The 40,998-nt window shown below is 59.0% G+C and carries 29 protein-coding genes; 21 read left to right on the top strand and 8 right to left on the bottom strand.

The features are described from left to right. From F1542_RS01635 to F1542_RS01625, 3 genes are all read right to left on the bottom strand, one after another. Positions 1 to 682 (bottom strand): quinolinate synthase (locus tag F1542_RS01635; RefSeq protein ID WP_193731482.1); only part of this gene is annotated, 682 nt, incomplete at its 3' end. 143 nt (positions 683 to 825) lie between these two features. Beyond that, positions 826 to 1,716: an NrtR DNA-binding winged helix domain-containing protein gene (locus F1542_RS01630; protein ID WP_193731486.1), complete on the bottom strand. Its 891-nt coding sequence runs from the start codon at positions 1,714 to 1,716 to the stop codon at positions 826 to 828. 161 nt (positions 1,717 to 1,877) lie between these two features. Further along, a complete protein-coding gene (locus tag F1542_RS01625; protein ID WP_193731481.1) occupies positions 1,878 to 2,801 on the bottom strand; it encodes a LysR family transcriptional regulator in 924 nt (307 codons plus the stop codon). A gap of 304 nt (positions 2,802 to 3,105) precedes the next feature. On the opposite strand from F1542_RS01625, the gene F1542_RS01620 reads away from it, so the two are divergent. From F1542_RS01620 to F1542_RS01595, 6 genes are all read left to right on the top strand, one after another. Continuing rightward, positions 3,106 to 4,494, top strand: a complete 1,389-nt coding sequence (locus F1542_RS01620; RefSeq protein ID WP_193731480.1) for an amidase — start codon at positions 3,106 to 3,108, stop codon at positions 4,492 to 4,494. Between the two features lie 431 nt (positions 4,495 to 4,925). Continuing rightward, a complete protein-coding gene (locus tag F1542_RS01615) occupies positions 4,926 to 6,338 on the top strand; it encodes a sodium:solute symporter (RefSeq protein WP_193731479.1) in 1,413 nt (470 codons plus the stop codon). Further along, positions 6,338 to 7,459: a P1 family peptidase gene (locus F1542_RS01610; RefSeq protein ID WP_193731478.1), complete on the top strand. Its 1,122-nt coding sequence runs from the start codon at positions 6,338 to 6,340 to the stop codon at positions 7,457 to 7,459. The genes F1542_RS01615 and F1542_RS01610 overlap by 1 nt, the downstream gene beginning before the upstream one ends. Positions 7,460 to 8,147: 688 nt before the next feature. Then, positions 8,148 to 10,469: a TonB-dependent receptor gene (locus F1542_RS01605; RefSeq protein ID WP_227672382.1), complete on the top strand. Its 2,322-nt coding sequence runs from the start codon at positions 8,148 to 8,150 to the stop codon at positions 10,467 to 10,469. A 26-nt stretch (positions 10,470 to 10,495) separates the two neighbouring features. After that, positions 10,496 to 12,067: an alkaline phosphatase gene (locus F1542_RS01600; RefSeq protein WP_193731476.1), complete on the top strand. Its 1,572-nt coding sequence runs from the start codon at positions 10,496 to 10,498 to the stop codon at positions 12,065 to 12,067. Positions 12,068 to 12,148: 81 nt separating this feature from the next. Continuing rightward, the gene (locus tag F1542_RS01595; protein ID WP_193731475.1) at positions 12,149 to 13,009 is read left to right on the top strand and encodes a phosphatase PAP2 family protein; all 861 of its coding nucleotides are present in this window, start codon (positions 12,149 to 12,151) and stop codon (positions 13,007 to 13,009) included. 344 nt (positions 13,010 to 13,353) lie between these two features. Here the strand turns inward: F1542_RS01595 and F1542_RS01590 are convergent, their stop codons facing one another. After that, positions 13,354 to 14,244, bottom strand: a complete 891-nt coding sequence (locus tag F1542_RS01590) for a diacylglycerol kinase family protein (RefSeq protein WP_193731474.1) — start codon at positions 14,242 to 14,244, stop codon at positions 13,354 to 13,356. A 466-nt stretch (positions 14,245 to 14,710) separates the two neighbouring features. Here F1542_RS01590 and F1542_RS01585 point away from each other — a divergent pair, with 466 nt between their 5' ends. Continuing rightward, on the top strand, positions 14,711 to 16,099 hold the full coding sequence (locus F1542_RS01585; RefSeq protein WP_193731473.1) for an amino acid permease: 1,389 nt from the start codon (positions 14,711 to 14,713) through the stop codon (positions 16,097 to 16,099). Between the two features lie 31 nt (positions 16,100 to 16,130). Here F1542_RS01585 and arsC read toward each other — a convergent pair whose 3' ends face one another. Continuing rightward, positions 16,131 to 16,496 carry an arsenate reductase (glutaredoxin) gene (gene arsC / locus F1542_RS01580; RefSeq protein WP_193731472.1) on the bottom strand — a complete coding sequence of 122 codons (366 nt, stop codon included), beginning with the start codon at positions 16,494 to 16,496 and terminating at the stop codon, positions 16,131 to 16,133. Between the two features lie 190 nt (positions 16,497 to 16,686). Here arsC and F1542_RS01575 point away from each other — a divergent pair, with 190 nt between their 5' ends. Together F1542_RS01575 and F1542_RS01570 are read left to right on the top strand one after the other, a co-directional pair. Then, positions 16,687 to 17,718 carry a rhodanese-related sulfurtransferase gene (locus tag F1542_RS01575; protein ID WP_193731471.1) on the top strand — a complete coding sequence of 344 codons (1,032 nt, stop codon included), beginning with the start codon at positions 16,687 to 16,689 and terminating at the stop codon, positions 17,716 to 17,718. A 195-nt stretch (positions 17,719 to 17,913) separates the two neighbouring features. Further along, positions 17,914 to 19,800 (top strand): ABC transporter ATP-binding protein, encoded by a 1,887-nt coding sequence (locus tag F1542_RS01570; RefSeq protein ID WP_193731470.1) that lies wholly within the window; start codon positions 17,914 to 17,916, stop codon positions 19,798 to 19,800. A 252-nt stretch (positions 19,801 to 20,052) separates the two neighbouring features. On the opposite strand, the gene F1542_RS01565 is transcribed toward F1542_RS01570, so the two are convergent. Continuing rightward, positions 20,053 to 20,826: an SDR family oxidoreductase gene (locus F1542_RS01565; protein ID WP_193731469.1), complete on the bottom strand. Its 774-nt coding sequence runs from the start codon at positions 20,824 to 20,826 to the stop codon at positions 20,053 to 20,055. 141 nt (positions 20,827 to 20,967) lie between these two features. On the opposite strand from F1542_RS01565, the gene F1542_RS01560 reads away from it, so the two are divergent. After that, positions 20,968 to 21,870 (top strand): LysR family transcriptional regulator, encoded by a 903-nt coding sequence (locus F1542_RS01560; RefSeq protein ID WP_227672380.1) that lies wholly within the window; start codon positions 20,968 to 20,970, stop codon positions 21,868 to 21,870. Between the two features lie 2 nt (positions 21,871 to 21,872). On the opposite strand, the gene F1542_RS01555 is transcribed toward F1542_RS01560, so the two are convergent. Next, positions 21,873 to 23,558 (bottom strand): sodium:proton antiporter, encoded by a 1,686-nt coding sequence (locus F1542_RS01555; RefSeq protein ID WP_227672379.1) that lies wholly within the window; start codon positions 23,556 to 23,558, stop codon positions 21,873 to 21,875. A 660-nt stretch (positions 23,559 to 24,218) separates the two neighbouring features. Between F1542_RS01555 and F1542_RS01550 the strand changes: the two genes are divergently transcribed. From F1542_RS01550 to F1542_RS01525, 6 genes are all read left to right on the top strand, one after another. Then, entirely contained in the window at positions 24,219 to 32,813 is an 8,595-nt protein-coding gene (locus tag F1542_RS01550; RefSeq protein ID WP_193731468.1) for a GH36-type glycosyl hydrolase domain-containing protein, read from the top strand. Positions 32,814 to 33,003: 190 nt separating this feature from the next. Continuing rightward, entirely contained in the window at positions 33,004 to 33,249 is a 246-nt protein-coding gene (locus tag F1542_RS01545; RefSeq protein ID WP_193731467.1) for a hypothetical protein, read from the top strand. Between the two features lie 296 nt (positions 33,250 to 33,545). Beyond that, complete coding sequence (locus F1542_RS01540) at positions 33,546 to 33,899, top strand: hypothetical protein (RefSeq protein ID WP_193731466.1); 354 nt, start codon at positions 33,546 to 33,548, stop codon at positions 33,897 to 33,899. Positions 33,900 to 34,186: 287 nt separating this feature from the next. Continuing rightward, positions 34,187 to 34,333, top strand: coding sequence for a hypothetical protein (locus F1542_RS01535; RefSeq protein WP_193731465.1), 147 nt, complete (start codon positions 34,187 to 34,189; stop codon positions 34,331 to 34,333). Between the two features lie 414 nt (positions 34,334 to 34,747). Then, positions 34,748 to 35,425 (top strand): type 1 glutamine amidotransferase domain-containing protein, encoded by a 678-nt coding sequence (locus F1542_RS01530; RefSeq protein ID WP_193731464.1) that lies wholly within the window; start codon positions 34,748 to 34,750, stop codon positions 35,423 to 35,425. 123 nt (positions 35,426 to 35,548) lie between these two features. Further along, a complete protein-coding gene (locus F1542_RS01525; RefSeq protein WP_346011741.1) occupies positions 35,549 to 36,205 on the top strand; it encodes a hypothetical protein in 657 nt (218 codons plus the stop codon). 276 nt (positions 36,206 to 36,481) lie between these two features. On the opposite strand, the gene F1542_RS01520 is transcribed toward F1542_RS01525, so the two are convergent. Continuing rightward, positions 36,482 to 36,697 (bottom strand): hypothetical protein, encoded by a 216-nt coding sequence (locus F1542_RS01520; RefSeq protein ID WP_193731462.1) that lies wholly within the window; start codon positions 36,695 to 36,697, stop codon positions 36,482 to 36,484. Between the two features lie 628 nt (positions 36,698 to 37,325). Here F1542_RS01520 and F1542_RS01515 point away from each other — a divergent pair. The 5 genes from F1542_RS01515 to F1542_RS01495 all read left to right on the top strand — a co-directional run bounded on the left by F1542_RS01515 (position 37,326) and on the right by F1542_RS01495 (position 40,827). Then, entirely contained in the window at positions 37,326 to 37,841 is a 516-nt protein-coding gene (locus tag F1542_RS01515; RefSeq protein WP_193731461.1) for a peroxidase, read from the top strand. A 164-nt stretch (positions 37,842 to 38,005) separates the two neighbouring features. Beyond that, positions 38,006 to 38,647: an alpha/beta hydrolase gene (locus F1542_RS01510; RefSeq protein WP_227672378.1), complete on the top strand. Its 642-nt coding sequence runs from the start codon at positions 38,006 to 38,008 to the stop codon at positions 38,645 to 38,647. Positions 38,648 to 38,825: 178 nt separating this feature from the next. Beyond that, a complete protein-coding gene (locus F1542_RS01505) occupies positions 38,826 to 39,101 on the top strand; it encodes a hypothetical protein (RefSeq protein WP_346011740.1) in 276 nt (91 codons plus the stop codon). Beyond that, positions 39,101 to 40,573: a PepSY domain-containing protein gene (locus F1542_RS01500; RefSeq protein WP_193731459.1), complete on the top strand. Its 1,473-nt coding sequence runs from the start codon at positions 39,101 to 39,103 to the stop codon at positions 40,571 to 40,573. The genes F1542_RS01505 and F1542_RS01500 overlap by 1 nt, the downstream gene beginning before the upstream one ends. Next, on the top strand, positions 40,570 to 40,827 hold the full coding sequence (locus tag F1542_RS01495) for a hypothetical protein (protein WP_193731458.1): 258 nt from the start codon (positions 40,570 to 40,572) through the stop codon (positions 40,825 to 40,827). Before F1542_RS01500 ends, F1542_RS01495 begins: the two co-directional genes overlap by 4 nt. The last annotated feature ends 171 nt before the right edge of the window (positions 40,828 to 40,998 follow it).

The raw sequence follows: 40,998 nt of genomic DNA, 5'->3' as shown, positions 1-40,998 counted from the left end.
GGCATTCGGGGTGGGCCAGGACCACAAGACCGGGATGGTCGGCGCGCATGCGCTCGATTTCCTGCGGGGTGAAACGTTCATGCACCTCGCAATGGCCGGCCCATGTGATCATCTTGATCCCGGTTTCAGCTTCGATGTTGCGGGCCAGGAATTCATCAGGGATCATGATGACGCGATCGGTGCCAAGACCTTCCACCACCCGCTTCGCATTACCGGACGTGCAGCAGATATCGCTTTCGGCCTTCACCTCGGCTGACGTGTTGACGTAGGTCACGACCGGCACGCCGGGATAGCGTTCACGCAGCAGGCGCACGTCGCGCCCGGTAATGGAATCCGCCAGGGAACAGCCCGCATGCAGGTCGGGGATCAGGACCGTGCTGTGCGGGTTCAGCATCTTGGCCGTTTCCGCCATGAAATGGACACCGGCCATGACGATCACATCCGCGTCCGTCTCCTGCGCCTCCCGGGCCAGGGCCAGGCTGTCGCCGCGGATATCGGCCACGCAATGGAAGATTTCGGGCGTCTGGTAGTTATGCGCAAGGATGACGGCGTTACGTTCACGCTTGAGCGTTTCGATCGCGCGGATATCCTCGACAAAGGTCTCCCATTCCATTTCCGGGACCAGATGCCGCACCCGGTCATACAGCCCGTCTGTTCCGCCACGCGGCTTAATCTGGTTCATGCCTGTTCTCCCTTCGGCCATGCCTGCCGCATTCTTTATGCTCATATTGAGTATAAGCCAAGCAGCAGAAGCCGGTGGAGACAGTAGCAAAGGCAAACAGGCCGCTTGTCAATCAGGTTTTTCGTGAGGCATCATTTTTCTCATCAGGGCTGGAATAGCGGGATCTTGGTGCCAACAAACTGCCGCGCCTGCCTGACCTCCCCGCAGAAACGGTACAGCCGGGCGGGACGACCGCCGGTGTTTTCTTCAATTCTGCCTGTTTCCTCAACCAGTTGCTGCTGCATGATCAGGCGGCGGAAATTCTGTTTGTGGATCTGGACGCCCGACAGGCTTTCCATCACGCGCTGCAATTGCAGCAGCGTGAATTCCTCCGGCATCAGTTCGAAAACAACAGGCCGGTAACGTATCTTTGCACGCAGCCGCGCCATGCCGGTGGCCAGTATGCGCCGGTGGTCATGATGCATTGCCTGTCCCGGCACGGCGTCTTCCGGCGGGCACCCCGCTTCCGCAACCAGCCCCGCTTCATACAGCAGTTCATAGCGTTGCAGCACCAGTTCGTCATTCCAGGCCACCATGTCGCCAATGGCGAACAGGGAAACACAGCGCTGCCACTGCCGCACGCGCACGGCAGCGTTGTCCATGTTCGCCACCCACCGGCACAGCAGGCGTTCGATAATGGCCAGGCAGTCCCGTCCCACATCCGTCTTGCTGTTTTCCCACGGGAAATAGTCGTACCAGTCCCGCCATCCTGTTTCCCCTGCGTGGCTACGGGTCAGGGCGAGGTAGGAAATGGCAATCAGCCTGCCCTGCCCCGTGGTCAGCAGGCGGTCATGATCGGCAAAGGTGTACAACTGTTCCACATGCCCGATGGGGTGTCCGGTCTGGCGTTCCACCCATGCCCTGACCCCTGCCTGCAGGGAGCGGTGGGTACTTTCCAGCGGCCCCGATGGCAGCAGGCGACCATGGTCGATCGTCATGACCTGCGGTACATCGTCACGCACGGCCGTCAGGACGGCAATCAGTTCGATCATCATCTGGGTTGTCATGTCGGGAAAAGATGTATCACGCACCCCACCGGGTTGGGGAGTGAATTTCCATTACCGGACAATGCGGACTACAGGGCGGCATGACCATGCGCCGCCATGTCATTTCACCATCCTCACGCCCTGCCTATGGGCCATCATGGCCGTGGCCCCTAATTCACGCGTTCCAGCGCGCCCGTGGTGAAACCGATGCGCATCTGTTGCGCCAGCGCGTCAAACAGGGCCTGACAGGCGAAGGATTTGCGCCGCTGCGGCAGGCAGCACAGATCCAGTGTCGCACTGATGGCATTGGCGGGCTGGATGGGAACGGCGCACAGCAGCCCGCCCTGTATTTCCCGCCGGCAACATTCGGGCGGCAGCACCAGTGCCGCCATGCCACGCATCGCGACTTCCTTCTGCATCTCCAGCGAACCCGTCACGAATACAGGGTCGAGGGTAATGCCGCAGGCCTGTGCCGCGCGGTTGAGTTCCCGGCGCACGCCAAAGGATTCATCGGGAATGGCCAGGGCATGGCGCGACAGTTCCCGGATGGTCACGGACGCCAGGCAGGCCAGCGGATGATCCGTGCTGACGATCACGCTGTGCCTGAGCTGCATGCTGTGGCTGACGAAGGACCGGGCCGCCTCGGGGGTAAACAGGCTGACCACCAGGTCGATCCCGCCATCAGTCAGGGCCGCGACCATGCCCGACGCCCTGCTTTCAAACACATGAAAGCGCAGGTTGGGATACTGTTCATGAACCGTGCAGATGGTGGGTACCAGCAGTTCGGCCACGATCGCACCGCCTGCCTGTATCCTGACCGTGCCACGTTTCAACTGTTTCAGGTCATCGATCCGCGTACGGGTCACCGCGATATCATTCAGGATGCGCGCAGCCTGCCCCAGCAGCAGCTGGCCGGCCTCGGTCAGGCGGATGCCGCCTGCGTTGCGATCCATCAGTTCAGATCCGAAATAATATTCAAGGCTGTCGATCTGGCGGCGCAGGGCGGTGGGGGTCATGTTCAGTCGCTGGGCGGCCTGCCGCAGGGATGTCGCCTGCGCCACGATCAGGAACAGTTGCAAGGCTTTGAGTGACATATATGTTCCCCATTGATACGCACCGGGCCAGTGGCATGGAATATATACGCCTGATCGTAATGTTTTAAGGAAAAAGTCGGAGAACTGGAAAAATCATGCCCTGGCTGACAGAAAAGCCATGGGTTTACAATATCGTTTCGATTGTAGATCGTTTTTTATTCCACCCTGCGCACAAATTTGGGATATTCAGACGCTACGGGCCACCCATACCATCATGTTATTGAAACAAGTCATCCCTTCCACACCCACCAATATCCATCCTGTAATTACAGGGTGTGAAGGGAAATGAAAGAAACCTACGCCCATGATGGATCTGACGGCTCGCGAACTCCTTTCTTCCTACCGCAAAAGAACCCTTTCCCCGGTTGAATACGCCAATGCGCTGATCGCGCATATCGCACGCTGGGAAAGCACGCTGGGGGCGCTATACGCCTATGAACCCGACAGGCTGATCAGTGAAGCCCGCCAGTCGGAACAGCGATGGATAAATGGTCGCCCCTGCGGCATTCTGGATGGCGTGCCCGCAACACTGAAGGAATTGATCGCGACCAAAGGCCAACCCATCCCGCAGGGCAGCATCGCCAGCAAGCTGGTGCCCGCGACACAGGATGCCCCACCCGCCGCCCGGCTGAAGGAAGCGGGCGCACTGATTTTCGCGAAAACCACGGTGCCTGATTTCGCCATGCTGTCATCAGGGCTTTCGACATTTCACCCGCTGGCGCGCAATCCGTGGAACCTGGCATGCAATCCCGGCGGTTCCAGCGCGGGTGCCGCGGCGGCGGCGGCGGCGGGTTACGGACCGCTGCATGTCGGCACCGATATTGGCGGTTCCGTCCGTCTGCCGGCGGCGTGGTGCGGGCTGGTCGGGTTCAAGCCTTCCCTCGGGCGCATTCCCATCGATCCCTATTATATCGGCCGCTGCGCAGGCCCCATGACCCGCACGGTAGGCGACGCGGCCCTGATGATGAACGTACTGTCCCTGCCCGATGCACGTGACGCCACCAGCCTGCCCTATACGGATATTGACTGGGACAGCTATTACAAGGGCATGGATGTCCGGGGCCTGAAGGTCGGCCTTATGCTGGACGCGGGCTGCGGGCTGAATCTGGATGACGAAATCCGCGTTGCGATTGAAAACGTGGCCCGCGTGCTTGCCGATATGGGGGCTGAAATCATCCCTGTTGATCCGGTCATGACGCCCGCGATGCTGTCGGGGCTGGACCAGTACTGGTCCGCGCGAAGCTGGGCGGAACTGAGCCAGCTTCCCCCCGACAGGCTGGAAAAGGTGCTGCCCTTCATCCGCACATGGGCGCAGCGTGGCGAGAAGGTCAGCGGTGTTGCCGCCGTGGACGGGCTGGGGCAGACATTTGCCATGCGGCAGAAATGTTCTCAACTGTTTGAAAAAATTGATATTGTCCTGTCGCCCACCACGCCAAATGTCAGTTTCCCCGCTGAATATCCGGGGCCGACCAACGACCCGGAACGCTCTTTTGACCACATTGCCTTTACTGTCCCATGGAACATGTCCGAACAGCCCGCCGTGTCTGTTCACTGTGGTTTTTCACGCAGCGGTATGCCAATCGGGGCGCAGATCATAACCCCACGTTTTGCTGATCTGCAGGCAATCCGGCTGGCGGCCCTGTATGAAACAGCGCGTGGCCCCATGCCATGCTGGCCGCTTCCCCCATCATGACCTGGAGGGGTGAACAGGTCCGTATTGTTCGGCAACAGGACTTCCACTTACAACGTCCAGCTTTGACATTGCCGGGCGACCGCGTCTCTATCGTATCCGCATCAGCCATACACTTTGAAATGACATCGTAACGAATGACAACAGGATAGGGTCAGACAGAAATGCACGATCAGGACGGACGCGATGACGCCATGCAGGCAGTCCCCGCCATTTCCCTTCCCGCGCTGGCTGTCGGCCTTGGCCTGCCTTTCTGTCTGGTTATCGGGGGTGGCCTTGCCCTGCAGGCGCAAAGGATGGTGCTATTCGGGGTTCCGCTAGAAATAATCTGGATATTCGCCTGTTTCATGCTGGTTCCGGCATGTCTGTATACCTGCTCGAATCTGTCATCATCCGCGCAATACAAGGCAGACAGAAAGCCAGTGGAATAAGAGATGGAAATTTCCGTATTCATTGCTGTCATCATGGCTTCCGTGCTGATCGCCGTTTATTCGCGATATCGCCATGCGGCCCGAAACGCGCGCGATTTCTTTGTGGCGTCGGGTCAGTTTGGCGCAATCCTCATTTTTTTCCTGACCATTGGTGAAACATACAGCATTGGCAGCGTACTGGGTTTCCCCGCAGGCATATACACCCAAGGCAGCGGATTTGGGTTCTGGTTCCTGGGTTACATCCTGCTGTCCTATCCGGTGGGTTATTTCCTGAACCCGCGCATATGGACATTGGGCCAGCGGTACGCATGCATTACCGTCGCCGATATCTTTCGCAACCATTACGCCAGCCGGGCGCTGGAAATCCTTGTTGTGCTGAATACGGCATTATTTCTCCTTCCATTTGGCGAAATGCAGTTTGCAGGCCTTATGGTGGTGGTGCGCAACCTGGGTTGGCATATCCCGGGCATGGTGATGACAGGCCTGTGCGCATCACTGACGCTGGCGTGGATACTGCTATCCGGTATCCGGGCGCCCGCCTATGTATCCATATTGAAGGACGTTCTGATGGTGGCGGCCATCGTGATGGGTGGCTATGCAGCCATGCATGCCATGCACTGGCCCGCCACCGTGCCGGAATTCTCCAGCCCCGATAACGGTGGGCATGGCCTGCCGGGGGGAAATGCCTTTATTGTATCAACAATCATCCTACAATCGATCGGGCTGTGTATCGCACCACAGACGGTTGCCTTTCTGTTTACTGCAAAATCCCCCCGGACATTGCAGAAAAATCAGATTTTCATGCCGCTTTACATGCTTATGTTCCCGTTTCTGTTCATGATGGCGCTGTATGTCCGGACATCGGGCGCAACACCTGCATCACCCAATGACGTTTTTATGGTCGCGGTTTGCGCCACCCTGCCCGACTGGGCGCGGGGACTGGTGGCGGGGGGATGCGCGTTATCGGCGCTAGTGATCCTGGCGGGCGTCTGTCTGGCGCTGGGACCACTGGTTTCGCGCAACCTCATGCCCGGGCATTCGGACCGTGCGCAGAAAATCGGGGCACAGGTCACCATCGCCATCTATCTTGTGGTCTCGGTACTGGGCGGGGCGTCTCTGTCGGGGCTGATGGTCGTACTGAACAACCTGTATTATATCGGTGTGACCCAGCTGGCGCCGGGCATTATTGTTGCCCTGCTTGACCGCAGGGTGCCGGCCATTCCCATTATTGCCGGACTGTTATGTGGCGATCTGGTCGGGATGGGCCTGTTTTTCCTTCATATCATGCCAGCCGGGCTGAACCCCGGCATGATCGGGCTGATCATCAATGCACTGGTTGTATGGGGTGGCATATCCCGTGTGCCCGGAACCGCCTGTTCCCAACCCCACAAACAGATATCTGTGACTGAAAGGTGATGAAATTGCATAGACGCCAACTGATTCAGGCCATGCTGGCCACCGGTGGCATGGCGGTTGTACCCCATGCCGTTTCAGCCGCCATTCCCGCACGCCTTGGCGCACCGGGCAGGCTGAACCTTATGACGGATGTGGCCGGCCTGAAAATCGGACTGGCCGATGACGCCCGCGCCTATACCGGCGTTACGGTCATCGTGCCTGACCAGCGCGCGGCCTGCGCGGTGGATGTGCGTGGAGGCGGCCCCGGCACGCGGGAAACAGATGCACTCAGTGCAGGCAACCTGGTTCGCAGCGTAGACGCCATCGTCTTGTCCGGTGGCTCGGTCTATGGGCTAGCGACGGCGGATGGCGTGGCAAGCTGGCTGGGAGCGCAGGGGCGTGGCTTCTCCCTCATTTCCAAAAAGGGCGTGCCCCCATCACCCATCGTGCCTACCGCCGTACTGTATGATCTTGCCAATGCGGGCGACAAGCAGTGGGGGACCAATCCGCCCTATCGCCGATTGGGTGAGCAGGCGATCCGTCATGCCAAGGCCGGGCCATTCGCACTGGGTACGGCAGGAGGTGGATATGGCGCGAGCGCGGGCAGCCTGAAAGGGGGGCTGGGATCTGCCTCTTTCCAGACAGGTGATGGTATGACTGTCGGCGCGCTGGTCTGTGTGAACAGCCTTGGTTCGGTAGTGGTGCCGGGCACGCGCAATTTCTGGGCCGGACCGCTGGAAATTGACAATGAATTTGGCGGGCTGGGCGCGTCAACCCGATCGGTCTATGGCGAAGACTGGGGTGAGGCCAAGCTGAACCCCGGCGCGCGTGCCAATACCACCATCGCCTGCATTGCCGTGGACGCACGACTGGACGCGGATGAACTCAAGCGTGTTGCCATGATGGCACAGGACGGGCTTGCACGCGCGATCCGTCCCATCCATTCGCCGTTTGACGGGGATGTGGTATTCGCCCTGTCCACCGCGCAGAAAGAAATCCCCGGACAGAACCGCGAACTGACCATTGCCCGGTTGGGATCCGTCGCGGCGGATACCCTTGCCCGTGCCGTCGCGCGTGGTGTCCATGCGGCTACCCTGCCCCCGCATCGGCAAGGAAAGACATGGCATGACCTTCCCGCCTGATATGCGACATAGACGCTTATGAAGAAATCCTGAGTTTTCCTGTTCCATGTGCATTTCACGGACAACACGTCAAAGATGGAGAATACTGATAAGACGGCGCCAGGTGGCCTTATTGACTTGACCCGAATGCAGATGATTCCTGTCAACCGGAGGGAGACCGCGTCATTCGTATTTTTAAAATACATTCCATTTATTATACTTATGGAAAATCGTTTCTTTATAGGAATATTTTTATTGAAACCGTCGCATTCCTGGTTTATATTTCCCATGACGTGGAAAGTTCGATAGCACTTCCCTTCTCTCGTTTAAATTAATGCAGCCGGTGCCTTGCTCGTGTGGGTCCAAGCCAAATCAATCCATGCGTCAGCTACGGAACCAGAATGGCACCACATGATGGCCGGTCGGGAAGGGAAAGGTGAAAAACTTCAACTTCAAAAAAGTTGAATATGTGCCCCTCATGCAGCGCCACATGTATAATCGCGCAATTCATAATGTTTTTTACATTAATAATGTAGTTATGTTGCATAGTATAGGTTAGAATTAGAAATAAATAAATGATTCGTCCTGGTTTCGTGTTTTATACCTGGTTCGACGGCATTGATGAATGAAGCGACATGTGCACAGCGGGCAGAAAGGGAAAAGAGTATCCGTAGATGGTTTACTAAGGTATTATAATATATGGAAAGTCATGTCGATGTACAAAAAAAGTCATATACTAAAAAATCGTAGAATGGCGCTCGCCCTAGGTAGTGCAATCTTACCATTTTCCAATGTGGCCTATAGCCAGACGCTTCCCTCTGGTTCACATCCCGTAGTCCACAAAAAAAACGTGCCCCATACTACCAGGGAACCCTCCAGCACCCGGGCCGCCGCCCCCAAGCCGCGCATTGAAAATGTCATCGTGACATCGGAAAGGCGTGCACAGAGCGCACAAAATATTCCTTCTTCAATTAGCGTCATTTCCAGCAAGGTTCTGGAAAACAGAAACATCAACAACGTATTTGACCTGCAATACGCAACACCTTCATTGCAGGTTCAGCCTTCCTATGGCAGCGGACAGTATACTTATACAATCCGTGGCGTAGGATTTTCCGGATACTCCAGTAACAACTCCCCTACCGTTGGTATTTATATCGACGAAGTTGCCAATCCGGTCCCGTTTGGCATCAACGGCATGATGTTTGACATGCAGCGCGTCGAAGTGCTGCGCGGCCCGCAAGGTACCCTGTACGGACGCAACAGCACGGGCGGCGCGATCAATTACATAACGAACAAACCGACAGATACGCTGAAAGCCGGCATTGCCGCCCAGTATGGTCGCTTTAATGATACCAAGATTGATGGCTACATATCCGGCCCGATCACAGACAAACTGCGCTTCCGTTTTGCAGCTGAAACCCAGCAGGGCGGAGCATGGCAGTACAATCCTGAAGCCCGCGAATCCCTGGGCAATGTAAGCCGGGGTGCCGCGCGTCTGCTTCTGGATTACACGCCTACGGATACCCTGAAGTTTGAGTATAACCTGCATGGCAGCATCGACCGTTCGGATGCCAATGGTGTGCATGCCTGGACACCCATCACGTCATTGAGCAAGACGGATCCAATGCAGGTGTCTTCCAACCGCTATGCCACCACCTGGGGCACATCCCCGGCATTCGCCAAGGAAATCGGGATTTCTCCAAATACCACGCCGTTTAGCCATATTGATACCGGCGGCACAAATCTGCGCATGGAAAAGAAGCTTCCAGGTTTTACCATTACAGACCTGGTTAGCTATGATTACATGCAGCGCAACGAATATGACAATTTTGACGATTCCTCCCTTTCCCTTGCAGATGTCTCATTCAAGACACGTGCATCTGTCTTTTCGAATGAACTGCGTTTTTCATCCAATACGGGCGGTCGCCTACACTGGATCGCCGGGGTTTATTACGGTCATCAATGGCTGAATGACCGCTACCAGTCAGGGTTTACCAATCTGTACGATACTGATGGTGATGTACGGTATTCACAGATCGTAAATACCATCAGCGGTTTTGGTCAGTTGACATATGACATCACACCCAAACTGCATATTGTCGGCGGCTTTCGTATGGAGCATGAATCACGACATCTGGATAACGTATATGCCCACTATATAGTTAAGAACGTAATTACAAACCCGGATAACTATGTAGGCCAACGCACACAGTCCTATACCCTGCCTTCAGCCAAATTCAGCATCGAGTACAATCCGGTCCATAATGATATGGCCTATTTTACATTTTCAAAAGGTGTGAAATCTGGCGGGTTTACCCTATACAATTCGAACAATGTCGCGGCGATGACGCAACCGTTCAAGCCCGAAAACCTTTTTTCGTATGAAATTGGCAACAAGATTACCATACCAAAATATAATATCCGGTTTAATGCAGATTTTTTCTACTATGATTACTTTGACCGTCAGGTACAGGCAGAAACCGTCAACCCGAATACGGGCGGTATCGGTATATACGTCAACGCACCCCGGTCCCATGAATATGGGGGAGAATACGAATTTGAATGGTCGCCAATTCCAGGACTGAACATCTCCCAGTCTGGTGCCTATGTTACGGGCGCATACGATAAATTTACTGAAATCACCGGCGCAATCAAGGGCAGTGACGGCCTGTATACCGCGCGCGTGGAAAACATGGCGGGGAAAGGTATATCCGTCCCGCATTTCATGGCCAACGGTTCGATTGATTACACATGGCCGATAGGCAAATATAATCTGAATACCGGCATGAATTACAGCCTGAGAACAACCAACTGGAGCCCCAACCCTGTTGATACGATAGCCGGCTATACCCTGTGGGGTGCCTACATGTCCATCGCACCACGCCAGGGCCACTGGAAATTTGAAGCCATTGGCGAAAACATCTTCAACAAGCAATACGATGTGACGCGCGGCTACTTTGTCAGCGGCGACTATATCGGCCTTGCTGGCAGACCCGCCACCTGGTACGTCCGCGTGCGCGGCGATTTCTAACCACGACTGGTACACGGAGACCGCATATGTCTGCCCTTTCGCGTCGTACTTTCCTGGGTGCCACGGGAGCACTAGTCCTGCCGTCCATTGTGCATGCAGCCAATCTGTCGGGTAGGGAAGACACTGTCTTCCCATTCGGCGTGGCCAGTGGGGACCCGACGGCGGATGGCTTTGTATTATGGACCCGCCTTGGTACTTTACCCCTGGCTCCGGGCGTTGCACCCCGCCTTCCGCCCAGCGTCAGCGTTTACTGGGAAATAGCGGAAGACGAGAACATGCGCCATATCGTGCGCAAGGGATCCATACCGGCCACGGCCGGAAACGGTTACAGCGTGCATGTCGAAGCGGATGGATTGCAGCCAGGCCGCGCCTACTGGTACCGTTTCATGGCGGAAGGCAGCCAGAGCCAGATTGGCCGGACAATCACCTTCCCCCGTGACGGGCAACCCACCAGTTCCTTGCGCGTGGCCATTGCTTCGTGCGCCCATTGGGAAATGGGCTGGTATTCCGCCTACCGCCATCTGGCTGCTGAAAATCCGGATATTGTTCTGTTCTTGGGGGATTATATTTATGAACATAATGCCCCCCCCTCCCGTGCCGCGCTAACCGTTCGTTCCTACGGTGCGCCCGAAGCCACCGATCTGGAAGGCTACCGATGGCGCTATGCCCTGCAGAAAACCGATCCCGACCTGCAGGCGGCGCATGCTGTTGCACCATGGCTGCCCATATGGGACGACCATGAGGTCAAGGATGATTATTCGGGCATATGGGCTCCGGCACCGGAAGAAAGCGTAGAAGCCTTTGCGCGGCGACAGCATGTCGCATGGCAGGCATGGTACGAAAACATGCCTGTACGCAGGACGTTGCGTCTTCCCAATGGCGGAATGAAAATTTATCGTCGTGCCAAATATGGCGATCTGGCTGTCATTGATCTTCTGGATGGTCGCCAGTACCGTTCCCGGCAACCCTGCCCCGTCCCACCTAAATATGGGGATGGGCGTGTCATATCTGAAAGCTGTTCAGATCTTGCGGACCCACGCCGTACATTCCTTGGTGCCGAGCAGGAACAGTGGCTGTTTGATGGTTTTCGTGATCATTCCAAGGTCTGGACCATCATCGCGCAGGATTTGATGGTGGCTTCCCTGCGTATTCCCGACCAGAAGGGAACAGGTTATCGCTACTGGACTGATACATGGGATGGCTTTCATGCAGCCCGTAACCGGCTTACGCAGGCCCTTGCAGATTACCGCCCACCCAATCCCATCATTTTCAGTGGAGATTATCATTCATTTTTCGCAAGCAATATCAGAACGCGCCCTCATGATGAGAAAAAACCAATCGTTGCTTCTGAAATTCTGGGAACATCCATTACATCCCTAGGCCCCGCATACGAGAACATACAAAAAATCCTGCCGGTCAATCCTGACATAAAGTTTTTCGACAGCCGTAAAAGAGGATATGTGATCGCTGATTTTTCTCCCCAGGCCATGACAGCGCGCCTTATGGGAATTACGGACATTCGTGATCCTGCATCCAGTGTTTCGGTTGAAAAGACTTATGTAGTCGAGCGTGGAAATCCTGGATTGATTAACGTGTAAAAAACAGTGATCCCCTGTTCATATATCGAAATATGAATGGTGGCTTCCATTCGTCCCTACAGGTAATATTGTGTGTTTGCCATGAAACATGACATGACTACGTATAAAAAAAAATTACTATATTTCAAAACCATGATCACAGTAGCCTCTTCCTGTGTCATGTTCTGTCAGGCAGGTTGCACCAGCAAGCCTGTTCTATGGCACGATGCCGCCCATTATCCACATGGGTATCTTCATCCCGATCAGGTGCCGTTTGCGCGGGCATCCGCCTTTCTTTCTCCTGCACCAACGCCCGGATCGCCCCAGGACAATATTGATCGGGAAACAATACGCAAGGTACAGGCAACAGTGACACCTGCGCGAAAAAATATTGCGGCACATGATGCCATTCTGGGGCCACCAACAGCGCCCGCCGCCTTTGAATGCGCCGTGGGGGTTTCCTTTGACCCGGAAAAGGCACCGCATCTGACACGTCTGCTGGCGCGTGCATTACCTGATGTCGAAACGGTCCAGAAAAGTGTCAAGGTAGAAGGCAGTTTCCGACCACGTCCTTATGTAGCCATGAATTTTCAGCCCTGCGTCGACGGAAGCGCCCTGGCAAAGACCAGTTCATATCCTTCCGGACATGCTGCAATCGGATGGGCATGGGCACTCATATTGGCAGAAATGGTACCCGATCATGCGGAAACAATTCTTCGACGCGGAATAGATTACGGGAATAGTCGCGTCATATGTGGTTTTCATTATCCCAGTGATGTGCAGTCGGGACGATTGCTTGGGTCTGCGGTGGTCAGCCTTTGGCATGCCACAAAACAGTTTCAGAAAGAATATGAAAAATCCGAACAGGAAATAAACACTTTGCGAAATACCTCGCCCCCCCCTGATTATTGCAAAAAAGATATCAAGACTTTATACAATGAACAAATATATATAAATAATTAAGAAATACTATATGAATAAATATGTGCATATCCATGGCAGCGGGTGGGTCAACCCACTTCATCCAGTAGCATGACCGCTGATCCGGTTAGAAAATCTCATCTCGCATGGCACACCAGCACAATTCCGGAGCGGGTCATATAATACACCCCGCCAAATAGTTTATTTATGGTATAATTGTTTTGTGTCGCATCCCTGCGCAACAGAATCAGATACGGGATAGCCACAAACCATTTTTCGTCTGAATATATCCGGTAGATATGGTTCACCGGCCGGCATCATCCCTCATTTACCGAACCCGTCATGAACGAAATTACATAACATATCATGGAAAACCGATCGCTCCGCTATAGGGCAATACGCAGGGCACGACCGGGTATATCAATCCGTATGGGTGTCAGGCCGCGCGCATCCCCGTCGCTTTGCACGGGCATGTTGCGTGGGGTGCTGATTTCAACTGTCTGCGCCGTCAGGATCGTGACATCCTTCTGACGTGACAGGTTCCCACGCAACAGCGCGATGGCATAGCGGAGACTGCTGCCAATGCCTGCCGCGCCAAACAGGACAACCGAAAACTGCCTGCTTTCCTGCATGGACCGGGGCGTCAGAACGTATTTCCCGGCATATAACGCGCCTTTTGATACAATGACCGATGCCGCCGTGTGGGAAACGCCATCAACGGACACGGTCATGGCCGGAAAGGTATATTTCCATAGCGAACCCAATGTCGCCAGCACGTAGGCTGCACGGCCAATCGCCTTTTTCAGGCGGATTGATACGACATGCACCACATGCGCATCAAAGCCAACGCCGACCATCTGAACGAACAGGCACTCCCCTTCGCTGGAGTGCAGGCGTCCGGGCCAGATAATGGTATACGCACCGCCTGAGATATTGCGGGCATTACTGGCATCATCAAACGGCACGCACAGTTCCCGGGCCAGCACGTTTGCCGTGCCGACAGGCAGAATACCCAGTATGATATCGGATCCCGCCATGCCTTCGGCCACTTCGGCCACGGTACCGTCCCCCCCTGCGGCAACGATATGGGTACAGGCCCGTTCCTGCACCGCCATGCGCGCAAGGGTTGTGGCATGCCCCCGGTAACGGGTTGGCACGATCCGTACCTGCAGGCCCGCCTGCTGCAACAGCCCGACAAAACGCGCCACACGTCCCATACGGCGGCGCCCGGCGGTTGGGTTCATGATAACGATCGCTTTTACATTCCGGTCGGGCATGGGCATATCTTCTGGAAAATCCTGAAATCCGTCAAAAGACAATAATATGATCCGGGTGTTTACAATCCATTCCAGACAGTGGCCATAGCGGATATGATTTACAGAATAAATTTTCGTAATTTTATTTATGTAAATTAAAATATTATTCTATGTTAATAGAAAATAACTTTCCTCTATTTTTCAAAACAAATGACCCGTCATCTCCTGCGCTGACAGGGTACCCCTTTACATAACCTGCGCGTTCCTGTCCTATGTTAGGGATGAAACTGAAACGATATCAGCATGCTGCCTGCCTTCCTGCCCGGCAGGCATGATGAATGTCCCGTGGTGTCAGGATACCTGGGCCAGGGGCTGTCCGTTCCGGCCGACCGGGGCCGGACCATATGGCCATGGCCACCCGCAGCCACGGCAGCAAACGATATACTTTACATCACTTCCCCTCGCCATTCAGGAAATAACACACGGCATGTCTGACACGACTGGCACACACCAGCCACCTTCCCGGCCTGTTTCCACCTTAAAGCAACGCCACATCATCATGATTGCGCTGGGTGGCGCGATCGGGGCTGGCCTGTTCGTGGGCAGCAGTGCCGCCATTGCCGCGGCGGGACCGGCAGCACTGCTGGCATTTGTTGCGGTGGGCCTGCTGGTCATGCTGGTCATGCGCATGCTGGGCGAAATGGTGACCGCCAGCCCCGGCAAGGGGTCGTTCGTGGAATATATCCGCATGGCCCATGGTAACGGGGCGGCGTTCACGACGGGATGGCTATACTGGTTTTTCTGGCTTGTGGCCCTGGGCAGCGAGGCCATAGCCGGGGCCATCCTGCTTCATGACTGGATCAACCTGCCGGTCTGGCTGCTGGCAACGGCGCTGATCGTGGCGCTGAACCTGATCAACCTTGCGGCGGTCCATATATTCGGGGAATGCGAATTCTGGCTTTCGCTGATCAAGGTGGTCAGCATCGTGCTGTTCATCGGGGCGGGCGGCCTGTATGTCGCCCATATATTCGGCCCCGGTGTTCCGGTTACCCGGAACGTGCTGGGCCATGGCGGCATGTTCCCACATGGTATGACGGCGATGATTTCCATCATTCCCACCGTCCTGTTCACCATGATCGGATCTGAAATCGCGACGGTTGCGGCAGGCGAGTCAGCCGAGCCTGCGCGGAATGTAGCCCATGTCACCCGTAGCCTGGGCACGCGCATCACGTTGTTCTACAGCCTGTCCATCGCCTTGATCCTGACGATCGTGCCGTGGACGGATATCGTACCCGGTCATTCACCCTTTGTCGCCGCCATGCAGGCCATGGGTATCCCGGGTGCAGCCACATGCATGCAGGTTGTGGTGCTGACGGCGGTGCTGTCATGCATGAATTCCAGCCTGTACATCACGTCACGTATCCTGGCTGAACTGGCCCACCACGGTGATGCGCCTGCCCTGCTGCAACGTTATGGACGGCAGCATACGCCAGTCAACGCCATCATGGCCAATTCGCTGGCCGGGGGCGTGGTGGCATTTTCATCCATTCTTGCGCCGGGCACAGTATTCGCCTTCCTGCTCAGTTGCAGCGGTGGCGTGATCCTGCTGGTCTATTCGCTGATTGTCACGTCCTACATGGTGCTGCGCCGACGGGCGGCAGCGGCGGTGCGGCAGTCATTTTTCCGGCTGCCCTGTTTCCCGGCGGTCAATATGGCGACGCTGGGCGGTGTCATCATCATTTTCGTGGCCATGCTGATCAATGATACGCAACGCATGACCGCCATAGCCAGCCTTGGCACGACCCTGTTCTTTATCGTGATCCATGCCGTGCGCGGCAGAATGCATAAAAAAGCTTCACCAAAAACTTCTTCATGATCTGAAACGGTTCTTCAGATCCATCATGTTGTCAGCCCACACGGGCCTGTGGCAGGATTTCAAACAGGATTTCCTTGGGCCGACAGGGACGCGCCGCCTGATCAGTCATGACCACGGGACGATTGAGCAGCACCGGATGGGCAGCAAGGGCATCCAGTATGTCCCCATCCGTAAGCGTCGGATCATCCAGCCCCAGTTCTGCATAGGGCGTGCCACGCTGGCGCAGCAGGTCGCGCACCGGCACCACCAGGCGGCTGGCCAGTACATCCAGGTCGGCGCGGGTCGGTGGTGTTTTCAGGTATTCCACCACGACCGGCTCGATCCCGGCCGCGCGGATCATGGCCAGCACGTTGCGCGACGTGCCGCAGGCAGGGTTATGGTACAGGGTAACGGTCATCCATGGTCTTCCCATATGGTCAGGCGATATGCGCACATAATAAACATGTCCCGGCCCCGTTGGCAGCCCGTTGCCTGACATCGTGCATTCACATGGGATTTCCGCTATGACTGCGCTGGTTGCGTGTCCGGATCCCCGGGCATGTCCTGTTTGACTTACGGGCTTTCGTCAGCGATCCCTTTTGAAGCGCATGGTTGCCATTGTGACAGATTCTTCCCCTTCCACCGCCCACACCGCGACAGCGGCCGCGCTGCCAATCCGTGTGGCGGCACTCTATCACTTCACACCATTCGCGGATTGTGCCGCCGTGCGTACCCAACTGCTCGACGCCTGCCATGAACTGGGCATACGGGGCATCCTGCTGGTGGCGCATGAAGGCATAAACGGCACCATTGCCGGGACGGATGACGCGATTGAGCGTATTCTGGGCATCATCCGCGCCCTGCCGGGATGTGCTGATCTGGAAGTCAAGTTTTCCCGTGCGCCTGCCCTGCCCTTCCACCGCATGAAGGTGCGCATCAAGCGTGAAATCGTGACCATGGGGGTCGAAGGACTGGACCCACGCCGTGATGTCGGCCACTACGTCGCGCCCGATGAATGGAATGCCCTGATTTCCGATCCGGACACCATTGTGATCGACACACGCAATGATTATGAGGTCGCAATCGGCACCTTCCGCGGCGCCATTGATCCCGGCACACGCACGTTCCGGGAATTCCCGCAATGGTTCCGCGACCGGCGGCATGACCTGCTGGAACAGGGGCGCACGCCAAAGATCGCCATGTTCTGCACCGGCGGCATACGGTGTGAAAAGGCAACCGCCTTCGTCCGCGCCGAAGGGGTGGAAGACGTGTTCCACCTGCAGGGCGGTATCCTGAAATACCTGGAAACCGTGCCGCAGGATGAAAGCCTGTGGGATGGCGAATGTTTCGTGTTTGACCAGCGCGTCAGCGTGGGCCACGGGCTGAAACCCGGCACATTTGACGTCTGCCACGCCTGCCGCAGCCCCCTGAGTGAAGCGGACCGCGCCAGCCCGGACTATGTGGAAGGTGTAAGCTGCCCCCACTGCGCCGACCAGCGCACCGAAACCCAGCGCAGGCGTTACGCGGAACGGGAACGCCAGATGCAGCTTGCAACGCAGAAGGGCACGCACCATCTGGGCCTGCCCACGCCATGCACGCAACGCGGTACCGCACCAGGTAACGACCCCGACGACGCGTGACCGCCCCCGCCAGTCTGCCCGACAGGACGTGATGCGCGCTCAGGATCGGCCATCCACCACAGATATGGCTGCGCGGTGGCGAAAGGTCCCCACATCACCCGCGCACCACGGCAGCAATGCCGGGCCAGCCCGTGATATGGGATGGATAGCGTGTCCGTCAGCCACCTTCCCCATCCCTGCTGGAGCCATTCCTGATTGAGCGCAGAACCTGACAGCCCGGATCACCATAACCCGCCCGCCCCATCGTGGCGTGCGCGACTGGCTGCGCGCTTCGGGGTTTACGGCCATGTGCCGCGCATGTTCCGCCAGATATGGAAATGCAGCCCGGCCCTGACACTGGCCAGTATCGCGCTACGACTGGTGCAGGCGATCCAGCCGCCACTGGCGCTGTATGTTGGCAAGCTGATCGTCGATGAGGTCATCCGCACCAGCACCCACGCCCCCCCGTCAGGTTCCCTGCCGGACTGGCTGCTGCATGGGCCTACCACCCGGCTGGAAGGCTGGATTGCGCTGGAATTCGCCCTGATCATCCTGTCGGATCTGACATCGCGCGCGATCGTGCTGGTCGATGGGCTGCTGAATGAACGCTATATCAATTCCGTCAGTCTTGCCTTGATGGGTCATTCCGCGACACTGGACCTGCAGCAGTTTGAATCCAGCGCCCTGCAGGACCTGCTGGAACGCGCGCGCCGCCAGGCATCGGGCCGCAACAACCTGCTGGTGCAACTGTTCAACATTGCCCAGACCGCCGTGACCGCGCTGACACTTGCGATTGGTGTCGTGGCGTTCGCGCCGTGGATGGTGCTGGTGCTGCTGGTCGCCCTCCTGCCCTCGGCGGCGGGAGAGGCGCATTTCAATGCCGAAGGCTATCGCCTGATCCGCGCCAAGACGGCCGAACGGCGTGAAATGGAATATCTGCGCCATGTTGGCGCCAGCGCCGAACATGCCAAGGAACTCAAGCTGTTCGGGTTGGGGGATTTCCTGGTTGGCCGCTTTCGCGCCGCCGCCGCAACCGTGCTGGAACAGAACCGCAGGCTGGCCCTGCGCCGTTTTGTCTGGAGCGGCTTTTTCGCAGCCATCGGGTCGGTCGCCTATTACGGCGTCTACCTGGTCATTGTGTGGGATACGGTGCGCGGGCAATTTACGGTGGGCGACCTGACATTCCTGTCGGGATCGTTCCTGCGGCTGCATTCCATGCTGTCCAGCCTGTTGCTGGGTATTACACAGACCGCCAGCCAGGCGCAGTACCTTAATGATTTCTTCGCTTTCCTTGACCTTCGGCCAGCCATCATATCGCCTGCGACGGCCCGGCCTTTCCCGTCACCGATAAGACAGGGCATCCGGTTTGAAAACGTGGGCTTCCGCTATCCCGGCACGGACCGCTGGGCCATCCGGCATCTGGACCTGACCATTGCTGCCGGGGAAACCGTGGCGCTGGTGGGGGAAAACGGGGCGGGCAAGACCACCATCGTCAAGCTGCTGACGCGGCTGTATGACCCTGACGAAGGGCGGATCACGGTAGATGGCGTGCCGCTGCGCGACATGGAGCTGACCGACCTGCGCGCGCATATCGGCGTCATATTCCAAGATTTTGTCCGCTACAGCCTGACCGCGTCGGAAAACATAGCCGTGGGCCGGATTACGGCCCTTGCAGACACGCAGCGCATCGCAGCTGCGGCGCATGAAGGCTTGGCCGACGATGTCGTGGCCAGACTGCCCATGGGGTATGACCAGCCATTGGGCAAGCGCGTGGCGAAAGGGCGGGAACTGTCCGGTGGCGAATGGCAGAAAATCGCCATATCCCGCGCCTATATGCGCGATGCGGATCTGCTGATACTGGATGAACCGACCGCCGCGCTGGATGCGCGGGCGGAAACGGATGTGTTCGAACGCCTGCGCGCGCTCCGGCATGGCAAGGCAGCACTGGTGATTTCCCACCGCTTTTCCACCGTGCGCACGGCGGACCGGATTGTCGTGCTGGAACATGGCCACGTCCTGCAGGCCGGTACACATGAACAACTGCTGGCTCAGGGCGGCCGGTATGCGGAACTGTTTGAATTGCAGGCCGCCGGATACCAATAAATTATCTAAAAAATAAAAGTTTCTGGGTGTCGCCCTTCTCCAGAAAGGCAGCTTCTTCCGAAGCTTTTTGAAAAAAGCTTCACCAAACACTTTCCTATGATTGCACGCAGGCTTTACCCGCAAGGACACTGCCATTGCCCGCAACCCACGCGTGTGGACCCGTTCCCTGCCCGTCGCCCTGACGGCGGACGGGATCGGTTGGGGACGGCACGCGTGGGTTAACGGCGGGGGCACCTGGTGAAACCGGTATGATTACTTCGTTGTATAGCCACCATTGATCAGGGTGGTCTGTCCGGTCATCCACCACCCGTCGGATACAAGAAAGCGGACGTGGGGGGCGATGTCCTCGATTTCGGTCAGGCCGGTTTTGCTGAACGGTGACAGGGCGGCGGCCGATTTGTGGTAGGCCACGGCTTCTGGCGCTTCCTGCCCGTAGAAAAAAGGCGTATCCATCGGCCCCGGCCCGATGGCGTTCACCGATATGCCACGCGCGCCATATTCCTTGGACGCGGCGCGGGTAAAATGTTCCACCGCCGCCTTGGACCCGGCATAGGTGGAATAAAACGGCGTATAGGCCCCAAGCAGCGAGGTGACGATGGTCAGCAGCTTGCCGTGGTCATTAAGGTGAATGCCCGCTTCCTTGATGAAGAAATACGCAACGCGCGTATTGATTGCGAACATGGAATCAAATTCGGCCTCACTGGTGTTGGCAATCGGCTTTTTCAGCACCTTGCCCACCGTGTTGATCGCGATGTCAGGCCGGCCGATCGCCCCGACCGTATCCGCAAACAGCTTTGCCACCGCGCCATCGCGCGTCAGGTCTGCCTGGAATGCAACGGCGTTGACGCCTGCGGCCTTCAGGTCGGCAAGGGTCTTTTCCGCCTCGGGCCGTGTCGCCTCGCTGTTGTAATGGATGGCAATGGCCTTCGCGCCATGTGCCGCAAGGTCACGCGCGATCAGGCCGCCAAGGTTCTTTGCCCCGCCCGCGATCAGGACCGTTTTACCCTTGATGCTATGATCAGCCATATCCAGCCTCCATTCATGCTGCGCGGACATATGCCGCACTGTTCATATCCATAAGTTATCAGTTGAAATCGGGATATAAAGTTCCCTTTCCTGACAACACATGTCAGAAAACACGAACAAACTCGCAGCCTGATGGTGACAATGGTGGACCGTATCGACCTTTTCCGCATTTTTGCCCGCGTGGTGGAAACTGCCAGCTTCACCCGGGCCGCGGATACGCTCAAGATGCCCCGTTCCACGGTTTCCACTGCCATACAGGAACTTGAATCCCGGCTGGGCGCACGGCTTCTGGCCCGCACCACGCGCTCCGTTGCCCCCACGCCGGACGGAATGGCGTTTTATGACCACTGCGTACGACTGGTGGCGGATGTGGAGGAAGCCGAGGCCCTGTTCCGTCATGATCGCGGCAACCCGCGCGGCCTGCTGCGCGTGGACATGCCCGGACGGATCGGCCGCCTGCTGGTTGCCCCGGCGCTGCCTGCATTTCTGGACCGCTACCCTGAAATCGAGATCGAACTGGGTGTCACCGACCGCGCCATCAACCTGATCGAAGACGGGATCGACTGCGTGCTGCGTGTCGGTCCCCTGTCCGATTCCGGGCTGATCGCGCGCCGGATGGGGGAACTGGCCTTCATCAACGTGGCCAGTCCCGCCTATCTTGCCCGCAATGGCGTACCCCACAGCCCTGCCGACCTGCCGGGTCATAAGGCGGTACGCTATGCCTCGCCTTCCAACGGGCGGGTGGAGGAATGGGAATGGATGGAAGGCGACAGGATACGGACCATGGCCCTGCCCGGCCGGGTCAGCGTCAACAGTGCCGAAGCCCTTGTGGCCTGCTGCCTTGCGGGCCTTGGGCTGATACAGGTTCCGGCCTATGACGTGCGCCATCACATCAAGGCGGGCGAACTGGTGGAGGTCATGCCCCGCTATCGGGCTGAACCCATGCCCATGGCGCTGCTCTATCCCCACCGCAAGCACCTGTCGCACCGGTTGCAGGTCTTTGCCGACTGGCTGGCAGGGGTGATGGCGCAGGCGATCGGATAGGGTCAGATCAGGCCGCCTTCCGCCGTCATCTGCTGCAGGTCCAGTTCATGTTCCAGTTGATGCAGGACGGCATCATGGATTTCCCCGCTGCGGTGCAGGCGCAGCAGTTCGACCCGACCGGCGTCGATCGTCGCCAGAAGCGCCCTGTAATGCGCATCCTTGCGTCCTTGCAGCGCCTGCTGTTCATGACTGAAGCGTTCAGCCAGTTCCGCACGGTAGGCGTACTGTTCCAGCAGGCGGGAATGGACGATCTGCCCATCGGGCGCAAAGGCCAGCTGCCGCATGGCATATTCCTGTGATCGCGCAATCAGCGCGCGCGCCTGCGACACAGACAACTGGTGGCGCTGCCCGCGTGACGTCCCCCGTTCCCCCCCCGTCATGCGGATGACCCAGCCAATGGTTGTCCCCTGCCCCAGAACGGTCACCAGAATGACCACGAAGGTCGCGATCTGCATGATGTCGCGGTTCGGCATTTCGGCAGGCAGCGCAAGCACGATGGCCAGGCTGACCACGCCACGCATGCCGCACCATCCCATGATGGCGACGAAGCTGAAATATGGCCGCCATCCCGGTCGCCTGCCGCGCGGCAGGAACGTGACGCGTATGCCCTCCGTCACCAGCATCCAGACAAACCGTGACACCAGCACCACCGCCACGATGCCCGCCACCGGGCGGAACACGTCCTGCGCCACCCATGGCGTGCCCATATGACGCAGCACGATGGCATGCAGCGAAATGCCGATCAGCACGAACACGAGGGATTCCAGCACGAACACCAGCACTTCCCATACCGCCGCCCAGCGCAGGCGTTCATCGGCACTGAACACGTCATGCTGCCGCCAGCCCAGAACCAGTCCGGCCACGACGGTGGTGATGACCCCTGAAGCGCCCATCTGCTCCCCCCCGATATAGGCCACCCATGGCAGCAGCAATGTCATGGTGATGCTGAGGATACGGTCACGCACCCGCGCCAGCAGCCTGATCCAGATCCATGCCAGCGCGCAGCCCAGCACCAGCCCCCCCAGCGCCAGGAAGAAAAACGTGACCGTGGCATGCACCGCCCCGAAACTGCCGGTCATGACCGCAACCGTGGCGAAACGGTAGATCACCAGGCTGGCCGCGTCATCCAGCAGGCTTTCACCTTCCAGCAGCGTGGTCATCCGTTCAGGCAGGGGCACGTGCTTGAGCACCGCCTTCGCCGCTACCGCATCGGGTGGGGCCACGATCGCGCCAAGAGCAACGCAGGCAGCCCATGGCATGAACGGAATCAGCCAGCGCGTCGCCACAGCCACGGCCAGTGTGGTGAACGCAACCCCGCCCACCGCCAGTTGCAGTATGCCCAGAAGATGCGTGCGGAATGCATGCCAGACGGAAAAATACGCCCCCGCCAGCAGAAGCGGTGGCAGGAATACGATCAGCACCAGATCGGGGTCGATCCCGATCACCGGCACGCCGGGCACCAGCGCAATGGCGATGCCCCCCAGCACCAGCGCCGCCGCTGGCGGCAGGCGCAGCTTGCGCGCCACCAGTTCCAGCCCCACGATCAGGACGATCAGCAGCAGGATGAATTCAAACCGCCCTACATTGGACATGCGCGCCATACCTGTCAGGTTGCCGGGCGTTTGCCGTGGCCCCTGTCCATAACGCGCCACGATGGGCTCGGTGCCCTGCGCTGATGCCGCTGGCATACCGTATGCTGTAATAAAATATGACCTGCACGCGCCCCGCGTCCGGTATGCGCGACACGGGCGGTCGTGCGTCCCACCCGCAAGACTGCCGTATGAGACACATCCGCGCTTGGACGCGTACCTTAAACGGCCTGGCCGTTTTTCCCGTATACAGTATTGCCCAAAATAGTTCCCGGGATGTTCCAATACTTTCCATATTTTTCATTATGAAATCAGGATTAATATTTTAAAAATACAATAAAAGACGTGAAATATGGATGCAACGCAGGCCCTGCAGGCACGTTCATGACAGGCTGTCGGCAATCCGGTCCACACGGTTGCCGCCATGCCCGTGCAAGCTGACATGACCCAACACCACCCCCGTATTCCCCGCACAGAGGAGGACAGAGGATGGGTGCATCCCAAAAACCCGCACAGCCGGGGCAGTCCACACCGTCCGACAGGACGCAACCGGCTACCGCGCCTGACACGCCGGGGCCTTTCCCCCGCAACGGGGCCACAATGCCGCAGGTCCCCCGCACGGCGCCATCCCGTCCGCCCGACATGGCGCCACCGAGCATACTCCGCGGGCCCACGGCCCCCACGCCACGGCCAAGGAAAAGCCTTTTCCGGAAATGAACGCCAGCACCGGCAGCAGCCTGTCCACAGGCCTGAATGTGCATGAAACTGGAGCAGAATATGGACGGGACCACCACCTTCCCTCAGCCCGACCGTGCATTCTGGCCTACACGGCACCCATGGCTGGCACGCCTGCTGGGCCGTGTGCCCCCACCCACATGGGAAGACGACTTCGCCCCGCTGAAAAGCGAGATCTTTGGCATGGAACGGCTGGAAGCCCATGCCCGCAGCCTTGCCGCCGCCCAGACCATCACCCCCCACGGGCATGGCCGTGAGCACGGTCGGCCGCTGTCACGTCGACTGGCGGAAAACGGAGCCTTCCTGCGCGCCGCCGACATACGGATCGCACAGGATATCCAGAACGGAAAACAGCTTACCCCCGCGGCCCAATGGCTGGCGGACAATTACGCGCTGGTGGACATGCAGATACGCGAGACGGATCTTGACCTGCCTGCCGGTTATTACGCGCGCCTGCCCAAGCTGGCCAATGGCCCCTTTGCCGGGCTGCCCCGGGTCTTTGGCGTGACATGGGCGCTTATCGCCCATACCGACAGCAACCTGCAGCCTGAAATCCTGTATAATTACCTGCTGGCATACCAGAGTGTGACGCCCCTTACGATCGGGGAACTGTGGGCGGTCTCGATCACGCTGCGGATCGTGCTGATCGAAAACCTGCGCCGGGTTGTCGGTGCGATCATGGATAATAACGCCAGCAGGGGGGCAGCCGACCAGCTGGCCGACCAGCTTGACGCCTATCGCAAGGGCACGCCAGCAGCCATGTCCGGCTTTCTGGCCGCTGTTGACCCGCATATCCTCAACTGTGCGTTTACGGCACAGCTGGCCCACCGTTCCCGTGGGCTGGACCCTGAAAAGGATCCTGCCCTTGTCTGGCTGGAACAGCGTCTGGCGGACCGGGGCAGCACCATTGACAATGCGGTACGCGATGACCTGCATGAACAGGGAACCTTCAACGCCACCATACGCAACATCATCACCAGCCTGCGGCTGATCGCGGGCCTTGACTGGACCGAAGCATTCGGTCGCGTCTGCCTCATCGACCGACTTTTTGCCGAGTATGACAGCTTCACGCAGGCCGATTTCGCCAGCCGGGACCTGTACCGCAAGGCCATAGAGGATCTGGCCCGTGGCTGCAGCCTGACCGAAATGGCCATAGCCGGACAGGCGGTGGCCATGGCACGCACGGCACAGGCCACCGGTACGGATGACCCGCGCCGCGCCGACCCGGGCTATTACCTGCTCATGGCCGGGCGGCCCGCGCTGGAAGCCGCCATCCGTTTCCGGCCCACCATGGCGCGCCGGATGGTGCGGGGGTTCTGCGCATACGGAATTGCGGCCTACAGTATCGTGGTCACGCTGCTGAGCGTGCTGTTCATCGCCATTCCGCTGTGGCTAACATGGCAGACCGGCATGAATGCCGCGTGGCTGCTGCCCGCGCTGGCCTTCATACCGGTTTCGGAGGCAGCGGTCGCCTGCGTCAACCGCCTGGCGCTGGAGGCGGTGCATGCCACGACCCTGCCGGGCCTGGAATTCCGGCACGGTATCCCTGCACACCTGCGCACCATGGTGGTCGTGCCCGCGCTGCTGACGACGGAAAAAACCGTGGGTGAACTGCTGACGCGGCTGGAGGTCCATTATCTGACCGTGCGTGATGACGCGGTCCACTTCGCGCTGCTGACCGACTGGACCGACCATGACAGCGCCGATGCGCCTGATGACCAGCGCCTGCTGGCGCTGGCGCGCGCGGGTATGGAACGCCTCAACCAGAAATACGGGCACGGCCCGCACGGCATGCGCTTTTACCTGCTGCACCGCAGGCGCGTGTGGTGCGAAAGCGAAGGCGTCTGGATGGGGTGGGAACGCAAACGCGGCAAGCTGCATGAACTCAACCACCTGCTGCGCGGGGCTGTGGACACGACCTTCCTGCCCCCCGCCCATGCCCTGCCAGCGGATATACGCTATGTCATCACGCTGGACGCCGATACGCGCCTACCGCTGGAAACCGTGTGCCGCCTGATTGGCAAGATCGCCCATCCCCTCAACACACCCCGCTTCGATCCTGTATCGGGACGGGTGCATGAAGGCTACGCGATCCTGCAGCCACGGGTGACGCCGTCCTTGCCCGTGGGCCACCAGAGCACGCTGTTCCAGCGCATTTTCGCCAGCGCCAGCGGTATCGACGCCTATTCCGCCGCCGTGTCCGACCTGTATCAGGACATGTTTGGCGAAGGGTCGTACGCGGGCAAGGGCATATACGATATCGATGCCTTCGAGGCGGCATTGGCCCGGCGGGTGCCGGATTCCGCCATGCTCAGCCATGACCTGTTCGAAGGTATTTTCGCCCGTGCCGGTCTGGTGACGGATATCGAGGTGGTGGAGGAATTTCCCACCGACTACCTGGTCGCGGCCCAACGGCTGCACCGCTGGACACGGGGTGACTGGCAGTTGCTGCCATGGATCGTATCCAGCCTGCCGCCACGCAGCGTGCCCGTCCGTGCCCGGCTTTCGGGCATCGCGCGGTGGAAGATGCTGGACAACCTGCGCCGTACGCTGTGCATGCCACTGGCGCTGGCGACACTTGTGGTGGGGTGGCTGCTGCCGTTCCATGCCGCCGTGGCCTGGACCACATTCATCCTGCTGGCGCTGGCGCTGCCAGCATTCCTGCCGGTGCTGCCCGATATCGTGCCCCGGCGGGAATGGATCACGCTGCGCAGCTATCTCAGCGTAATCGGTGCGAAAAGCGCCGAGGCAGCGGTGATGACCTTCCTGACCATCACCTTCCTTGCCCATCAGGCCATCATCATGACGGATGCGATCGTCCGCACGCTGGTCCGCGTGCTCATCACGCGCCGCCACCTGCTGCAATGGGTGCCCGCCGCCCAGATCGCGGGCTTCATGAATTCGGGCCTTGGGGGATATTACGGGCGGATGGCCACCGCCCCCCTGCTGGGTGGGGGCTGCGTCATGGCCACGATCATCTGGGCGCCATGGAGCCTGTTCATGTCCGTGCCCATCGCGACACTGTGGGGGCTTTCCCCCGCCGTGGCGATGTGGGCCAGCCGCACGCCGGTCATTGCCGCGCGTTCGCGCCCTTCGCGCACCGATATCCGCATCCTGCGCATGACCGCGCGGCGGACATGGCGTTTCTTTGAAACCTTTACCACCCCTGCGGACCACATGCTGCCGCCGGACAATTTCCAGGAAGATCCCGCCCCCGTGCTGGCCCGGCGCACGTCGCCCACCAATATCGGCCTGTACCTGCTGTGCTGCGCCAGTGCGCGGGATTTCGGCTGGATCGGCCTGGCCGATACCGTGGCCCGGCTGGAAGCGACCTTCGCCACGCTGGAAACCATGGCGCGTTACCGGGGACATTTCTACAACTGGTATGCCACCGATGACCTGCGCCCGCTTGATCCGGTCTATATTTCCAGCGTCGATAGCGGCAATCTGGCCGGACACCTCATCGCGCTGTCCAGCGCATGCCAGCGTTGGCTGGAAAACGGTCCGGAAATCGATACATGGCGCGAGGGCATCACGGATGCGCTGAATATCGCCATTGCCGACCTGACCTTCCATAACGGCAGGCGTGTGGCCCATACGCCGGCACAACGGCAGTTGCTGCGGCTGCTGACGGGGCTGAAGAATGCCGTCCTGGCCGCTGGCGCCAGCCGGTCGGTGGCGGAACTGTCCGCCCTGCACCATCAGGCCAGCACGGTTCTGGATCACGTGGCGACGATGCCTGTACCATCATCGGGTCCAGAGGGGCAGGATGCCGCCGAACAGATGTTCTGGGCCACGGCCCCGATGCGCACGCTGGAAAGCCACCTGCGCGACCTTGATGCGGACCTGTACGCAACGCTGGGCGCGCGGCTGGACGCCGTGGCGCAGAAGGCGCGGCGCATGGCGCAGGACATGGATTTTGCCTTTCTGTGCAACCCGTCGCGCAAGCTGCTGTCCATCGGCTATCTTGTGGCGGAGGATACGCAGGACGCCAACTGCTACGACCTGCTGGCGTCCGAAGCGCGGCTGGCTGTGTTTTTCGCCATTGCCAAGGGCGACATGCCCGCCCATGACTGGTTCCGCCTTGGCCGGTCCATCACGCCGGTGGGCAGCGGGGCGGCGCTGGTTTCATGGTCGGGGTCGATGTTCGAGTACCTCATGCCCTCGCTGGTCATGCGCGCGCCCATGGGCAGCCTGCTGGAACAGACCAACCGGCTGATCGTGCAGCGCCAGATCGCCTACGGGCAGGACCGCGACATTCCGTGGGGCATATCGGAATCCGCGTATAACGCGCGCGATCTGGACTACACCTACCAGTATTCCAATTTCGGCATCCCCGGGCTGGGACTGAAACGGGGGCTGGGGCTGGAGACGGTGGTTGCCCCCTACGCCACCATGCTGGCCGCCATGATCGACCCGCAGAAAGCGGTGGCCAACCTGCATACACTGGAAAGAACCGGGGCGCTGGGGCGGTATGGCCTGTATGAAGCGCTGGATTACACGCCCGACCGCATTCCCGACAACCAGCGCGTCGCGGTCATCCGTGCCTACATGGCCCATCATCAGGGCATGTCCATCCTTGCGGTGGCCGATACGGTCATGAATGGCATCATGCGCGCGCGTTTCCATGATGACCCGGTCATTGCCGCGGCTGAACTGCTGCTGCAGGAACGCGCGCCCCGCACAGGCGCCGTTGCCCGTCCCCTGCCATCCGAGGACGATACCCATGCCCCCGCCCCGACCATGGCAACCCCTGCGGGGCGTTACGTGGACCGCGCCGACATGGGCGGCCCGGTCACGCACCTGCTGTCCAACGGACGTTACGCAGTCATGCTGACGGCGGCAGGATCGGGCTACAGCCGGTGGCAGGGACAGGCGATCACGCGCTGGCGCGAGGACGCAACGCGGGATGAATACGGCCAGTACCTGTATATCCGCAACCGCAGGACAGGCCGCCTGTGGTCCGCGGGGCTGCAGCCCACCGATAGCACGCCGGATGAATACGCCGTGGTCTTTCATGAAGACCGTGCCGAATTCGCCCGGCGTGACGGGACGGTCACCACCACGCTGGATGTACTGGTATCAGCCGAGGACGATGCGGAAGCGCGACAGGTCTCGGTCTTCAACGCAGGCGGCGAAACGCTGGATATCGACATCACGTCCTGTGCCGAACTGGCGCTGCTGGCGCAGAATGCCGATCTTGCCCATCCCGCCTTTACCAAGCTGTTCGTGCAGACTGAATATATTCCCCAGTCCCGCGCCCTGATCGCCACCCGCCGCAGGCGCACGGGCGACGAGCCGGAGATATGGGTCGCCCATCTGGCCCTGTGTGACAGTCCCATCGAGATCGAGACGGACCGCGCCCGCTTCATCGGCCGCAGGCATGACGCACGCCGTCCCGCCGCCATGACCACGCATGCCCCCCTGTCCGGCACGACCGGAACGGTACTTGATGCGCTCCTTGCCATCCGTGCGCGGGCATCCATCCGCCCCGGCGCCATGGCACGCATCACGTTCTGGACCATGGTCGCCCCAAGCCGCGCGGCCCTGCTGGACCTGATTGACACGCATCAGGACCATGCCGCGTTCGAACGCGCGCGCACGCTGGCATGGACACAGGCGCAGGTGCAGTTGCGTCATCTGGATGTTGTCCCCGCCATGGCGGATCTGTTCCAGCGACTGGCGGGGCATATCCTGTTCGCCACCCCCAGCCTGCGGGCTGCATCCGCACAGATCGCACGTGGGGCCGGCGCACAGCCGCTGTTGTGGGAACAGGGCATTTCGGGCGACCTGCCGATTGTCGTGCTGCGCGTGCGCGAAAATTCCGGCACGGATATCGTGCGTGCCCTGCTGCTGGCGCATGAATATTTCCGGCTCAAGCAACTGGCGGTGGATCTTGTCATCCTGAACGAGCACCCGTCGTCCTACCTGCAGGACCTCCAGGTCTCGCTTGACCAGCTTGTACGCACAGCCCCGCGCGCGCCGGGCGGCGCCGGTTCCGTGCGCGTGCTGCGCGCCGACCTGGTTACGCCGGCCGTGCGCCACCTGATCATATCGGTGGCCCGCGTGGTGCTGGATGCAGACCACACATTGTCCTCACAGCTTGACCAGCGGGAAAGGCCACGGGCGCGACAGTTCCTGCCTGCCCTGCCTGCCGTCCCGCCGTCGCCTGCCGCATTTGACGTGCCACCGGTGCCCGAACTGGAGCTGTTCAATGGCCATGGTGGCTTTGCCAAAACCGGACGGGAATACGTGATCGTGCTTGGCCCCGGCCAGACCACGCCCGCGCCATGGATCAACGTAATCACCAATGACACATTCGGCTTTCAGGTCTCGGCGGAAGGCAGCGGCTATACATGGTCGGGCAACAGCCGCGAACACCAGATCACCCCATGGTCGAACGATCCGGTCAGTGACCACGCAGGCGAAATTTTCTATTTCCGTGACGAGGACACCGGCACCCTGTGGTGCCCCACCGCCGCCACCCGGCGTGACGCCGCTGCCACCTACGTCACCCGCCACGGACGCGGTTATACGCGCCTGGACCGCGTGGCGCATGGGATCGCCAGTTGCCTGCTGCAGTACGTGCCGGTATCGGACCCGGTCAAGATCACGCGCATACAGTTGCATAACCAGTCAGACCAGCCGCGCAACCTGTCCGTCACCGCCTATGTGGAATGGGTGCTGGGGCCAGCGCGCAGCACGGCAGCCCCCTTTGTCATGACCGAACGTGACGGGGAAACTGGCGCCCTGTTCGCCCGCAACCGCTGGAACGCCGAATATGCGGACCGCGTCGCCTTTGCCGATATCGGCGGCTACCTGACCGCCTGCTCAGGGGACAGGGCTGCCTTCATCGGTCCCAACGGCAACATGGACCATCCCCTTGCCTTCACCCGTGCCGGTGGCGTGCAGGGGGCGACGGGAGCCGGGCTGGACCCGTGCGGCGTGGTGCAGACCATGGTGACCCTGCCACCGGGGGGACGGGCGGAAATCATGTTCCTGCTGGGTGAAGGCACGGATGTCGAGCATGCCCGCAGCCTGATCGGCCAGTACCGCACGACCAGTCCGGACCATGTGCTGGCAGCCGTAACACAGCACTGGGACACGGTAACGGGCTGCATACAGGTCCGGACCCCTGACCGCACGATGGATATCATGCTCAATGGCTGGCTGCTTTACCAGTCGCTGGCCAGCCGGGTGCAGGCACGGGCCGGGTTCTACCAGGCCAGCGGGGCCTATGGCTTCCGTGACCAGTTGCAGGACGGCATGGCGCTGACCCTGTCCTGTCCCGCCCGCGTGCGCGCGCACCTGCTGCGGGCCGCGTCCCGGCAGTTTGTCGAAGGGGACGTGCAGCACTGGTGGCTGCCCAATACGGGTGCTGGCGTGCGGACCCATATTTCCGATGACTGCGCGTGGCTGGCGCACACGGTTGCACATTATGTCACCACGACAGGTGACACGGGCGTGCTGGATGAGCGCATACCCTTCCTGCAGGCACCCGAACTGCCCATTACCGAGCATGACCGTTTCATGATCCCCGCGACATCCGACCAGAGCGGCACACTGTTTGAACATTGCGCCCGCGCGCTGGACCACAGCCTTGCGGTCGGCGCGCATGGCCTGCCGCTTATGGGCACGGGCGACTGGAATGACGGCATGAACCGCGTGGGAGAACGGGGCCGTGGCGAAAGCGTATGGCTGGGGTGGTTCCTGCATGACGCACTCATGACCTTCATCCCGCTGGCGCGCGCGCGGGGGGACGGGGCGCGGGTAAAGGCATGGCAGGACCACGCCAGCGCCCTTGCCACGGCGCTGGAAGCCGCATGGGATGGCGACTGGTACCTGCGCGCCTATTTTGATGACGGAACCCCGCTTGGTTCACACGTCAGCGCGGAATGCCAGATCGACGCGATTTCACAGTCATGGTCCGTGCTGTCGGGCGTCGCACTGCCCGAACGGGCGGAACATGCCATGCGATCGGCCATGGCGCGGCTTGTCCGGCCTGATGAGAAACTGGTCCTTGTCCTGACACCACCATTTGACGCGATTGGTCCCGATCCGGGCTATATCCGCAGCTACCCGCCCGGCATACGCGAAAATGGCGGCCAGTACACCCACGCCGCCCTGTGGACCACCATGGCCATGGCAGTACTGGGCGATGGCGATCGCGCCCACAGCCTGTTCCATATGCTGAACCCGATCAACCACACAGGCAAACCCGAAGATGTGGCCCGTTACAGGCTGGAACCCTATGTGGTCGCGGCCGACATCTATTCACGCCCACCCCATGTGGGCCGGGGTGGATGGTCGTGGTACACCGGATCGGCCGGATGGATGCAGCGCGTGGGAACCGAAACCATACTCGGCCTGCGTATCCATGGCACGCAGTTGCTGGTCACCCCATGCATCCCCCATGAATGGCCTGGATTCACGGCAACGGTGCGCTGGCGCACGGCAATCTATCACATTACCGTAAACAATCCTGACCATGTCTGCCGTGGCATAAACCATGTCACATGCGACGGTACCCCCCTGCCCGCGACCGGCACGATTGACATGGTGGATGATGGGCAGTCCCATGATGTGACAGTCACGCTAGGCCCGCAGACCGTCACATGAATGCATGCCATCGCCCGTTGCCTGTCCACATCCGCCAGATATTCATTCGTGAAAGGATGGGAAGAAAAACCGAAAAACCATTCAACAGGCCATCCGTTAACCGGACACGGGGGCACCTGAACCATCCTGTCATTCCCATGAACCGGACAGGAATACACAGGCGGCCCCAATTCCGTAATGGAGAACGATCATGTCCCGTGAACCGCATGTTCATGCACAACGCCCTTATCCCCTGCATGCACCCGAAGGCCATGCCACCCACACCCCGGATGGCAAGACCACCAGCACCGGCCAGCCCCGCGCGGGCGAGGACGAACCGGAATCCACCCGCGACAATGATGAGCGGGTCGAGGCCACCAGCCACAAGGGCAGACATCAGGATCAGGCCGGCTGTGACGAACACGCCAACGATCACACACCAGCGAAAGACCAATAGCACACAACGCAAACGGCCTTTTCCCGGTCAGCTGTCATCTTGCCATGCCTGTCATGTTGCATGGCTGCGGACAGATGCACCGGATATGGGAAAAACCCGCGTCATCGGGACCTGATAGCATGCGGAAAATCCGTTGCATCAGCGCATGTATTCGTATCCCGCCGCATGGTTGATTTCTTTATCAACTTCACCTGTATGGCTGGTATTCGCCCAGTCTTTGCAAACAGGATGCAACCTTTCGATCCATGAATGCTTTTGTGGTCAGTCCATCTTCATGAATGAAAGAATACGATACCATGGCAAACACAATGCGTTCTGCCCTGCTGGCGACAATCATGGCCAGTATGCCGGTCATGACCCCAGTCATGGCCATGGCACAGACCGATATGGAAACCGTCCCGGCGCCAACGGCCGGTTCCGCCGCATCGGAAGTCGGCAAGAACCCGCCTTCCGCCACATCACGCAACGGCCAGCGGGTGGAACCGTCGGACAAGTTATGGAACAACCCGCGCACCGTGCAGGAACAGCCCGGCACGCAACCGCCGACCAATGATGAAACAACACACCACAAGCGCATGCGCGACAGTTACGGCCGCAGCAGCCATGGCGGAAACAAGACCCCTTCGCCCGCAGATAGTAGTGAACAGTAAAACATTACTGAAAATACGCCCGGTCCGACCGGCAGGGAAACAGGCGACGCAGGCCGGGTTTCCCATACGCAAGTCAGATGAGAACGGTCATGTTTACATCTTTTCCCCATACCTGCGGCCAGCCACCGCTGCCACCGCCCGGTCCATCCCACCCACGCGACTATCCCCCGCCGGGACCGCGGGACCCGCTTCCATTTGACACACCGGACCGGCCGCCGCCCCCGCTTAACAACAACGCCCGTTACCGGTTGGCGGACGGGCGTTCATACCCGCAAGGAGCCACGGCCATGCAGGACAAACCAGATCCCGACAAGGTAAAACCGCAGACCCCGGCCGAAAAACAGGAAGACGAAGGCCGCGACGAAGCGCTGGATGAAAGCTTTCCTGCAAGTGACCCCCCCTCACAGGGGCGCACGACGGGGCCAGACAAATAAGTCCTTTGTCCGGGCCACGAAATTCATATGTCATGTTCATCCATACAGCCGGGGCGGGATGTATTTTCAGAAATGAATACATCCCGCCCTGTTTTTTATAAACAGAAGACGGTCGGACAGTTCAGCGCGGTGCAGATCCCTGCGACCATAAAGAAGTTTTTTGGTGAAGCTTTTCCCCAAAAGCTTCGAAGAACACTGCCTTTTTGAAAAAAGGCAGCATACAAAAACTTTTTATTTTTTATCAATGAGTTATTTCCCAACAGCCTTTGGGGCAGAAATGCCTGCTTCTTCATTACAGGCATATTCAGGGGGAACATCCATCCGGACCGGTCGTTATGACGCCAGCAGGTTGCGTGCGGGACAGCAGCAGAAAACGCGCGCCCCGCAACCTTTTACAGCTGACGGAGAACGATCATGGTCAACCATGTGTTCAATACGGTCCGCACACCAGACAATATGGCAGCAGTGCCGGACACCACGCCGCCCGATGGGAAAATGCAACCCTATATCGCAACACAGGGTACGCCCCGTAACGGTCGGCTGGCGGGTCGGACCATTGCCATCCTTGCTACCAACGGGGTGGAGGAAGTGGAACTGACCGAACCGGTTGCGGCATTGCGGCAGGCCGGGGCGCAGACTGTCCTTGTCTCCCCCACCCATGGTTCGATCCAGGCCATGGAGGCGGATGTTCACCCCACCCATCGCTATCCGGTTGACCTGCTGGTAGCACAGGCCCATGCGCGCAATTTTGATGGGCTGGTACTGCCCGGTGGCACCACCAGTCCCGATCACCTGCGCATGGATGACGACGCCGTGCGGTTCGTGCGCGAATTCGTCCAGGCTGACAAACCGATCGCCGCCATCTGCCACGGGCCATGGACGCTGATCAATGCCAACGGGGTACGGGGGCACCGGATCACGTCATGGCCCTCCCTGCGTGCGGACCTGACCAATGCGGGCGCGCATTGGGTGGATGAGGAAGTGGTCACCGACGGCGCACTGGTTACATCACGCAATCCCCATGACCTGAAAGCCTTCTGTCCAGCCATTGTCGCGCTTTTCGCGGCGGCCCCCCATCACGCCCCGCAATAGGATGGAAGGGGCAAGGATATGATGGAAAACCGCACTTTTTTAAGATATTACGCGTCTACCATGCTTTGTGCCGGGGCAGTGACGCTGGGGGCCGGATTCATTGCATGGTGGCGCGGGCGCAGGGTGAATGAACCTGCTGCCGCAGACCCGCCAGCCACCATGCAGGCAAAAAGACCGATCGAAGACGAACCGGTGGAAACCGATACCACACGTCACGTCGCGCGCCGGGTCATACAGTATTTTGTCATACCCGTCTGGCTGGCATCGGGCCTGACGGACTGGTGGTGTCACCGCCGGACGGATATCGAACACACTACGGGGCTGAAGGAAACCGGCATTCATCTGCTTATGCTGGGGGAAGCAGCATTTCCGGTTCTGGCCGGGCTGTTTCTGGAAATTGATGCGCCGGTCCTGTCGTTCATGATCGCATCATTCTTCGTGCATGAAGCGACAGCCATGTGGGATGTCAGCTATGCCGTGACCCGTCGGGAAGTCCAGCCGATGGAACAGCATGTCCACAGCTTCCTTGAGATGGTGCCGCTGCTGGCCGTCGCCCTGATCGCTGTCCTGCACTGGCCGCAGGTACAGGCGCTGCTGGGCCGCAAGGTCATCCAGTCAAAACCGCTGCGGATGAAGCGCGTGCCGCTGGGACTGCCCTATGCACTGGGCGCGCTGGGCATGATGGCCGTGTTCGAAGTCCTGCCCTATTGCGAGGAAGCCCTGCGTGACTGGAAGGCCAATCCCGGTCGGCTGATGCCTCCCGCGGGCCAGCCAGCCTGATCCGTACTGAATGGTCATAATCCTGCATGGACAACAGATAACCACAGCCCGGACGGGTTTTTCCGTCCGGGCTGTGGCACGTCTGTTTTTCATGCACCTGCCTGTGGAATAGCCTGAAAATTGTAAAAAGTATTCTGGTAATATTTTTTAAATAATATAGGAATATCGTATTTTTGAAAAAATTGTTATACAAAAAATTTTATTATTTATAAAAATTCATCCAAAATAATCTTTATCATTCCCCTCCACCCTTCAACCATTAATATATGGCCGCGGCTATTTAGCCCTCGCAGTCATGCGCGCGTCTGCATGCGCCCGGCGATAAAGCCGCGCGACCTGCAGGGCCACGTCATCATGTCCCTTCAGGGTATGGTTATGGAACGCCCGCACGCTGTCATGCGTGGCGTAAAAGCGGCGTGTCTGGCGATCCGCTTCAAGGATGACGGTACCAAGAAAAGTACCGTCGATTTCGATGATACGTGATTCAAGCATTGAAAAGACTGCCCTTGCATGTCCGCGATGGAATGCGGACGGTTGCCGGCAGAATTTCCGCCGGCTGTTTTATGGAATGGCCACCCGCGCAATGGGGACGGCAGCAATGGTGCGACATCGATCGGTTCTACACATTCGCATGGCTGGCTGGATCATCGATCATCATCCCGCGTGATTATTGACCTGTATGGCGTTTCAACAGGGATCATACACATCGGGTGATATACGTCAACACATAATGACATATATATAGTGGAATAATTTATATATCATAATATGATGCATTTTATGTGTCATTAATAAATTATTACATTTTAACAGTATGTTATATAAATTCTTTATCTATTCTCACGCATTGGCCAATGTGCCCGCGCATGGCCGCACATCCTGTCCACGCGATCAGAAACCAGGAAACGCCCGTTCATAATATCATAATTTTTTGTTATATTTTTATATGACAATTTTCATATGCACATTTCGTTTGATGTGTTTATATAATTCACATATCAAACAGGATAACTGATTCCCTGAACGTGGATCGAAAAAAGACCGGCCAGCCGGATCTCACGAAACGATCCCACGCACCGTTTGCCGCCCACCCGCTTCTGCCCATCCAAGGAGACAGGCAATGGCCATTTCACCCGGCTGGAAAGCCCCGGATTTCACGACCGAGACCACCATGGGCCCGATCCGTTTCCATGCATGGGGCCATGGGTGCTGGCGCATTGTCCTGACCCATCCGGCGGATTACGGCACGCAAAGCCTGCGGGCCGGGATACGGTGGGCGCGCACCTGCCCACAACCCGTGCGCCTGCTGGGTCTTTCACCACTACGTTCCCCGCGTCTTGCGGATATGCTGCCCCATCCTTCCGCCATCACGCTGCCAGCGACGGCGGATTTCCCGGTCATTCATGATGAATCAGGCCACATTGCCAGTCTGTGGCGCGGTGTTGCAGTGGATGTCGGGCCAGAAAACCCGGCACTGGAGGAACATGCCGTGTTCATTATTGATCCCGATAATACGGTTCGCAGCACCCTGCTCCATTCTCCAGCGACAGAGCAGGATTTTACTACGGTCATACACGTAGCACGCGGGTTTGGTATTGGCTGCGCGCCACGCAGACACATTCCCCGCGCGGCATAGATAAAGACCGAACGGGGTCTGGTGGGCACACGCATCCGGGCAATGCGTGACAGCCAGCAGACCATCATTTCCGACGTTTCCACAATTCACTGATCATCCTGCCGAAAGTGACGAAGATGTCCCTGCCTCTTTCCACACATCCGGACCCGATGCCCAGGGCAGTCATGCCACTACACGCCCCCGACCACGGGACAACCGTGGAAAATGCGCTGGTACAGGCCCTTGCCGGGTTTTCCATTGTCATCGTACCTGGCCTAGATGGATCGGGGCCACGTCACTGGCAGTCACGTTGGGAACTGTTTTTACGCCCGCGCGGGATTACGGTGCATCGTGTCCGGCAGGTTGACTGGGCACGTCCGACCTATGCGGACTGGAAATCGCAACTGCAACAGACCTTACGCGCCTGCCACCAGCCTGTCATTCTGGTGGCCCATAGTCTGGGCGCCGTACTAAGCGTGCGCATGGCGCGTGAACACGCTCTGGATGGCGTCGCCGGGGCCTTTCTGGTCGCACCGGCGGATATTGACCACCATCACGGCCCCGATTCAGGACGGGTGGCCAGTTTTGGACCGCTGCCAGCAACACCGCTGCCGTTTCCTACCATGCTCATGGCCAGTCAGGATGATGAATGGCTGTCAATGTCCCGCGCCCGTCACCTTGCCACGCAGTGGCAGGCAACGCTGGTCAATGCGGGTACGGTAGGTCATATCGGCAATCATGCCCATCTTGGTCTGTGGCCCGATGGCATGAAGGCGCTGGATGGTCTGGCCCGTTCCCTTGTCATACACACCACGCCTCCACTGTAGATGGCGGCGCACGGATAAAAACCTGAAACGGTCAGTCCATACCCATGCATGGCCGTGGGGAGAACGCACCTTAAAATAAAATGCTTCGGGTCCCTTCGCATGGGCGGTGCTTTCATGGCATAGACATGATGCAAATGCGTCGCATTTATGTGTCAGACCATCAGGCAAAGGGGACGTCGTGACCACAGACAGGACAGAAAGCCGGACACGCCTGACACGCAACCGGGTGACAGGTATCATGATGGCCTGTCTGGTTTCGTATCCTGTTGCCCATTTCGTAATGATGGACATTGCGGGCATGCCGGGCGGCAATGCCATGGTCCAGTTGGGCCAGATCATTGCGCTTGCCTGCCTGCCGGTGCTGATCGTGCTGTGTTTCAGCGCATATGCGGCCCTGCCGGGCGTGTGTATTGCCGGATGTGTCGCGATCATTGTCGGACTGCTGGTTTCCTGATGCGTGAAACCCTGCGTACCCGCATGGGGTGGTTACATGGCTGGGCAGGTTTTCTGGTCGGGTTGCTGGCCGTATGCATTTTCATGACGGGCACCCTGTCGGTGTTCGATACGGAAATCACGCGATGGATGCAGCCTGAAAACCAGGTACCGGCCAATGCCCCCCTGACCGGGACCGCCCTGAATGCCGCATCCAGCCTGATCCATGAACAGCAGGTTCATGGAGCATCGGTTTTCCTGACCCTTCCCTCCGCCCGGTCACCAACCATTGATGTGCTGCATTATGATGGACGACAGTTTGTCGGCACGCTGCTTGATCCCCGCACCGGCACGCCCGTCCCGGTCCGTGCCACGATGGGGGGGACTTTTTTCTTCAGTTTCCACTATACCCTGCTGGAAGGGACGACAGGCACCCGTATCGTCAATATTGTCGGCGTTATCCTGCTTGTCGCCATCGGGTCTGGGATTGTCATTCATATCCGTGCGCTTGTTCCCGATATCATAAGGTTGCGCCTGTCCGCCGCGCGCCTGCGCGGGTGGCTGGATGCCCACCTGCTGGTCGGCGTACTGTTCCTGCCCTTCACCATCATGATCATCTACACCGGCGTACTGGTCAATGTGGGCCTGATCCTGCCTGCCACACCGCTGACAGACCTGTTTGTTCATGAAAAGCCGCAAACAATACCCGCATCGGACACCAGGGCCGCGCCGGATATTCCGCTCCCCCTGCCACCGCTTGCCCCGCTTCTGGCAACAGCACGCAACAGCCTGCAGGGACGTGATGCGGGCTTCATCCTGTTTTCCCCTGATCACCTGAGCATATATGCCAGTGATGCCTCCGGCCCTTTCCTGACCCGTGACCATGTCGATTTTCATCTGCCGGATGGTCACCTGCTGGGCACCACGACAACGCCGGGCCACATCGCCCACACCATGCAGGTCATGCATGGCCTGCATTATGCGCGTTTTGCCTGTCTGGACCTGCGCTGGCTGTATTTTGTATCGGGCCTGTGCGCCACGGCCATGATCGCCAGCGGACTTGTGCTGTTCCTGATGAAACGGCGCAGCAGATCAGGACACCGGATCGGTTTTCGTGTGGGGGAAAGCCTGACCATCACCACCCTGACCGGCCTGCCTGTCAGCATACTGGCGTTCCTATGGTGCAACCGTCTGCTACCGGCCAGCATGGTGGGCCGGGACCGTATGGAAGTCGCCTGTTTTCTGGGCATATGGATCCTGTGCACCGGACATGCCAGCCTGTGCGCATCAGGCAGATGCATGAACAGGGCATGGGGACCACAGTTGCGCCTGATCGCGTTACTGGGGGGCGGCCTGCCCGTGCTTGATATCCTGGCCTGCCCACGGGCCGTGTATAACCTGCCGGCCATTCATGCCGCGATAGATGGCACGGGACTGCTGGCGGCGGTTATTGCCCTGTCTGTCCGTCGCAGGCTGGAAGGCGACGGAAAATGATTTTTTTCGCCACCTTTCTGCTCTGGCTTCTGGCATTTTCATGCCATGCACGGTTGCACCCGTACCGCTACGGCTTCACCATGCTTGCCATACGTGAACAACGCATGGCGATCACTGGCCGAATTGCATTCCCGACCATCGCACTGGCACTGGCGACCCGGATGGATGGGGTGACGGGTGTACTCATATGGTTCGCCAGCCTGTCCATCGCAGGGTTGTGCATAGCCCTGTGGCTGGCGTCACGCCGTAAGTGAAGCACGCAGGAATGGCTTTACCAGCCACCCCACCCCCATCCACCCACGAACCCGCCATAGGGATAACCATAGTAGCCGGGATACACGGGGTAACCATAACCGTCATATACATATGGCGGCGGACCACCATACCATCCCGGGCCGCCGCCCCAGCCACCGGGACCACGATCC

Source organism: Komagataeibacter sp. FXV3 (assembly GCF_015155755.1).
In the GTDB taxonomy this organism is placed as follows: domain Bacteria; phylum Pseudomonadota; class Alphaproteobacteria; order Acetobacterales; family Acetobacteraceae; genus Komagataeibacter.
The sequence above is the reverse complement of the archived record's forward strand: the minus strand, read 5'-3'. Positions and strand labels throughout refer to the sequence as shown.

What these genes read in the sequence shown, in the direction of transcription:
- F1542_RS01500 (WP_193731459.1), top strand. Translation starts at nt 39,101, where the DNA reads ATGCGTGAAACCCTGCGTACCCGCATGGGGTGGTTACATGGCTGGGCA.
- F1542_RS01625 (WP_193731481.1), bottom strand. Translation starts at nt 2,801, where the DNA reads ATGTCACTCAAAGCCTTGCAACTGTTCCTGATCGTGGCGCAGGCGACA.
- arsC (WP_193731472.1), bottom strand. Translation starts at nt 16,496, where the DNA reads ATGACCGTTACCCTGTACCATAACCCTGCCTGCGGCACGTCGCGCAAC.
- F1542_RS01540 (WP_193731466.1), top strand. Translation starts at nt 33,546, where the DNA reads ATGGCAAACACAATGCGTTCTGCCCTGCTGGCGACAATCATGGCCAGT.
- F1542_RS01575 (WP_193731471.1), top strand. Translation starts at nt 16,687, where the DNA reads ATGGTTGCCATTGTGACAGATTCTTCCCCTTCCACCGCCCACACCGCG.
- F1542_RS01560 (WP_227672380.1), top strand. Translation starts at nt 20,968, where the DNA reads ATGGTGGACCGTATCGACCTTTTCCGCATTTTTGCCCGCGTGGTGGAA.
- F1542_RS01565 (WP_193731469.1), bottom strand. Translation starts at nt 20,826, where the DNA reads ATGGCTGATCATAGCATCAAGGGTAAAACGGTCCTGATCGCGGGCGGG.
- F1542_RS01555 (WP_227672379.1), bottom strand. Translation starts at nt 23,558, where the DNA reads ATGCCAGCGGCATCAGCGCAGGGCACCGAGCCCATCGTGGCGCGTTAT.
- F1542_RS01520 (WP_193731462.1), bottom strand. Translation starts at nt 36,697, where the DNA reads ATGCTTGAATCACGTATCATCGAAATCGACGGTACTTTTCTTGGTACC.
- F1542_RS01600 (WP_193731476.1), top strand. Translation starts at nt 10,496, where the DNA reads ATGTCTGCCCTTTCGCGTCGTACTTTCCTGGGTGCCACGGGAGCACTA.
- F1542_RS01595 (WP_193731475.1), top strand. Translation starts at nt 12,149, where the DNA reads ATGAAACATGACATGACTACGTATAAAAAAAAATTACTATATTTCAAA.
- F1542_RS01630 (WP_193731486.1), bottom strand. Translation starts at nt 1,716, where the DNA reads ATGATGATCGAACTGATTGCCGTCCTGACGGCCGTGCGTGACGATGTA.
- F1542_RS01545 (WP_193731467.1), top strand. Translation starts at nt 33,004, where the DNA reads ATGTCCCGTGAACCGCATGTTCATGCACAACGCCCTTATCCCCTGCAT.
- F1542_RS01550 (WP_193731468.1), top strand. Translation starts at nt 24,219, where the DNA reads ATGAAACTGGAGCAGAATATGGACGGGACCACCACCTTCCCTCAGCCC.
- F1542_RS01610 (WP_193731478.1), top strand. Translation starts at nt 6,338, where the DNA reads ATGAAATTGCATAGACGCCAACTGATTCAGGCCATGCTGGCCACCGGT.
- F1542_RS01620 (WP_193731480.1), top strand. Translation starts at nt 3,106, where the DNA reads ATGATGGATCTGACGGCTCGCGAACTCCTTTCTTCCTACCGCAAAAGA.
- F1542_RS01515 (WP_193731461.1), top strand. Translation starts at nt 37,326, where the DNA reads ATGGCCATTTCACCCGGCTGGAAAGCCCCGGATTTCACGACCGAGACC.
- F1542_RS01530 (WP_193731464.1), top strand. Translation starts at nt 34,748, where the DNA reads ATGGTCAACCATGTGTTCAATACGGTCCGCACACCAGACAATATGGCA.
- F1542_RS01585 (WP_193731473.1), top strand. Translation starts at nt 14,711, where the DNA reads ATGTCTGACACGACTGGCACACACCAGCCACCTTCCCGGCCTGTTTCC.
- F1542_RS01535 (WP_193731465.1), top strand. Translation starts at nt 34,187, where the DNA reads ATGCAGGACAAACCAGATCCCGACAAGGTAAAACCGCAGACCCCGGCC.
- F1542_RS01510 (WP_227672378.1), top strand. Translation starts at nt 38,006, where the DNA reads ATGCCACTACACGCCCCCGACCACGGGACAACCGTGGAAAATGCGCTG.
- F1542_RS01615 (WP_193731479.1), top strand. Translation starts at nt 4,926, where the DNA reads ATGGAAATTTCCGTATTCATTGCTGTCATCATGGCTTCCGTGCTGATC.
- F1542_RS01495 (WP_193731458.1), top strand. Translation starts at nt 40,570, where the DNA reads ATGATTTTTTTCGCCACCTTTCTGCTCTGGCTTCTGGCATTTTCATGC.
- F1542_RS01605 (WP_227672382.1), top strand. Translation starts at nt 8,148, where the DNA reads ATGTCGATGTACAAAAAAAGTCATATACTAAAAAATCGTAGAATGGCG.
- F1542_RS01590 (WP_193731474.1), bottom strand. Translation starts at nt 14,244, where the DNA reads ATGCCCGACCGGAATGTAAAAGCGATCGTTATCATGAACCCAACCGCC.